Annotated in this window: 50 protein-coding genes and 1 pseudogene (2 of these 51 only partly in view); 21 read left to right on the top strand and 30 right to left on the bottom strand. The window is 32.7% G+C overall.

What is annotated here, in order from left to right; all coding sequences use genetic code 11:
• Window positions 1-1,166: the 5' portion of a hypothetical protein gene (locus EV143_RS14620; protein WP_133508684.1), read on the bottom strand. The gene continues 1 nt to the left of window position 1, outside the view; the window shows 1,166 of its 1,167 coding nt (coding positions 1-1,166); the start codon lies at window positions 1,164-1,166; only part of the stop codon is in view: it crosses the left edge, with 2 bases visible at window positions 1-2.
• A gap of 160 nt (window positions 1,167-1,326) precedes the next feature.
• Window positions 1,327-1,677: a 4Fe-4S dicluster domain-containing protein gene (locus tag EV143_RS14625; RefSeq protein WP_133508685.1), complete on the bottom strand. Its 351-nt coding sequence runs from the start codon at window positions 1,675-1,677 to the stop codon at window positions 1,327-1,329.
• Between the two features lie 139 nt (window positions 1,678-1,816).
• Between EV143_RS14625 and EV143_RS14630 the strand changes: the two genes are divergently transcribed.
• The 6 genes from EV143_RS14630 to EV143_RS14655 all read left to right on the top strand — a co-directional run bounded on the left by EV143_RS14630 (window position 1,817) and on the right by EV143_RS14655 (window position 6,781).
• Window positions 1,817-2,890: an acyl-CoA reductase gene (locus tag EV143_RS14630; protein ID WP_133508686.1), complete on the top strand. Its 1,074-nt coding sequence runs from the start codon at window positions 1,817-1,819 to the stop codon at window positions 2,888-2,890.
• A 93-nt stretch (window positions 2,891-2,983) separates the two neighbouring features.
• Complete coding sequence (gene serC, locus EV143_RS14635; protein ID WP_133508687.1) at window positions 2,984-4,054, top strand: 3-phosphoserine/phosphohydroxythreonine transaminase; 1,071 nt, start codon at window positions 2,984-2,986, stop codon at window positions 4,052-4,054.
• 133 nt (window positions 4,055-4,187) lie between these two features.
• Window positions 4,188-5,138 (top strand): D-2-hydroxyacid dehydrogenase, encoded by a 951-nt coding sequence (locus tag EV143_RS14640; RefSeq protein ID WP_133508688.1) that lies wholly within the window; start codon window positions 4,188-4,190, stop codon window positions 5,136-5,138.
• A gap of 106 nt (window positions 5,139-5,244) precedes the next feature.
• On the top strand, window positions 5,245-5,808 hold the full coding sequence (locus EV143_RS14645; RefSeq protein ID WP_133508689.1) for a DUF937 domain-containing protein: 564 nt from the start codon (window positions 5,245-5,247) through the stop codon (window positions 5,806-5,808).
• A gap of 203 nt (window positions 5,809-6,011) precedes the next feature.
• Window positions 6,012-6,446, top strand: coding sequence for a DUF6146 family protein (locus EV143_RS14650; RefSeq protein WP_133508690.1), 435 nt, complete (start codon window positions 6,012-6,014; stop codon window positions 6,444-6,446).
• Window positions 6,447-6,478: 32 nt separating this feature from the next.
• Window positions 6,479-6,781, top strand: a complete 303-nt coding sequence (locus tag EV143_RS14655; protein WP_133508691.1) for a DUF6787 family protein — start codon at window positions 6,479-6,481, stop codon at window positions 6,779-6,781.
• Here the strand turns inward: EV143_RS14655 and EV143_RS14660 are convergent.
• The gene (locus tag EV143_RS14660; RefSeq protein ID WP_133508692.1) at window positions 6,778-7,074 is read right to left on the bottom strand and encodes a hypothetical protein; all 297 of its coding nucleotides are present in this window, start codon (window positions 7,072-7,074) and stop codon (window positions 6,778-6,780) included. The two genes, EV143_RS14655 and EV143_RS14660, sit on opposite strands and share 4 nt — an antisense overlap.
• Before the next feature lie 229 nt (window positions 7,075-7,303).
• On the opposite strand from EV143_RS14660, the gene EV143_RS14665 reads away from it, so the two are divergent.
• The 3 genes from EV143_RS14665 (at window position 7,304) to EV143_RS14675 (ending at window position 10,209) form a co-directional block, all read left to right on the top strand.
• Window positions 7,304-7,969 (top strand): ABC transporter ATP-binding protein, encoded by a 666-nt coding sequence (locus EV143_RS14665; protein ID WP_133508693.1) that lies wholly within the window; start codon window positions 7,304-7,306, stop codon window positions 7,967-7,969.
• A 20-nt stretch (window positions 7,970-7,989) separates the two neighbouring features.
• The gene (locus EV143_RS14670; protein ID WP_166638161.1) at window positions 7,990-8,754 is read left to right on the top strand and encodes a TIGR02757 family protein; all 765 of its coding nucleotides are present in this window, start codon (window positions 7,990-7,992) and stop codon (window positions 8,752-8,754) included.
• Window positions 8,755-8,856: 102 nt separating this feature from the next.
• Window positions 8,857-10,209, top strand: coding sequence for a DEAD/DEAH box helicase (locus EV143_RS14675; RefSeq protein ID WP_133508695.1), 1,353 nt, complete (start codon window positions 8,857-8,859; stop codon window positions 10,207-10,209).
• 165 nt (window positions 10,210-10,374) lie between these two features.
• Here the strand turns inward: EV143_RS14675 and EV143_RS14680 are convergent, their stop codons facing one another.
• Window positions 10,375-11,484, bottom strand: a complete 1,110-nt coding sequence (locus tag EV143_RS14680; protein ID WP_133508696.1) for a lactonase family protein — start codon at window positions 11,482-11,484, stop codon at window positions 10,375-10,377.
• A gap of 266 nt (window positions 11,485-11,750) precedes the next feature.
• Between EV143_RS14680 and EV143_RS14685 the strand changes: the two genes are divergently transcribed.
• The 4 genes from EV143_RS14685 (at window position 11,751) to EV143_RS14700 (ending at window position 16,153) form a co-directional block, all read left to right on the top strand.
• Complete coding sequence (locus EV143_RS14685) at window positions 11,751-13,679, top strand: vWA domain-containing protein (RefSeq protein WP_133508697.1); 1,929 nt, start codon at window positions 11,751-11,753, stop codon at window positions 13,677-13,679.
• Window positions 13,680-13,826: 147 nt separating this feature from the next.
• Window positions 13,827-15,083: a dihydroorotase gene (locus EV143_RS14690; protein ID WP_133508698.1), complete on the top strand. Its 1,257-nt coding sequence runs from the start codon at window positions 13,827-13,829 to the stop codon at window positions 15,081-15,083.
• Between the two features lie 5 nt (window positions 15,084-15,088).
• Window positions 15,089-15,415 carry a hypothetical protein gene (locus tag EV143_RS14695; RefSeq protein WP_055098245.1) on the top strand — a complete coding sequence of 109 codons (327 nt, stop codon included), beginning with the start codon at window positions 15,089-15,091 and terminating at the stop codon, window positions 15,413-15,415.
• Window positions 15,416-15,508: 93 nt separating this feature from the next.
• The gene (locus EV143_RS14700) at window positions 15,509-16,153 is read left to right on the top strand and encodes an alpha/beta hydrolase (RefSeq protein ID WP_133508699.1); all 645 of its coding nucleotides are present in this window, start codon (window positions 15,509-15,511) and stop codon (window positions 16,151-16,153) included.
• A gap of 140 nt (window positions 16,154-16,293) precedes the next feature.
• Here EV143_RS14700 and EV143_RS14705 read toward each other — a convergent pair whose 3' ends face one another.
• Genes EV143_RS14705 through EV143_RS14715 form a run of 3 tightly spaced genes read right to left on the bottom strand, consistent with a single transcriptional unit; the run spans window position 16,294 to window position 18,035 of the window.
• Window positions 16,294-16,710, bottom strand: a complete 417-nt coding sequence (locus EV143_RS14705; RefSeq protein WP_243739879.1) for a hypothetical protein — start codon at window positions 16,708-16,710, stop codon at window positions 16,294-16,296.
• Between the two features lie 44 nt (window positions 16,711-16,754).
• Window positions 16,755-17,258: a hypothetical protein gene (locus EV143_RS14710; protein ID WP_133508700.1), complete on the bottom strand. Its 504-nt coding sequence runs from the start codon at window positions 17,256-17,258 to the stop codon at window positions 16,755-16,757.
• A gap of 12 nt (window positions 17,259-17,270) precedes the next feature.
• On the bottom strand, window positions 17,271-18,035 hold the full coding sequence (locus tag EV143_RS14715) for an MBL fold metallo-hydrolase (protein WP_133508701.1): 765 nt from the start codon (window positions 18,033-18,035) through the stop codon (window positions 17,271-17,273).
• A 90-nt stretch (window positions 18,036-18,125) separates the two neighbouring features.
• Between EV143_RS14715 and EV143_RS14720 the strand changes: the two genes are divergently transcribed.
• Window positions 18,126-19,586: a TonB-dependent receptor gene (locus EV143_RS14720; RefSeq protein ID WP_133508702.1), complete on the top strand. Its 1,461-nt coding sequence runs from the start codon at window positions 18,126-18,128 to the stop codon at window positions 19,584-19,586.
• Between the two features lie 167 nt (window positions 19,587-19,753).
• Here EV143_RS14720 and bcp read toward each other — a convergent pair whose 3' ends face one another.
• The gene (gene bcp / locus EV143_RS14725; protein ID WP_133508703.1) at window positions 19,754-20,206 is read right to left on the bottom strand and encodes a thioredoxin-dependent thiol peroxidase; all 453 of its coding nucleotides are present in this window, start codon (window positions 20,204-20,206) and stop codon (window positions 19,754-19,756) included.
• Between the two features lie 185 nt (window positions 20,207-20,391).
• On the opposite strand from bcp, the gene EV143_RS14730 reads away from it, so the two are divergent.
• Window positions 20,392-21,048, top strand: a complete 657-nt coding sequence (locus EV143_RS14730; RefSeq protein ID WP_133508704.1) for an endonuclease III domain-containing protein — start codon at window positions 20,392-20,394, stop codon at window positions 21,046-21,048.
• Window positions 21,049-21,066: 18 nt separating this feature from the next.
• Here the strand turns inward: EV143_RS14730 and EV143_RS14735 are convergent, their stop codons facing one another.
• The 9 genes from EV143_RS14735 to EV143_RS14770 all read right to left on the bottom strand — a co-directional run bounded on the left by EV143_RS14735 (window position 21,067) and on the right by EV143_RS14770 (window position 35,445).
• A complete protein-coding gene (locus EV143_RS14735; RefSeq protein WP_133508705.1) occupies window positions 21,067-22,131 on the bottom strand; it encodes a tetratricopeptide repeat protein in 1,065 nt (354 codons plus the stop codon).
• A 528-nt stretch (window positions 22,132-22,659) separates the two neighbouring features.
• On the bottom strand, window positions 22,660-22,803 hold the full coding sequence (locus tag EV143_RS21505; protein WP_166638162.1) for a hypothetical protein: 144 nt from the start codon (window positions 22,801-22,803) through the stop codon (window positions 22,660-22,662).
• A gap of 50 nt (window positions 22,804-22,853) precedes the next feature.
• On the bottom strand, window positions 22,854-23,438 hold the full coding sequence (locus tag EV143_RS14740; RefSeq protein ID WP_133508706.1) for an RNA polymerase sigma factor: 585 nt from the start codon (window positions 23,436-23,438) through the stop codon (window positions 22,854-22,856).
• Window positions 23,439-23,757: 319 nt separating this feature from the next.
• Window positions 23,758-24,516 (bottom strand): glycoside hydrolase family 16 protein, encoded by a 759-nt coding sequence (locus EV143_RS14745; protein ID WP_133508707.1) that lies wholly within the window; start codon window positions 24,514-24,516, stop codon window positions 23,758-23,760.
• A gap of 80 nt (window positions 24,517-24,596) precedes the next feature.
• Window positions 24,597-26,264, bottom strand: coding sequence for a family 16 glycosylhydrolase (locus EV143_RS14750; protein ID WP_133508708.1), 1,668 nt, complete (start codon window positions 26,262-26,264; stop codon window positions 24,597-24,599).
• An 11-nt stretch (window positions 26,265-26,275) separates the two neighbouring features.
• The gene (locus EV143_RS14755) at window positions 26,276-27,874 is read right to left on the bottom strand and encodes a PKD domain-containing protein (RefSeq protein WP_133508709.1); all 1,599 of its coding nucleotides are present in this window, start codon (window positions 27,872-27,874) and stop codon (window positions 26,276-26,278) included.
• Window positions 27,875-27,886: 12 nt separating this feature from the next.
• Window positions 27,887-29,386, bottom strand: coding sequence for a RagB/SusD family nutrient uptake outer membrane protein (locus tag EV143_RS14760; RefSeq protein ID WP_133508710.1), 1,500 nt, complete (start codon window positions 29,384-29,386; stop codon window positions 27,887-27,889).
• 11 nt (window positions 29,387-29,397) lie between these two features.
• Window positions 29,398-32,436, bottom strand: a complete 3,039-nt coding sequence (locus EV143_RS14765) for a SusC/RagA family TonB-linked outer membrane protein (RefSeq protein ID WP_133508711.1) — start codon at window positions 32,434-32,436, stop codon at window positions 29,398-29,400.
• A 240-nt stretch (window positions 32,437-32,676) separates the two neighbouring features.
• Window positions 32,677-35,445 carry a triple tyrosine motif-containing protein gene (locus tag EV143_RS14770; protein WP_133508825.1) on the bottom strand — a complete coding sequence of 923 codons (2,769 nt, stop codon included), beginning with the start codon at window positions 35,443-35,445 and terminating at the stop codon, window positions 32,677-32,679.
• 228 nt (window positions 35,446-35,673) lie between these two features.
• Here EV143_RS14770 and uvrA point away from each other — a divergent pair, with 228 nt between their 5' ends.
• Window positions 35,674-38,472 (top strand): excinuclease ABC subunit UvrA, encoded by a 2,799-nt coding sequence (gene uvrA / locus EV143_RS14775; protein WP_133508826.1) that lies wholly within the window; start codon window positions 35,674-35,676, stop codon window positions 38,470-38,472.
• 148 nt (window positions 38,473-38,620) lie between these two features.
• On the opposite strand, the gene EV143_RS14780 is transcribed toward uvrA, so the two are convergent.
• The 6 genes from EV143_RS14780 to EV143_RS14805 all read right to left on the bottom strand — a co-directional run bounded on the left by EV143_RS14780 (window position 38,621) and on the right by EV143_RS14805 (window position 46,629).
• Window positions 38,621-38,920: a hypothetical protein gene (locus tag EV143_RS14780; RefSeq protein WP_133508712.1), complete on the bottom strand. Its 300-nt coding sequence runs from the start codon at window positions 38,918-38,920 to the stop codon at window positions 38,621-38,623.
• Between the two features lie 243 nt (window positions 38,921-39,163).
• A complete protein-coding gene (locus tag EV143_RS14785; RefSeq protein WP_133508713.1) occupies window positions 39,164-40,816 on the bottom strand; it encodes a mechanosensitive ion channel family protein in 1,653 nt (550 codons plus the stop codon).
• Window positions 40,817-40,909: 93 nt separating this feature from the next.
• The gene (locus EV143_RS14790; protein ID WP_133508714.1) at window positions 40,910-42,379 is read right to left on the bottom strand and encodes an oligosaccharide flippase family protein; all 1,470 of its coding nucleotides are present in this window, start codon (window positions 42,377-42,379) and stop codon (window positions 40,910-40,912) included.
• A 113-nt stretch (window positions 42,380-42,492) separates the two neighbouring features.
• Window positions 42,493-43,776, bottom strand: a complete 1,284-nt coding sequence (locus EV143_RS14795; protein ID WP_133508715.1) for a glycosyltransferase family 4 protein — start codon at window positions 43,774-43,776, stop codon at window positions 42,493-42,495.
• A gap of 65 nt (window positions 43,777-43,841) precedes the next feature.
• Window positions 43,842-46,298, bottom strand: a complete 2,457-nt coding sequence (locus EV143_RS14800) for a YfhO family protein (protein ID WP_133508716.1) — start codon at window positions 46,296-46,298, stop codon at window positions 43,842-43,844.
• A gap of 49 nt (window positions 46,299-46,347) precedes the next feature.
• Window positions 46,348-46,629, bottom strand: a complete 282-nt coding sequence (locus tag EV143_RS14805) for a DUF4834 family protein (RefSeq protein ID WP_166638163.1) — start codon at window positions 46,627-46,629, stop codon at window positions 46,348-46,350.
• 125 nt (window positions 46,630-46,754) lie between these two features.
• Here EV143_RS14805 and EV143_RS14810 point away from each other — a divergent pair, with 125 nt between their 5' ends.
• The gene (locus EV143_RS14810; protein ID WP_133508718.1) at window positions 46,755-47,741 is read left to right on the top strand and encodes a transporter; all 987 of its coding nucleotides are present in this window, start codon (window positions 46,755-46,757) and stop codon (window positions 47,739-47,741) included.
• A 47-nt stretch (window positions 47,742-47,788) separates the two neighbouring features.
• Window positions 47,789-48,907, top strand: a complete 1,119-nt coding sequence (locus EV143_RS14815; RefSeq protein WP_133508719.1) for a GTP cyclohydrolase — start codon at window positions 47,789-47,791, stop codon at window positions 48,905-48,907.
• A 107-nt stretch (window positions 48,908-49,014) separates the two neighbouring features.
• Here the strand turns inward: EV143_RS14815 and EV143_RS14820 are convergent, their stop codons facing one another.
• Window positions 49,015-49,509, bottom strand: a complete 495-nt coding sequence (locus EV143_RS14820) for a hypothetical protein (protein ID WP_133508720.1) — start codon at window positions 49,507-49,509, stop codon at window positions 49,015-49,017.
• 122 nt (window positions 49,510-49,631) lie between these two features.
• A complete protein-coding gene (locus EV143_RS14825) occupies window positions 49,632-50,894 on the bottom strand; it encodes an aminotransferase class I/II-fold pyridoxal phosphate-dependent enzyme (RefSeq protein WP_133508721.1) in 1,263 nt (420 codons plus the stop codon).
• 451 nt (window positions 50,895-51,345) lie between these two features.
• Between EV143_RS14825 and EV143_RS14830 the strand changes: the two genes are divergently transcribed.
• Both EV143_RS14830 and EV143_RS14835 read left to right on the top strand, forming a co-directional pair.
• Window positions 51,346-52,128, top strand: coding sequence for an NYN domain-containing protein (locus EV143_RS14830; protein ID WP_133508722.1), 783 nt, complete (start codon window positions 51,346-51,348; stop codon window positions 52,126-52,128).
• Window positions 52,129-52,163: 35 nt separating this feature from the next.
• Window positions 52,164-53,675, top strand: coding sequence for an FMN-binding glutamate synthase family protein (locus tag EV143_RS14835; protein ID WP_133508723.1), 1,512 nt, complete (start codon window positions 52,164-52,166; stop codon window positions 53,673-53,675).
• 64 nt (window positions 53,676-53,739) lie between these two features.
• Here EV143_RS14835 and EV143_RS14840 read toward each other — a convergent pair whose 3' ends face one another.
• The 4 genes and pseudogenes from EV143_RS14840 to EV143_RS21830 all read right to left on the bottom strand — a co-directional run bounded on the left by EV143_RS14840 (window position 53,740) and on the right by EV143_RS21830 (window position 55,968).
• Window positions 53,740-54,174, bottom strand: a complete 435-nt coding sequence (locus tag EV143_RS14840; protein WP_133508724.1) for a hypothetical protein — start codon at window positions 54,172-54,174, stop codon at window positions 53,740-53,742.
• 190 nt (window positions 54,175-54,364) lie between these two features.
• Entirely contained in the window at window positions 54,365-54,772 is a 408-nt protein-coding gene (locus EV143_RS14845) for a hypothetical protein (RefSeq protein ID WP_133508725.1), read from the bottom strand.
• 8 nt (window positions 54,773-54,780) lie between these two features.
• Window positions 54,781-55,737: pseudogene (locus tag EV143_RS14850) on the bottom strand (glycoside hydrolase family 88 protein); the annotation flags it as partial.
• Between the two features lie 30 nt (window positions 55,738-55,767).
• Window positions 55,768-55,968 (bottom strand): hypothetical protein, encoded by a 201-nt coding sequence (locus EV143_RS21830; protein ID WP_243739880.1) that lies wholly within the window; start codon window positions 55,966-55,968, stop codon window positions 55,768-55,770.
• Window positions 55,969-56,078: 110 nt separating this feature from the next.
• Here EV143_RS21830 and EV143_RS14855 point away from each other — a divergent pair, with 110 nt between their 5' ends.
• The gene (locus EV143_RS14855) at window positions 56,079-56,462 is read left to right on the top strand and encodes a ribosomal maturation YjgA family protein (protein ID WP_133508726.1); all 384 of its coding nucleotides are present in this window, start codon (window positions 56,079-56,081) and stop codon (window positions 56,460-56,462) included.
• Here the strand turns inward: EV143_RS14855 and EV143_RS14860 are convergent.
• Window positions 56,443-57,671: the 3' portion of an ABC transporter ATP-binding protein gene (locus EV143_RS14860; protein WP_133508727.1), read on the bottom strand. It continues 550 nt past the right edge of the window; only the last 1,229 of its 1,779 coding nucleotides appear in the window; the start codon falls outside the window, past its right edge; it ends in the stop codon at window positions 56,443-56,445. The genes EV143_RS14855 and EV143_RS14860 overlap by 20 nt on opposite strands.

The raw sequence follows: 57,671 nt of genomic DNA on the forward strand, positions 1-57,671 counted from the left end.
TACATTTTAAATTCTAGTCCTTCAATTAATGTTTTTTCTTCATCAGTAGCTGTAAAACCGGAGATATTCCAGTAGTTCGTTAAGATTTTATTCTTTTTATTAAATAGCGTTTTCTCTTTAAACACATCACTTTCACTATAGGTAAATTTTTGTTTGCTGAAATTTGTGGTAATAAAACTATTTCTAACCTGAATATTTTTAACTGCTTTATCTTTCATAACAAGATCATAAGCTATTTCTTCATTTGAACTCAACAAATAATAATCTTCATCTTCAACCCTGTAACTTACTTTTACCAAAGATCTGGTAATGTTTTTAGCACCTATTAATTTATTTTCTTCGATTTCAGCAACTGTTCCCGGCGTTACAACTATACTAAATTCTATAATTAATTTCTTTTCCGGATCATATACAATTTCATAGTTATCAATTGCTTTCTTAGATTTATCCAGAGGCGTTACTGTCAGTATATACAAATCTTTATTACTCGGATGCCCTTTCGTAATAAAATCAAATTCTTTTTTTGCATTCGAATCTAAAATAGGATCGAAATACTTCAAATTGGAATAATTTTCCATTAAATCATTCAAATTATAGCCTTTTAAATCGGCACTTACATCCTCTTCAATTAAGCCGTAAGATCTATTTTGTTCTACCAGTAATGTTGTACTTACTTTCTTTTGACTGACATTAAATTGAAAGTTAACAAGTCCGTCATTATAATACGAATATTTATTATCAAGCATAAAAAATTCCCTCACATAAACTTTCAATCGATAAGGCATCGCCAGTTTTTGTGCTGAATTAGAAACAATTTTTTGAAGTATTTTTTGAGGATTCTCTTTCGATAAAACAATTTCGTCAAGTTTATTGTCTTTATTTTTCAAGTAAACAACAAATTCACCTTCCTTTAAAGTTAACCAGCGAAGTGTAACATTTTCATAATTAGTTTCAGAAATCTGTACATTCGATCCTCCACTTAACATAAAAGTTACTTTTCCTTCTTGGTTGCTCAATAAAATTTGCTTCGTTTTTAATATAACAACGGTTGCATTTTCTATTGGCAGTTGTGTTTCTATATCTTTTACTACAATAGAATATTCAGTTTCTTGGGCAAAAACAGTGGTATTTATGAATATTAGGAGTAAAATTATAAATCTCTTCATAGGACTATTATTAAAATTATCAAACAAAGTGTTAAAATTTTAATCAAATTAACAAAAATAAAACCTTAAATACCAAAATTTTTATTAATAAAAACTAAAATTGGCAAAAAAAATCCTGAGCGTTAAACTCAGGATTTCTCTTTATACATATAAATTATAGTTATTCACCATGCAAAAACGCCTGTCTGTTCAACAAGGTTTCTTCACTTTCTACGTGATTTTCATCTGGTACGCAACAATCAACCGGACATACAGCAGCGCATTGAGGTTCATCGTGGAATCCTTTACATTCTGTACATTTTCCAGGAACGATGTAATATACTTCGTCAGAAACCGGTGTTTGAGCATCATCTGCATCAACCTCAGTTCCGTCCGGTAAAATTACTTTTCCTGAAAGGCTGGTTCCATCCTTATATCTCCAATCATCAGCTCCTTCATAAATTGCTGTATTTGGGCATTCTGGTTCACAAGCCCCACAGTTTATGCATTCGTCAGTTATAATTATTGCCATTGCTTTTTTAGTCTTAGGGTTAAAGTCTTAAAGTTGTAAAGTCAAAAAAAGACATCTTAGCTTTTGACTTTTGACTTTCGACTTATTTATGCTTATTTTTGTGCAAAATTACAATCAAAACAATTCATAAGCAAACAATATGACAATAGAAACAAAAAAAAGTGTTTTTGTTGAATTAGGAAAATTTTTAAGTCAATTTTCTGAAACAGCAAATACACGAAATGAATCAGTTTTAGGCAATGATTTGTTTTTTGATGATTTTATAAAACTCATTCAGCTTTCGCAGTCTCATAATGGATGGTATACACCTGAACAAGTATATTTTGCAATAAAATCCTGGGCAGATGCGCTGACAGAACAAAACATTGATAAATGGCTTTCTCAATATACTGCTGAATTTGCTCAGAATGATAAAAAAGAAAAAAATGTAGCTTTAATTTTAGCCGGAAATATTCCTTTGGTTGGTTTTCATGATTTTTTGTCGGTTTTAATTACCGGAAATAAAGCCTTAATAAAAACCTCTTCAAACGATCAGCATTTATTACCATTTTTAGCTAAATATTTAATTTTTGTTGATGAAAGTTTAAAAGATAAAATCACTTTCGTGGAAGGAAAATTGGAAAACTTTGATACTGTAATAGCTACCGGAAGCAATAATACAGCACGATATTTTGAATACTATTTTAAAGAAAAACCTTCCATCATTCGAAAAAACAGAAATTCGGTTGCTGTTTTAAACGGAAATGAAACAGTTGAAGATTTACAAGCTCTGGGCGAAGATATTTTCCGATATTTTGGATTAGGATGCCGTAATGTATCGAAACTTTTTGTACCCAAAGGATATTCATTTGTGGCTTTTTTCGAGGCTATTTTTAAATATCAGGACGTTATTCATTATGAAAAATATGCTAATAATTACGATTATAACAAGGCAGTTTTCTTAATGAGTAATTTCAAGTTATTAGATAATGGCTTTTTAACTTTAAAAGAAGATCCAAGCTACGCCTCGCCTATTTCGAGTGTTTTCTATGAATTTTATGAAAACATTGAAGACTTAAAAACTCGTCTTGAAGCTGATGCAGAGCAAATTCAATGCATTGTAAGCAATGATTTGATACAAAATAGTATTCCGTTCGGACAAACGCAAAATCCGCAATTGTGGGATTATGCAGATAACGTGGATACTATAACGTTTTTGTTAACAACAAAGTAAAAATATGTTTAATTATTTCGAATAATTTATCGCTTTTTCAGCTCCTATTGCCGAAATTTGCGTCTTTAAAATTTTCGACTATTAACAACAACCATGAAAAAACACAACTACAGCGCAGGACCAAGTATTTTACCTCAGGAAGTTTTTGAGAAGGCATCAAAAGCAATTTTAAATTTTAATGATTCAGGACTTTCTATTCTTGAAATTTCGCACCGAAGCAAAGATTTCGTTGCTGTTATGGATGAGGCTCGTTCGCTTGCTTTAGAATTGTTAGGACTTGAAGGAAAAGGATACCAAGCCTTATTTTTACAAGGTGGTGCCAGTACAGCATTCTTAATGGCTCCTTACAACTTGATGAAAGAAAACGGAAAAGCAGCTTATTTAGATTCCGGAACCTGGGCAACTGCGGCCATAAAAGAAGCTAAGTATTTTGGAGAAACTGTTGTTGTAGCTTCTTCAAAAGAAGAAAATTACAACCATATCCCGAAAGGATACACAATACCAAGTGATGCAGATTATTTTCACTGCACCAGTAACAATACTATTTTTGGAACTCAAATGAAAGATTTTCCAGCAACAAATGTACCTGTTGTTTGCGATATGAGTTCTGATATTTTTTCACGCAATTTAGATTTCTCAAAATTTGATTTAATATATGCCGGAGCTCAAAAAAATATGGGACCAGCAGGAACTACTTTGGTAGTGGTTAAAGAAGAAATTTTAGAAAAAACAGGAAGAACAATTCCAAGTATGCTTGATTATGCAAAACATATCAAAGCAGAAAGTATGTACAATACACCGCCTGTTTTTGCTGTGTATGTTTCGTTATTAACTTTACAATGGATTAAAGCAAAAGGCGGAGTTGCAGCAGTTCAAAAACTAAACGACGCAAAAGCAGAATTGCTTTACGCTGAAATTGACAGAAACCCTTTATTTAAAGGTGCCGCTGCAGTAGAGGATCGTTCTATCATGAATGTTACTTTCTTGCTAAACAATGCAGATCATACCGAAACTTTTGATGGTTTATGGAAAGCTGCAGGAATTTCTGGATTGCCGGGTCACCGTTCTGTTGGTGGTTACAGAGCTTCTATTTACAACGCTATGCCTATCGAAAGTGTTCAGGTTTTAGTTGATGTAATGAAAGCTTTGGAAACAAAAATTTAAAAATTAAATATTAAATGATTTAAAGATTTAAAGATTTATTTCTATACTAAATCATCGATATTTCTTTATTCAAAAAAATCAGATTGAATATTTTAATTATTAAATTTTTCAATCTTTAAATATCACAAAAAAAATGAAAGTATTAGCCAATGACGGAATTTCAAAAAGTGGAATTCTAGCTTTAGAAAAAGGTGGATTTGAAGTTATAACTACAAAAGTAGCTCAGGAACAAGTTGCTAATTTTGTAAACGAAAACAACGTAAGCGTAGTTTTAGTGCGTAGCGCGACTAAAGTTCGTAAAGATATTATTGATGCTTGCCCAGGATTAAAAATCATTGGTCGTGGTGGTGTTGGTATGGATAATATCGATGTTGATTACGCAAAAAGCAAAGGAATTCATGTAATTAATACACCAGCTTCATCATCAGAGTCTGTTGCTGAACTAGTATTTGCACACTTATTCTCAGGTGTTCGTTTTTTACATGATTCTAACAGAAATATGCCTCTTGAAGGAGATTCAAACTTTGACGGTTTGAAAAAAGCATATGCAAACGGAATTGAATTAAGAGGAAAAACATTAGGAATTGTTGGTATCGGTCGTATCGGTCAGGCAACTGCAAAAATGGCGCTTGGTTTAGGTATGAAAGTTATCGCTGCAGATAGTTTTATTCCTTCAGTAGATATTAAAGTGGAGTTTTTTGATGGTCAGTCAATCACTACAACAGTGGTTTCTCAATCATTAGAATCTTTATTTAAAGAAGCTGATTTCATTACATTACACGTTCCTGCCCAGGATGGATATATCATTGGAGAAAAAGAATTTGCACTCTTGAAAGATGGTGTTGGAATCGTAAACTGTGCTCGTGGTGGTGTAATCGACGAAGTTGCTTTAATAAAAGCTCTTGATTCTGGAAAAGTTGCTTTTGCAGGATTAGATGTTTTTGAAAGCGAACCAAAACCGGAAATGACAATCTTAATGCACCCAAAAATTTCGTTGACTCCACACATTGGAGCAGCAACCGGAGAAGCACAAGATAGAATTGGTACTGAATTAGCTTCACAAATCATTGCATTACTAGGCTAGTCATCAATTATCAAACATAATTTGTAAGAGATTTATTAATATTAATTAGTAAATCTCTTTCTTTTTTTAGTAAATTTGATCTCTCTAATTCTAAAAAATCAAAGTCATGTTTGAACAATTAACACAATTAGTACAACAGTACGGAAATACTGCTGTTGTAAACAACGATGATGTTCCAAATGAGCACAATGAAGGCGTAATGAACGAAGCAAGCAATTCGATTTTTGACGGATTAAAAAAAATTGCTTCAGAAGGTGGCACAGAACAATTGGCAGGTTTGTTTAATGGAAATTCTTCTATTGACAGTTCTAATCCTGTTGTACAAAAATTGACTCAACAATTATCAGGAAATCTTGGTGAAAAATTTGGATTAAGCAGTGACGCATCTTCAGGAGTAGCAGCAAGTTTAATTCCACAAATATTGAGTTCTTTAGTTAATAAAGCAAAAGACCCAAATGATAATAGTTTCCAGATTTCGGATATTATCAGCTCTATTTCCGGCAACAGCGGACAAGCTTCAAGCATAATGGATACTATTTCTAAATACGGAACGCAATTTGGTTTAGACCAAAACACAGATGGAAAACTAGATGTTGCTGATATTATGGTAGTTGCCAAAACCAAAGGCGGAATCGCTGGTTTTATTGGTAAATTGTTTGGAAGTAAATAAAAGCTTCTGAGTTTCTAAGTTTCTAAGACGCTAAGGTTTTAAAACATATCTAAAGCTGTTTGCAAAAGCAAACAGCTTTTTCTCGTATTAATAAAAACTTAGCGTCTTAGAACCTTAGAAACTTAGCACCTCTTTTTAAAACTGTTAATTTTTAAAACTTCTATCTGATTTTTTTGTAAATTTAAGGTTGAAATTTCAATCTGATGAAAAATACCATTTACATACTAATTATTTTGTTTACCATAATTGCGTGTTCAACGTCTCAACAAAAGACTGTTGACACAGCTGTGAAACAAAATGTTGCTGTAAATGATACTGTTCGAATTGCAAATGATTCTTTAGAATATGAAGTTATAATTATCGACAATGGCTTTAGTTACTGGTTAGCTTCAAGATCATACCCCAGAAATTATCATTCACTATCTTTTCTTGAAAGTAAAAATTATCTGTATGTAACAGAATGGAATAATCGGGTTTTACAACCAATGCGTTTTAGTCCAAATTTATATGAAATGAGAATTGATTATCAGCCAAACATCCATTACGGATACGAGGTAAATTACCTTATTTACAACTACATGATTTATTTTCAAAATACTTATAAACAAAAGCTTTGGGGATATGTTCCATCAAGATAATGTTGTTATATTTGTAATCATTACAAATAAAAATGAATAGATTAAAACAACGTTGGGGCATTACCTCAAATTTTCAACTTATCATTATATTTATCGTTTTTGCTATCACAGGATCAGCATCTGCCTGGCTTTCTAAACCTTTTTGTGTTTGGTTAGGAATTACCAAAGAAGATTTTGGCGGATGGTTTACGCTAATTAGACTTATTATAATTTTTCCTATTTATCAGGTTTTATTGGTCTTAATTGGAACTGTTTTTGGACAATTTCGTTTCTTTTGGAATTTCGAAAAGAAAATGCTCAAAAGTATGGGACTAGGATTTCTGTTTAAAAACTAAATTTCTTTCTTTTCCCTTTGAAAGAAATACGTATAAATCCAGGTTATAGTAAAAGAAGGAATAATATCAGTAAACGGAATTATTTCTTCAACAAAAGTCAAAATACTCGCTACCTTTCCTACTCGCCCTTTGTACATTCTGCTCATTATAAAAGCAGCGATTGGTGCCCAGATCACATCTGAAAACTCTCCCAAAAACGGAATTGTAAACGAAAGCATTCCTATCCCGTCAAAAAGCAAACCTAAAATAAGCTTTCTTATTCTGTCATCTTTTACTACTTCAAGATCTTGCATTTTTTTATATTTAGAGATTATTCGAATTTAAAAATAAATCATCAAAATTACTTATTTCAAGAGCCTAATTTCTTTCTAAATTCCCATTTAAATATTAAAACTGAAATCGATTCTCAAGTTTACATTTGTCATTTTCAATTAAGCTAATCAATTATTGTTCCTAAAATTCTGTTACAATACATTTCAATATCGGCAGAATCTTTGTTTCTTTGTAAAAACAGTTTCATAAATGATACAAGCAAAAAACATACATAAATTCTACGATAAACTTGAAGTTTTAAAAGGAGTTGATTTACATATAAAAAAAGGAGAAATTGTTTCAATAGTTGGTGCTTCAGGTGCAGGAAAAACGACCTTATTGCAAATTTTAGGAACTTTAGACAAACCTTCAAAATCTCAAACTGAAACTTCATTAATCATAAACGGGGAAAATATATTGGGTTTTAATGACAAATCGTTATCAAAATTCAGAAACCTAAATCTGGGATTTATTTTTCAATTTCACCAGTTATTACCAGAATTTACAGCCTTAGAAAATGTTTGCATACCGGCTTATTTAGCCAATAAATCTAAAGCTGAAACTGAAAAAGAGGCCAAAAGACTTTTAGAATATTTAGGATTATCACACCGAATCAATCATAAACCAAACGAACTTTCGGGTGGAGAACAACAACGCGTGGCCGTTGCAAGAGCCTTAATCAACAAACCTGACGTTATTTTTGCCGATGAGCCTTCAGGAAATCTTGACACTCAATCTGCCGAAAATTTACACCAGCTATTTTTCCAGCTTCGCAACGAATTCGGACAAACATTTGTAATTGTAACCCACAACGAAGAACTCGCCAATATGGCTGACCGAAAACTAGTAATGGTCGATGGTCAGATTAGTAATTAGGAGCGAACTTCATTTTAAGCATGAATCAAAAAGAACTCAAAGAATTTCTCGACGAAAAAGTAATTCAATATAATAATCAGGATTTTATCGAAAGCGATCCTGTGCAGATTCCGCATTTATTTTCCCAAAAAGAAGACATCGAAATTGCCGGTTTTCTGAGTGCTACAATCGCGTGGGGAAATCGTAAAATGATTATAAAAAACTCGCATCAAATGATGGAATTAATGGGTAATACACCTTATGATTTCATCATGTCACATTCTGATGAAGATCTAGAACGCCTCGAAAATTTTGTACACAGAACTTTCAACGGGAAAGATTTTGGCGGATTTATAAAAGGGTTACAGCACATTTATAAAAATCACGGCGGTTTAGAAAACGTTTTTGCAAAACATCAGGAACAAGATAGTTTGCAAAAAAGCATACACGAATTCAAAAAAATATTCTTCGAAATAGAGCATTTACCCCGAACTCAAAAACATATTTCTGATCCTTTAAACAATTCTGCAGCAAAAAGAATTAACATGTATTTGCGCTGGATGGTTCGTCAGGATACAAAAGGCGTTGATCTGGGAATCTGGAAAACCATTCCACCAGCTGCGTTATCTTGCCCGCTTGACGTTCATTCCGGAAACGTTGCCCGAAAACTTGGCATTCTTACCAGAAAACAAAATGATGCAAAAGCTTTGGCAGAATTAGATCTGAAACTTCGCGAAATGGATGTAAATGATCCTGTAAAATACGATTTTGCTCTTTTTGGTTTAGGTGTTTTTGAAGGGTTTTGAGTTTGAAAATTAGAATGTTAGATGACTCGATTATTAGATGATTCGAAAAATTTAGTGCTCTAACCATCATTTTAACGTACATTTGCACAAAATTTAATGTAAATGAGCACTTTCGAGAAATTCAATCTTCCAAAATCAGTACAAAAAGCAATCGACGAATTAGGATTTGTTACGCCAACTCCTATTCAGGAAAAATCTTTTTCTGTGATTATGTCAGGTCGTGATATGATGGGAATTGCGCAAACCGGTACCGGTAAAACATTTGCTTATTTATTGCCTCTTTTAAAATTATATAAATTTACCCCAACCAATACGCCAAAAATCGTAATTCTGGTTCCAACTCGTGAATTAGTAGTTCAGGTGGTTGAAGAAATCGAAAAACTGACTAAATACATGTCGGTTAGTACGCTTGGAATTTTTGGTGAAGTAAACATCAATACACAAAAAAAAGCGGTTTACGAAGGTGTTGACATTTTAGTTGGAACGCCTGGTAGAACGATGGATTTGGCACTTGATGCTGTAATTCGTTTTGATGAAACTCAAAAATTAGTTATTGATGAGTTTGATGAAATGCTTAACCTTGGTTTCCGTACACAATTGACAGCGCTTTTGGCGATGATGAAAACGAAACGTCAAAACATTCTTTTTTCTGCAACAATGACAGACGAAGTTGATGCCGTTTTAAATGACTTTTTCGACTTTCCTGAAGAAGTTACACTTGCAGCATCAGGAACTCCGCTTGAAAATATTACTCAAATTACATATAATGTTCCTAATTTCAATACAAAAGTAAATCTGTTAAAACATTTATTACAAACAAACGAAAACATGGAACGTGTTTTGGTTTTTGTGAATAATAAAAAGATTTCAGATATGCTTCATACCCGAATTGAAGAAGATTTTGAAGGTCAGTTTGGCGTAATTCACTCCAATAAATCTCAAAATTATCGTTTGAGCACAATGGCAGAATTTCAGGAAGGAAATCTTCGCGGATTGATTACTACTGATATTATGGCGAGAGGTTTGGATATTTCGAATATCTCTCACGTTATCAATTTTGAACTTCCGGAATTTCCTGAATTGTATATGCACAGAATTGGTCGTACAGGTCGTGCAGATGCTTCCGGAACAGCAATTAGTTTTATCACGCCTCGTGAGGAAGAATTTAAAGTCGAAGTTGAAGTATTAATGAATCAGGAACTTGCAATTGCAGATTTTCCTGAAGAAGTTGAAATTTCATTAAAACTAATAGAACCTGAAAAGGACAAACAACCGATTAAGTTTTTAATGAAAAAGCAAACACTAAAAGGTGATGGCGCTTTTCATGAAAAAGACAAAAAGAATAAAAAAGTAAATCTTGGAGGACCTTCAAAAACCAAAAAGAAAACCCACGGATCTGTCAATCGAAATATGTTGAAAACGAGGGATAAGAAGAGAAAAGATAAGGATAAATAGTTTTTTTTAGGTACTGAGGCACTAAGTTGCTAAGGTTCTAAGTTAAAAATATAAAGGCTCAAAGATGAAATTTAAGTTTCATTTTGAGCCTTTAACTTATATGTATGCTATCCCTATCTCTTGATAAAAACCTTAGAATCTTAGCAACTTAGAGCCTTAGAATCTTTACTTGGTAAAAAGCAACCCTACTGGCGAACACAATTCAATTTTTTTACCTGTACTTGATAGCTTTCCTGTTGTTTTATCTCTTTTGAAAATAATGATGTCATTTGTATATTGATGTCCTACTAAAAGATAATTTCCAGTTGGATCAATAACGAAATCTCTTGGACCTTTTCCTAAAGTGCTTTCTTGTTCTACAAGTTTAATACTTCCGTCTTTCAGAATTTGATAAACCGAAATTGCGTTTACATCGCCACGATCAGATACATATAAAAATCGTCCGTCAGGCGAAATTTTTATTGCTGCTGAACTGTTTGCTCCTTTAAAATCTTTTGGAATAATATTGGTTTCTTTTAAAAGTTTTAAATTTCCGGTTTTATCGTATGCAAATGTGGTTAAGGTTCCGTCTAATTCCTGAAGCAAATAGACAAATTTACCATCTTTACTAAACGTCAAATGCCTTGGGCCACTTCCTGCTTTTACATCAACAGTTCCTTTTAAAGTCAAAATTTCATGTTTAGCACTCGCATTATATTTATAGATGAAAATTTTATCCTGACCTAAATCATTAGATAAAACAAACTTTTTATCCGGAGAAAAAACAACCATATGTACGTGCGCTTTTTCCTGACGTGCGGCATTTGGCCCTTTTCCTTCATGTTGAATTAATTGCTGTCCTTCAGTAATGCTTCCGTCAGCATTTTTCTTGAATACAGCAATACTGCCGCCAGAATAATTCGCTACTATTACATTTTTGTCATCGTTAATTAAATGGCAAGGATCAGCTCCTAATGAAGGATTTGAATTCAACAATTTAAGTTTACCGGTTTTCGAATCATAACCAAAAGCACTTACCGAACTTTGGGTTCCGTTTTCGTTTACTGCGTAAATAAATTTATTATTTGCCGAAGCCGATAAATAACTTGGACTTACTACATTTTCTGTAGAGTTCTTTAGTTTAAAATCGCCACTAGCAGCGTTAAACTCATAAACATATATTCCTTTACTTTCACAGGTATTTGTATAGGTACCAACTAATAAATTAAATTTATTTTGTGCTTGCGAAGTGGTAAAAGCAAAAGCTGAAAAAAGCAGCATATATAATCTTTTCATATTTTTTGATAGTTTTTAGTATGCTAAAATACTCATTAATATCTTTAAGAACTTTATTTTTTATTACAAATGAATTTTCAAAAGTTACATTTTTCAAACTATGCAAACCAATTTTTAAACCATATAAGTGATATAAGATATTACAAGCAATGCTCGATAGAGCAAAAATTAAATGAACTTATATACTTACATGGTTTAACTAAAAATTTGTATTTTTGACCAGAATCTTCGCGAAATCAAACGTAGCGAAGTAAATCGAAGCCAGAATGCATTTTAAACAACCCGAAATTCTCTACTTTCTGTTTTTATTGATTGTTCCAATTTTGGTTCATTTGTTTCAATTACGACGTTTTAAAACCTCTTATTTTACAAACGTACGTTTCTTAAAAGAACTTGCTGTTCAGACCCGTAAGAGTTCTAAAATCAAAAAAAGATTATTACTAGCGACTCGATTATTGCTACTAACGTGTGTCATTTTAGCTTTTGCACAGCCTTTTTTTGAGGCAAAAGACAGCAAAAATGCATCAAACGAAATGTATATTATTCTGGACAATTCGTTTAGTATGCAGGCAAAAGGAAAAAAAGGCGAATTATTAAAACGTGCCGTTCAGGAATTATTGGAAAATACTCCGGAAAATGCTCAATTTTCATTATTAACCAACACCGAAAATTACTGGAATACCGATATTAAATTGTCTAAAAGCGCTTTACAAAATTTAAAATACAGTGCAACTCCTTTTGAGCTTTCGTCAATTATGGCAAAGGTTAAAGCGCATAAATCGGCACATAAAAAAGATATTGTCATCATTACCGATGCTGTTGGCTTAGCCGAAAAAGATGTAAAAAAAATTGGTGCAGAAGAGAAACCTTATTTTCTTATTTCAGAAGCAGAACAAAAAAATAATGTTGCGATTGACAGTGTTTACATCAACCAGACTTTAGAAAATTTCTATGAAATCAGTGTAAATTTATCTGCGTACGGTGAGGATTTTAAACCCATTTCGATGGCTTTGTACAATCAAAATAAATTGATTGCCAAAACAATTATCAATTTTGATGGAAAGAAAAAGAAAATCAATTTTACGATTCCAAAAGAAGCTTTTCACGGATATGTAACCATTGAAGATAATGGATTAACTTACGATAACAAGCTATATTTCAGCATTTCGAAAAATAAAAAAACAAATATTATTAGTATCGGAGAACCTGAAAAAAGTAATTTCTTGTCGCGAATTTACACTTCAACAGAATTCAATTATAATAATTACTCGATTAGTAATTTAGATTACAATAGTTTAGAAAAACAAAACACCATTATTCTGAACGAATTAGTAGAAGTTCCTCAGGCTTTGCAAACGACTTTAAAATCATTTGTATCTAAAGGCGGTAATTTAGTTATCATTCCGTCTGAAAAAAGTTCCATTTCAAATCTAAATTCTTTCTTGGGGAATTTCGGAAAAATTCAATTCAAAAATATTGAAAATAAAAACAAGTTAATTACCAAAATCAATTTTGATCATCCTTTATTTTCAGGTGTTTTTGAAAATAAAATCACGAATTTCCAATATCCGAAAACAAATACTTCATTCGAGATTTCAAGTCCATATCCGGCGGTTTTATCGTATGAAGATCAGAGCGTATTTGCAACCATGATTCAGAATCCGGTTTCCGGAGTAACTGTTTTTTCTGCACCAATAAATTCAACTAATTCAAATTTTCAGCAATCTCCTTTAATTGTTCCTTTGTTTTATAAAATGGGGCAAAACAATCAGAAAACCGGAGTAAATGCATTAACGATTGGCAATAATCAGCCTTATTTTGTAGATGTTTTACTGAGTAAAGATGCGATTTTAGAAGTAAGAGGAAATGAAGATTCTTTCATTCCAATTCAACAAATACTGAACAATAAAGTAAAATTAGTTTTTAATGATTTCCCTGAAACAGCAGGAAATTATAGTGTTTTTGATAAAAAAGAATCTGTTGAAAATTTAAGTTTTAATTATAAACGAAGCGAAAGCGATTTGAGTCAAATAAACACAAATGTAGTTTCTGATTTTAAAACTGCCGATACGATTTCGACAATTTTCAACACCTTACAAACAGAACGAACTGACAGCCAAATTTGGAAATGGTTTGTTATCTTTGCACTGTTATTTATAGCATTGGAAATGGCAATTATCAAGTTTGTGAAGTAAAACATAACATTTCTTTCGTCTAGTTTTGTCATTTCGACGAAGGAGAAATCACACTAGTAAGTAAGCACCGTATGTCTAAGCGTTATGTGATTTCTCCTTCGTCGAAATGACACAGAAAATGGTCAGTACAAAATAAATTATCTACATATGAAAATAATCATCAGAAGCGCCAAAATTATCGATTCAAAAAGTCCGTTTCATAACCAGACTGTTGATCTTTTAATTGCAGATGGTTTAATAGAAAAAATAGGACCTTCAATTCTTGATATTGAGGATACTGCCGAAGTTAAATTTAATAATTTGCATCTTTCTCAAGGTTGGTTTGACAGTAGCGTTTCATTTGGAGAACCTGGTTATGAAGACAGAGAAACTATAGCAAACGGATTGAATGTCGCTGCTAAAAGTGGATTTACAGGCGTGGCTTTGCAACCCAATTCCTTCCCTATTATTGATAATCAATCGCAAGTAAATTTTGTAAAAAATAAAGCTAATGGTTTTGCTACAGAGCTTTTCCCAATTGGTGCTTTGACTAAAGGCAGTGAAGGAAACGATATGGCAGAGTTATTTGATATGAAAAAAGCAGGAGCCGTAGCTTTTGGAGATTATAACAAAAGTATCTCGAATGCTAATTTGCTTAAAATTGCCCTGCAATATGTACAGGATTTTGACGGTTTAGTGATTACTTACGCGCAAGATGCTAATTTAAAAGGAAACGGAGTTGCTAATGAAGGAATTGTGTCTACCAAATTAGGTCTGAAAGGAATTCCGAATTTAGCTGAAGAATTGCAAGTAGCGAGAAACTTATACTTATTAGAATATACTGGCGGAAAACTTCATATACCAACAATTTCTACAGCAAAATCTGTTGAATTAATTCAAGAAGCTAAAGCAAAAGGTTTAAATGTAACTTGCAGTGTCACAGTTCATCATTTGGTTTTAACCGATGAAAAACTGGAAGGTTTTGATACTCGTTTTAAAGTTACGCCTCCGTTACGAACTGAAAATGACAGACAAGCATTATTAAACGGAGTTACAGACGGAACAATTGATTTAATTACATCTGACCATAACCCAATTGATATTGAATTCAAGAAAATGGAATTTGATACTGCAAAAAATGGAACTATTGGTTTAGAAAGTGCTTTTGGAGCTTTATTAACGGTTTTACCTTTAGAAACTGTAATTGAAAAACTGACTTTAGGAAAAGGAATTTTTGGAATTGAAAATAGTACAATTGCTGAAGGTTCGAAAGCTAATTTTACTTTTTTTACTCCTGAAGGACAATCAATCTTTTCAAAAGAAAATATTCTTTCAAAATCTAAAAATTCTGCTTTTTTAGGAACTGAAATAAAAGGTTCTGTTTACGGAATCTTAAATCAAAATCAACTTGTTATCTCTAAATAATCACAATGAATAATTCAATAGAAGAAGGAAAATCAATCGCAATTACAAGCTACATTTTAATCATTGGTGTTTTAATTGCAATGTCTATGAACTCTGAAAACAAAAATAGTTTTGCTTCATTTCATATTCGTCAGGCTTTAGGATTGTCTTTAGCGTTTATTTCTTTCGGAGCTATTATAAGCAATTTCGACAGTTTTATGATTACTTTTCCAATGTGGATTTGTATTTCTATACTTTGGACTTATGGAATTTTTAGTGCTATTCAAGGACAGACAAGACCCATTCCTTTGGTTGGAAATCTTTTTCAAAAATGGTTTAAATCGATAGGATAATAAAATTCCAATCTTTTTGAAATTCCAAATTCCAATGACTTTGACAAAGTTGAAAAATTTACAATTCACAACTCACAATTTACCATTAAAAAAATGAATTTATCTTTAGAATATAAAATACAAGAGCCAAAAGTTATTTTAGATAAAAATCCCGTTTTACTTTTATTACATGGATACGGAAGCAACGAAGCCGATTTGTTTTCGTTTGCTACTGAACTTCCTGATAATTATTATATCATTTCTGCAAGAGCACCTTACGATTTACAATACGGAGCTTATGCCTGGTATGCGATTAATTTTGACGCTGATCAAAATAAATTTTCTGATAACGAACAAGCCAAAACTTCCCGTGATTTAATCGCTAAATTTATAGATGAACTGGTTACCAATTATCCAATTGATGCTAATAATGTGACTTTAGTTGGTTTTAGTCAAGGGTCTATTTTGAGTTATTCGGTTGCGCTTTCTTATCCTGAAAAAGTTCAGAAGGTTGTAGCAATGAGCGGTTATTTTAATAATGAAATTATCAAAGAAGACTACGAGAAAAACGATTTTAAAAATCTAAAAATATTTGCTTCACACGGAACTCTAGACCAGGTAATTCCGATTGACTGGGCTAGAAAAACTCCAGCTATTTTAGAAAAACTAAATATTTCGGTTACTTATAAAGAATATCCTGTTGGACATGGTGTTGCTCCGCAGAACTTTTTTGATTTTAAGAATTGGCTGGCTGATTAGAAATTATGTTTTGGAAGAAAATGAAACTATAATACAATCTCAAAGGAAGAGGTAGAAAGAAGAATTCATAATAGGAACCTTAATTAGAAATAAAAAAATCCGATATAATTACCTATATCGGATTTTTTTATAAATTTAAATTATTGTCCTGTATAAATAATTTTTCCACCCTTTTTCAAAACATATCCCTTCCACGGTATCAATTGCAAATCGCCATTAACCCAGGAATCACCTTCTGATTTTCTTTCTAAAATAACAGATTCTTTTTGAGTATCAAGGAAAAGTTCGGCTTTGTTTCCTTCAAAAATTACGTATGCAGCTGTTGTGTATGTTTTTCCTGTTTCTTCTGCATGAGATAATTTTGTACCTTCAAAAATACGTATACATTGGTTTTTCAGAACAGACCATGTATAACCGGCTGAGGCTTTACAACCATGCGTATCAAAATCTCCTCCAACAACAACTTTTTCTTCTTTTGTAGTTTTATCCTGTGCAACTTTTGGAGCGCAAGAAAATGTAAAACCAACAACGATTGAAAATAAAAACATCTTTTTCATATATCCTATTAATTTAAATTGCTAAAAAATAGGACTATGCTTTCCTATTTTTGATATAGCAATGATTGATTAACTTCAAAAGTAATACTTTCATCATCAGCAACAAAATATTTTAACAAGACTTCTCCCCATAATTCGCCATTGCTATAGTCAGCAATGATCCATCTGTGGTTTAAAATTCTTACTTTGTTAATGATGAATTTTTTGTCATCAATTTTATCTTGTCCTGTGTATGGATTTCCGTTTGGTTGTGAATTGAAGTCTAATAATTTCTCCGTCACAATTGGAATTAATTTTTCAAATAAAATAACCTTTCCGCCAGAAGCGCTATTGTCAAAATAATTTTGTGCGTTGTCATTGTGTGCTAATGAAAAATAATCTGCTTCGGCTAATTGTGATGATACTAAGTTTATGCTATCTCTCAGTTTCTTAGTGGTTTTATCGTATCTTTCCTGTCCAAATTTTACTTCTCGGCTGTAAAACATATAGGTAAAAACATTCATTAATATCGCAAGGATAAAAAGATAAAGCATTAAGGATTTTTTCATTTTGTGGTATAATTAAATTGTAATTTCTAAGTTGTCGTAAGCCAGAAAAACGTTTTTAGGTAGTTGTTTTTGCACTTCTTCATGAAATCCTAAAACGTGGCTAATATGTGTTAGATAAGCTTTTTCGGGCTCCACTAAGTTTATAAAATCAAGTGCTTCCTGCAAATTAAAATGGGTATCGTGTGGTTCTACGCGCAATGCATTTATAACCAGTACTTTTAAATTATGCAGTTTTTCGATTTCTGTTTGTTCAATGGTTTTTACATCTGTCAGATAGGCAAAATCATCTATGCGATATCCAAAAACCTGTAGATCACCGTGCATGGCATTTACCGGAATTGCCGTTTTATCGCCAACCGTAAAGGGCTGGTTATTGACGACTTCAATCGTTTTAACACTCGGAGCGCCTGGATATTTATTTACGGTTTCGAAAACATAATCAAAACGGCGTTTCAAATTATCAATCACACGTTGATGTGCATAAACCGGAATTTCTCCTTGTCGAAAATTAAACGGACGAATATCATCTAAACCGGCAGTATGATCTGCATGTTCGTGAGTAAACAAAATAGCATCTAGATGCCTACATCCACAGGAAAGCATCTGCTGCCTGAAATCAGGTCCACAGTCGATTACATACGAATGTTCATCCCACGTAATCCAGATGGATACGCGGAGCCTTTTGTCCTTAGCATCAGTGCTTTTACAAACAGGATGATCGACCCCAATAATTGGGATACCTTGAGAAGTGCCAGTACCTAAAAAATAGATCTTCAATTGAACTTAATTTTTTTACAAAAATAGGATTATTTCTCTTTCATTAGAAGCCTAATTTGCTAACTTTGTAACAAATCTATTTAAAATAAAATGGGTACAGAAATAAAACTCAAAGGTGACAAGGTCATCGAACAGATTCCTTCTATAAAAGACAAAGCGTTACGCATTAATTTAAACGAGAATATTTACGGAACATTTGCTGAAATTGGTGCTGGACAAGAAACAGTTAGGCATTTTTTTAGATCCGGAGGTTCATCGGGAACAATTGCAAAAGCTATGTCTGCCTATGATAAAGATTTTAGTGATGCCGTTTACGGTATTGAAGGCGACGGAAGATACGTTACCGAAAACAGGCTAAAAAAAATGCTTACGTTTGAAGGAGAACTAATCGAAGAACGTCTGAGCAGAGAAAAACACCCTAATAAACTTTTCTTTAGTTACGCCAATACAGTTGCCACAATAGATTTTGCCAAACAATTTAAAGGTCACGGTTGGGTTGGAATTCGTTACCAAATTGAACCTGACGAAGCTTACAACGAAATTATTCTTCACATTCGTTTTAAAGAAACTGACGCACGACTACAACAGGAAACATTAGGAATTTTAGGTGTAAACTTAATTTACGGTGCTTTTTACAAATACAATGATCCAAAACGATTACTTCGTTATTTATACGATCACTTAGACAAAGACCAACTCGAAATTGATACTATTAACTTCTCAGGACCACGTTTTGCTGATGTTGATAATCGTTTAATGAGTTTGCAATTGGTTAAAAACGGAATGACTGATGCCGTAATGTTTAACCCTGAAGGGAAAAATGTTTTGCCGGCTGCTATTTTATACAAAAAGAACCTTCTTGCTTTTAGAGGAAGTTTCCGTCCGGTTACGAATGTAAATCTTGACATGTATGAGAAATCATTAAAAATGTTTCTCGAAGAAAATAAAGTTGAAAAAGACAATACTTTGGTTGTTTTTGAAATTACACTTTCGAATTTGCGTTCGGATGGTGAAATTGATGAGCGTGATTTTATGGACAGAGCTGAATTGCTTTGTTCTTTAGGTCAAACGGTTATGATTTCGAATTTTCAGGAATATTATAAAGTGGTGGAGTATTTTTCTAATTATACCAAAGCCCGTATGGGATTGGCGATGGGTGTAAACAACTTAGTTGATATTTTTGATGAGAAATATTATCGCCATTTAAGTGGTGGAATTCTGGAAGCTTTCGGAAAATTATTCTACCGTGATATGAAGGTTTTCTTATATCCGATGTTAGGCGATAACGGAGAAATTATTACTTCTGAAAACCTGAAAGTTCATCCTAGAATGAAAGAATTGTACAAATTCTTCAAATTCAACGGAAAAGTGGTTGATATTAAGGATTACAACACTGATATATTGAATGTATTCTCTCGTGAGGTTCTAAAAATGATCAGCCAAGGAAAATCTGGTTGGGAACCTATGTTGCCATCAGGTGTTGCTGAAATTATAAAAGAACACCATTTATTTGGATATCATCCTGAAACTGAGTTAGAGCAAAACGTATAGATAATTATTTGTTCAATAATATAAAAAAGCCCAAAAAAGAAAACTTCTCTTTTGGACTTTTTTATTTTAATTTGTGTCATTTCGACGAAGGAGAAATCACATAACGGATTTATATCTCGTTGATCTTTGGATGTAATTTCTCGTTCCTTGAAATGACACACTGGACTTTATTTCAAAATCTGAGCTGCGTGCTCTTTTGTTTTTACATTTGCAATTACTTCCTCGATAATACCTTTTTCATCGATTACAAAAGTGGTTCTGTGAATTCCATCGTATTCCTTTCCCATGAATTTCTTTGGTCCCCAAACACCAAATGCGGTAATTACTGACTTATCTTCATCGGCTAATAATGGAAAAGGAAATTCATATTTATCCTTAAATTTTAATTGTGCTTTTTGGCTGTCTGCACTTACACCCAAAAGTTCGTAATTGTTGGCTTTAAAACGCTCGAAATTATCTCTTAAATCACAAGCTTCTGCCGTACAGCCTGGCGTACTGGCTTTCGGATAAAAGAAAACTACTAATTTTTTCCCTGTGTAATCTGCTAGTTTATGTGTTTTTCCATCCTGATCTACTCCAGAGAAATTTGGAGCTTTGTCACCTGCTTTTAATGTTGTCATAGTTTATTTTAGATTTTAGATTGTTGATTTTAGAATAAAGAATCAAGAGCAAAGATTAAAAGTAAAGAATAAATGGTTATTTAGATTTAACTCATAATTCACAATCTATAACTCATAACTCACATCTCATAACTTTTAAATTTTAACTTATAATTCATTATTTTTACGACATTAAAAATACGGAAATGAATAAAGAAGCTCGCGTACAATTTGTTATAAATACGTTAAAAGAACTCTACCCTACTATACCTGTTCCTCTTGATCATAAAGACCCCTACACCTTATTAATTGCTGTTTTGCTTTCTGCACAATGTACCGATGTTCGTGTAAATCAGATTACGCCATTACTTTTTGCGAAGGCCGATAATCCGTATGATATGATTAAAATGTCTGTGGAAGAAATCAAAGAGATTATTCGCCCTTGTGGTTTATCGCCTATGAAATCTAAAGGAATTTATGGTTTATCGCATATTTTGATTGATAAACATGATGGAAAAGTTCCACAGAGTTTTGAAGCTCTTGAAGAATTGCCTGCGGTTGGCCATAAAACCGCCAGTGTTGTAATGTCGCAAGCTTTTGGTGTTCCGGCTTTTCCGGTTGATACTCATATTCATAGACTGATGTATCGTTGGAATCTTTCGAACGGAAAAAATGTTGTGCAAACGGAAAAGGATGCTAAAAGATTATTTCCAAGAGATTTATGGAATGATTTACATCTTCAGATTATTTGGTACGGGCGTGAATATTCGCCTGCACGCGGTTGGAGTTTAGAGAAAGATATTATTACAAGAACTATTGGGAAAAAATCCGTAATAGAAGAAGCTACTAAAAAGATAATCTAGTAGCTTCCTTTTGTTAATTTACATACTGCCTTTTAATGTATTGTATTCGTTTGTCATATCAAGAGACCTGTAAATACCTAAAAGTGTTTTTGTTGCATCTGAATTTTTAGGTTCGATAGTTAGGGCTTTTTGAAGATATGGAATCGCGCTACGGGCAATGTCATCTTTTTTAGCATTTAACTTATCATATTTCTGCATGTCTGCCGCTGATGTTCCTAAAGATGCTATTTCATCTGTTAAATCTTTTTTTAATTGTAGCTTTAAGTAAGCCAAATTAATATAAGCATCAATATAATTAGGATCTAATTCTAAAACGTAATTATAAACAGCTTCAGCTTTAGGGTAATCCTTTATTTCAAGATAAGAATCAGCTAAGTTTACATTAACCTCTATTTTTTTAGAAGGAACTGACTCTGTTCTTGGTTTTTCGTATAATCCTTGTTGAATTGCTGACTCTCTTGCTTTTGGCGAAACAAAAATATCTTCTTCTTTTGTTTTCTTGTTTGTGGCCAAATACAAAACTGCTTTTCCGGAAAAATTAATCTTTTTTAAGATTTCATAATACTTAACTGCTGAAACATAATCCTTTGCATTTACAGATGAAGATGCTGCATTAAACAAGTTTAGCGTATCTTTTTTATCAAACAAATAAACTTTATAACTTTTCTCTGCGCTTTCTTTGTATTTACCAGCTTTAAAATCGGTCATTGCACCATTAACAAGACTAGATTTCATTTCTTTTAAAGCGGCATTCGCCTTTACAGTGAATTTAAATTTACCGGATTCGTTTTCATATATAAATACGTCCTGATAAGATTGTGAGGCCAATGTAAAATTATTAGCTGCATCTATATTTTTTACCGCTAAATCTTTTAGTACATTTCCTTTTAAAAAATAAAAGTCTGATTTATCTTCATCAGGTGCATTAAGGATAAGATATTCAACTTTATTTAATATCGCCAATGCTTCCTGGCTTTTTCCACTATCAAATAAAGATTGGGCGTCTTTTATTTGTTCTTTTTGAGCAAATGCTCCGATATTCATCAAGAGAAGGAATACCAATATTATTTGGTTATTTTTCATTTTTGTCATGTTTTGATTGTTATTTAGATTTGGTTATAAATGGTCTTAAAATTCTTTATAGAACCTTAAGAAATACAACAAACAGCACAAAATGAAGCAGAGTAGTTTTTTTTCATAAATTTTTTGGTTAATTGGTTAACATTTTTAATTCATTGGCATTATAACTGGAAAATTTCTACAATTAAAGTGTTTTCATACAAAAACGTGGTTTATTTCATTATTTAATTGAATAAAAATTACTTTGAACTAAAATAAACTAAAATTTGAATAAACAAGTATAAATTAATAAAAAATATTAAATTTTAACTAAAACACAACTAGAATTAGAACCAAAATAACGAAGTACTTATTAAAATCACATATTTAAATAAGGCTGTTTTTATATTTTTTTAAATCTAAAAGTGAGATTTTAAATTGATTCCAAAAAAAAGCTCACTATTTGTATTTACATACAAATAGTGAGCTTTAACCAAAACGACCATTTGGTTTTTCTTTCAAAATAAACATCCGACCAAAGCAGTGGGCTGTTTAATTAGCTATAATCTCAAAACTTTTATCATTTATTTTCACAACAGTCAATGCTTGTGAATAGTTTAATAAAAAAGAAACGACTTCTTTTTTAGGTTTTAGATTTTTTGAAGCTAATGCTTTTTTAGAGTAAATTTTCGCCATACTATGAAAGTGTTTTATTATAGTATAACGACCTAATATTCAAAATAGTATTAGTTGGTTAAAATAATTTGATGTTTGTCAATTATTTTTCTCAAATTCATTAATGCATAACGCATTCTTCCTAATGCAGTATTGATGCTAACTCCTGTAAGTTCTGAAATTTCTTTGAAACTCATATCCTGATACATGCGCATTACTAATACTTCTTTTTGATCTTCAGGAAGTTCTTCAATTATCTTTTTCAGGTCAACCTCAACCTGATCAAAAATCATTTTATTTTCGATGGTTAAAGAATCATCAGACATGATCGAAAAAATCGAAAATTCTTCTGTTTCTCTGTACATTGGCATTTTTTTGGTTTTGCGAAAATGATCTACAATCAAATTGTGTGAAATACGCATAACCCAAGGTAAAAATTTACCTTCTTCATTATATGAATTGCTTTTTAAGGTTTTAATAACCTTGATAAAAGTATCTTGAAAAATATCATTTGAAATATCTCTATCGGCAATCTTAGAATATATAAATCCATATATCTTAGACTCATGCCTTTTTATTAATGTCGATAAAGCATTTTCGTTGCCTTCGACATAATTTTTTACTAATAGAGCGTCTGGAATATGCAGATCAGCCATAATACTACTTTTTTAGTTCTTTATTAAAATTGGAGTAATTTCTAAAAAGTAGTTTTATTGTATAGGCGTATCTTTTTTAATGTGTTAATTTCTGTCCAAATTTAACAAATAAATATTCTAAAAAGCAAATGATTGAAACAATAATTAACAATAAAATCATAATTAATTTCAAATAATTTTAAACTTTACTGGAAAAGCGTTCATAAAAATCAAATAATGGAGTTATTTTCAACATATTTAAGAAAGAAGCTAATTTTCATAAATCGTTAATTTTAAACAAGTTGCACTTAATTTTTAACAATAATTATAGTATTTAATTTTATTGATAAACCCGAACATAATCTACATAATACTTTTGCGGCAAAATAGAATCATCAACAGCAGGACCTCCAAAATTGCCTCCAATAGCTAAGTTGACAATAATATAAAATGGCTTATTGAATGGCCAGGTATCTTCATTTTTAATTTCCGGATTAAATGTATAAACCAAAGTTGTATCTACAAAAAAGTCTATTTTATCTTTATTCCATTCGATAGCATAAACATGATATCCTTCTTCTATTGTTGGAAATTCTGTTCTTTTTGTATTTATCGTATTACCATGACTATCCTGAGTATGCAGGGTTGTGTACACCATATGCGGATCTCTTCCTATATATTCTAAAATATCAATTTCACCTGTTTTTGGCCATTTTACTTCATCAATATTGGCGCCCAACATCCAGAATGCCGGCCATAAACCGTGACCAACAGGGAGCTTTGCTCTGGCTTCAATACGGCCATACAAAAACTCTTTTTTCCCTTTGGTTGTTATTTTAGTCGAAGTATATTTATCACCTTCTTTTCTGGCTTCAATAATTAAATTTCCATCTTTAATTTCGTGATTGTTTTTGGTATAGACTTGTCTTTCGTTATTTCCGTATCCACATAAATTCGGACAGCCGTCACCCAGTTCGAAATTCCAAAAGGATTCGTTTATTTTCTTTTTATTAAAATTTTCTTCCCAAATAAGTTTTCTATTTACATTTTGTGCAAAGCAGAAACCAGTGAGCATTATTAATACAATTACTTTTTTCATAGTATCGTTTTTAATTGCTAAAATAAAGAAGGCCAGCCTAAACTGACCTTCTCCTTTCAATTTACTAATTAATTTATATTTTATTGATAAACCTTTACATAATCAATCTCCATAGAAGATTGGGTAAACGCAGGATCAATATTACCGCCCAGATTCCCACCCATCGCTACGTTTAGGATGAGGAAAAAGTCATTATTAAACGGAAGTGAAGCATCGTTAGGAACAGAATGTATCATTACATCATCAACATAGGTTATTACTAACGTAGGACTCCAAATTGCTTTATAAACATGAAATTCTGTCGAAACGTTTGCAATTGTTTTAGAACCTGTGTTTCCATTTCCTCCTGATCGTCCAGGATAATGAAGCGTGCTTAAAATAACATTCTGGTTATTTCCTACATGTTCCATAATATCAATTTCTCCACAGGCTGGCCACGGATTTGTTGTATAATTTGATCCTAACATCCAGATTGCCGGCCATGTCCCTGCTCCTATTGGAAGTTTGGCACGAATCTCGATTTTTCCGTATGTAAATTTAAACTTGTCATCTGTTTTTAATCGGGCCGATGAGTAAGCAGCACCGCCTGAAGCTTCTTTTTTAGCTGTAATTTTCAAATTTCCGCCTTGTACAATTACGTTTGCCGCTGTATTGGTATAATTTTGTTTTTCATTATTTCCCCAGCCGTTACTTCCTTGTCCAAGATCATAATTCCATTTTGTAGGATCAGGTGCTCCATCAACATTAAAATCATCAGACCAAATTAAATTAGTATAATCTACTCCCGGATCCGGATTCTGATTTGGTGGTGTTGTCGTAAATACATGATACCATGCTAATGCAGGATTTCCTCCCATTACCGCTCTTACTACCATTCTGTTTGCAGTTATCGATAGAATTTCATAAGAACTCTGACCTATATAGTATCCCATAAACCCGCCATCAGAAAAGTTTAGCATCGTACCTCTGGTTTGTGTAGCGTGATCAGGATTTTTTGTTACCACTGATTCTGAAGGACTTAATGAAACTGTTTTTATACCTCCTGTGTCATAACTTAAACAAGCATCATCTGGAGAACTTCCTCCTGCTACGCTTGCAAATGCAGCATTAAAGAAGGTTGCGCCACCGTTATTTAATTGATATTTTAACTGACCTGCATCAACAGAGAAAGTCAATACGTTATCATATAAACAACTGCTTGTTGGCGAGGCTGCTTTTTCAAACGCGCCCGCCTGATAATAATTTGCATAGAAGTTCTTCGCTGGATCTCCATCATTTTGACCCACTCCTAAATGTCCTGCTTCTCCTGCAGCCCAATACCATTTTTTAGAGGTACCGCCTGTTAATAATTGTACTGCCTGATCGTCGCTAAAGTCGCTTTGTACTTCAACATCAATAGTAGTATTACTTACAATTCCGCCCTTTCCGGATGCAGCGACTGTGACCGTATATTTGTTAACTCCTGTTTTGGTAAATCGTTTTGTGATTTTTCCGTTTGGAGAGCTATCAGATGTACCGTCGTCATAAATGTATTTATATGAAATTGCATTGTCTGCTGTTGCAACAAACTTCACAATTCCTGAACCATCACCATTTGGATTCGTGGGTGTTTTGCCAACAATTTCGGCTGTGACGTTAAGATTGGTTGGCGTATCTATTGATCCGAATTCGAAATCATCTTTCTGACAACCCGTCATCAGGAGAATCGTAAATAAGGATACTATCTTTATGATTATTTTTTTGCTCATGATTGCTTTTTTTAATTGGATTGTTTTATATCATCAAAGTAATATGTCGTTCCTGTTCCCGCTACCCCAAAGTCCGGGAATAAAATTACTCTGTCGTATTTATTAGCTGTACTAAAACCGGGTGCAGCCGCTACGTCAAATGTCAGGACTTGCCATGCATTGGTTACTGTTGTTGTGGCATGTGTTTCTATAAAAACAGTTGGATTTCCATTTCCATCTTTTGGCGATGTCGAAACTTCCATTTTGTATAATATATCGGCTCCTGATTTTGGTGACCATACATTTATTTTTACAGTAGTTCCTTTCGTATAATCAAATGTGTTTTCGAGATTTAAACTTGCTCCCCCCCAAACTTCTGCGCCTGCTTTTTTATCCAATTTTACAACTTTATCAGATACATTAGTTCCTGTTTTAGATGGATTTGTAACAATAGACGCATCCACATTACCAAAACCACCCCAGACATATGTTAAAGTCGAAGATTCAAAGTCAAGAGGTAATCCTATTGCCTCAGCTGGTGCTTTATAGAAATAAATGTTATCTATAAAAATACTTGCTCCCGCCGGAGTTCCAACTAATTTCAATTGAAAAATATTTGCTACTGTTAATCCCTGACTTGTGTATGCAGAAATCGGAATATCAATACTTGTCCATTGATTTGCTGTAAGATTTTTTGTTACAGCTCTTTCATCTGGTCCTGGCTTAATTAAAGAGATTTCTAGTTTTGGAAGATCTGCTGTCCATACATCCATGTGTATAAATTCCATACCCGAAACATCGATTGTTGTATTATCTGCTAGTGCAATTCCTTCATAATTTAAATTAATGTAGTTTAGCATTTTATCTCCATTTAAATCAAATTCCGTAAGGGTAGTTGATTGTCCCCAATTCGGGTAAAAATTAGTTCCTGCTAAATTGGTATATTTTGAGCCGTAAATAGAAATAACATCTCCAGCTTGTCTGTTTGGCGGTGTTGGTGCAGATGTAGTTGGGTTTAGAACAAGTATAGCTTCAAATTGCTGCGTATATTCTGTAGTTTGAACAGCGGCACTTTTTGCAACTACTTTTATTGTATAAACTCCGGCTTGCTGATACGTATACGAAACTGATTCGCCATTATTAGCTGAAATCGGATCAGGTTTTCCTGCTTCTCCAAAATAAACATCATAAAACAAAGCAAAATCTGCTGTTGCTTTTACGGTAACTTTTTTAGAAACTGTTAAATCATTTGTAATTACTACTTGTAAGTTTTGAGGAGCTTTAAATGAAACTACCACATCCTGAGTAATTTCAGTTGTTTTTCCGCTCACATTCATCGCAGTAACTTTAGATTTGTAAACACCTTCTTTATAGGTATGCGTTACAGTTCCACCAGCCTGAACATAATCTGATTCTGCACTTCCGTCACCAAAATTAATTTTAAACTGACTTACTCCTTCGCCTTTAGGCAAAAACGTAACTTTTCCTGTGTTATCCTGAGTAACCGTTGTAAGAACTGAAACTTTTGCAGGCGCAGCTATACCGTCTAAATCAACATTGAGATCATCGTTTGCACAACCAATCATGGTGGCTAAAACGAAGAGGTTTATAATAAAATATATTTTTTTCATAATTGATGTTTTTTAATATCCAGGGTTTTGTTTCCAATTTCCGTTAGCAAATTGAATTTCTTCAATTGGTAGTGGAAATAATTCGTTTTTATCCTTTGTAAAACCAGGGATTGTTCCTACTGCATTTCCGGTTCTTACCAAATCAAAGAAACGATGTCCTTCGCCAAAAAGCTCTACTCTTCTTTCTTTCAAAATTAAATCTGTTAGTGAAGCTCCTCCCACGGTTACATCATGGTTGTTATCACCAAAAGCTCTTCTTCTTACCAGATTTAAATATTCTCTGGCTTTTCCATCGTCGATTGCACCTCTGTTGTATGCTTCGGCTGCCATTAATAAAACGTCAGCATAACGTATTGCTCTGTAATTATTTGGGTTGGTCAGGTTTAAATCTCCTGCAGCTTCTTTTGGTCTTTTTCTTGGTAAATATTTTCTGTTGAAGAAACCTGTATCTTCATTACCTTTTCCAAATTTAATTCCGTTACCGTTATCGTAAGCAGCATTTGCCAAAGCCCATGCGTTGATGTCTAAAATGGCAACATCTTTACGTTTATCGCCGCTTTCAAAAGCATTTGCACTTTCCTGAGTTGGAATATTAAAACTAAATCCTGATGTAAAAAGCGGACCATCATAACCTCTTACTCCGCTAAAACCTACGGCAACGTTTCCTTCACTACATTGCAGGCATCCAAAACCGGCACCTTCAACATCTGTATATTGTACTTCAAAAACAGATTCAGTTCCGTTTTCACCAGCTAATTCAAACATTGAATTATAATCAGCTACCAGTGAGTACGATCCGGAATTTATTACGCTTTGCAAAGCAGTCGCAGCTTGTGTAAATTTGTTTTGATATAAATAGGTTTTTCCTAATAATGCCAGTGCAGCACCTTTTGTAACTCTTCCTTTTTGAGAAGCAATTGGAGACAAATTAGCCGCCGCGAAAGTTAAATCAGATTCTATTGAAGCATATACTTCCTGAACTGATGAACGCGGAATCTTAGTTTCGTCTCCAAGCTTAAACCTTGCATCGCCTTTCATAGGAATACCACCAAACCACTTTACTAATTCAAATTGATAGTACGCTCTAAGAAAACGTGTTTCGGCTATAATTTGCGTTTTGCCCTCAAAATCGGTTTTATTTTGAAATTCAAGAATATAATTAGCTCTTTGAACTCCTGCAAACATCCAGTTCCAGATATCTTTTATATTACTGTTTGTCTGTGTATGAATCATGTCATCTACTTGCTGAAAACCAATAACGTCTGTAGGGCTTTCTCCTCCCGCCAAAGTGTTATCTGAAGCAATTTCTCCTAACAAAACATTTACATAAGAGGATTGAAGTAAATCATAAGTAGCAATCAATGCATTATTATATTCTTCTTTCGAATTAAAATAATTTTCAGAATCTATAGAATATGCCGGAGCAGGATCAACAAATTCATCTGAACAGGAAATTGTTACAGTTGAAAGTAAGGTTATCGTTGCTATAGTGGTAAATAAATATTTTTTCATTTTAATTGAAATTAAAAATTAATGTTTAAGCCCAATAAATAAGTTCTTGGGACAGGATAGAATCCGTAATCGATTCCTCCTCCAATTGGAGCTCCGTTTGAAGCACCCGGGTCAAAGCCTTTATATTTTGTAAAAGTGTAAAGATTATTTACGCCTGCATAAAGTCTTAATTTTGTTATTCCTGCTTTTTGGGATATATTTTGATTAAGTGTGTATCCTAATTGCACATTTTGAATTCTGACATACGATGCATCTTCAACAAAATAATTTGAAAAAACATTATTTGTCGTTGCTCCTGTTGTTACTCTTGGCGTTGTTGTAGAAGTTCCTTCTCCTGTCCATCGGTCTAAAACATAATCAATACGGTTTGCATCTGAAAGTGTTCTTTCGTAGTTACGCACCATATCATTTCCAACTGAAGCAAATGTGAAAACGGCAAAGTCCAGGTTTTTATAATTTAACTGAACATTGAATCCCATTGTAGCATCCGGAATTGGATCTCCAATATTGGTTTTGTCTTTTGTATCAATTGTACCGTCGCCGTTTACATCTACGTAACGAATATCGCCAGGCGCGGCATTTGCTCCTAATGCTAATTGAGAAGGATGTGCATCTATTTCTGCCTGATTCTGGAAAATTCCATCTGTTTTATATCCGTAAAAATAACCAAGAGGTTTTCCAATTTCCATACGTGCCGGCGCAGGCTGACCTACTCCAAATGCTCCGCCTTCAATAAAACCTGTACCATTATTTACTTCTAATACTTCATTTTTAAGGAAAGTAACATTGTAACCGATACTCATATTAAAAGAATCTGAAAATTTTTCTTTGTAATCTATAGCGAATTCAAAACCAGAATTTCTAACTGTACCGGCATTTAACGTTGGCGCACTAGCACCCGGAGCTCCTGTACCGTTAATTCCTGAAACAGGAATATTCGGAATCAATAAATCTTTTCTGGTATCTATAAAGTAATCTGCTACTAAGAATATTTTGTCGTTTAATAATTTTATATCTAAACCAACATCAAATTTTTTGGCTTGTTCCCATTTCAAATCCGGATTTGGTATTTGTCCGTTTGCTGTTCCGTTTACCAAAGCGCCATCAAAAACATAAGTCGCTTCACCATTTAAAAGTCCTAAATAACCGTTATTCGGAATTTGATCGTTACCTAAACTACCGTAACTTCCTCTTAATTTCAGGAAGTTTATGAATTTTGGCTCACCAAAGAAACTCTCGTCTGAAATTACCCATCCTGCTGTAAGAGAAGGAAAATAACCTACTTTGTTTTCCGGGCCAAATTTGGTTGAAGAATCACGTCTTATTATGGCAGACAGCAAATATTTACCTTTAAAATCGTACTGTAATCTTCCAAAATAAGAAAGTCTTCTTTGGTCATATACATAAGAACTATTATTTAAAGTTTCAGATAAGCCTTTGGTTAAAGAAATATCTGCGAATTCCCAGGAATTATTAGGCACATCAAAACCTGTTGCATAAAGCCCATTGCCGTATTCTTTAAAAATAGTTGTACCCACAGTACCAACAATATTATGTGCGTCAGCAATTTTTGCCGTATACGTTCCAAAAAGGTCAAATGAATAATTGTTATCATTTACGGCACCTTGTGTCACTGAACTTCTTTGTACATCGAAAACTTTTCCGCCATAACTAATTTGTTTGGCAAATGTTTTTGATTCGCTGTTTGATGTATTAAAACCTATTGAACTTGATAAAACAAATCCTTTGAAGATTTTATAATCTAAACCGAAGTTTCCGTTTAGCTTTTTATAATTATAACTGTTATACGTATTTGCAATTTGTGCCAACGGATTAATAATTTCTGTTCCCAATCCTGTTGTACTTGGTACTAAAGTAAAATCGCCGTTTGCATCGTACGGATTTAATGTTGCCGGAACGTTTAAGGCATTGAATAAAACAGAACCTAATCCATTTTCGTTTAATGTATTTCTGGTAAAATACGTGTAAATAACGTTTGTTTTCAATTTGATTTTATCGCTTAAATCTACTCCTAAACCAAGTCTGGCGGTATTTCTCAGGAAACCTGATTTGTCTCCTCCAACAATTCCTTCCTGATCTAAATGTGAACCACTTATAGAGTAGGTAATTTTTTCTGATCCTCCGGAAATCGTTAAGTCATTGCTTATAATTGGAACTCCTTTTTTAAAGACTTCATCCTGCCAGTCAGTTCCTTTTCCTAAAGTACTTACATTTGGATAAGGAAGCGCTTTTCCGCCATTTGAATAACTTTCATTTAATAAAAGTGCATATTCTGTAGCGTTTAGCGTTGGCAATTTTCTTGATGTTTCCTGAAATCCAGTATAACTATTAAAAGAAATTCTTGTTTTAGAATTCTTTTTACCCATTTTAGTTGTTACCAGAATAATTCCGTTTGCTCCAAGTACTCCATAAATAGCGGCCTGAGAATCTTTTAAAACCGTAATAGTTTCAATATCATTTGGGTTTAGCAAACTTAAATCGCCCACATAACCATCAATAATAGTAGCAGGTCTGTTTTCACCATTTGTAGCTATTCCACGAATGCGTATATCAAGTGGCGCTCCGGGAGCTCCGGATTGTGTGGTAACATTTACTCCTGAAATAGTTCCTTGTAAAGCCTGTTCAATTCTGGCTGGTTTTAATACATCAAGTGTCTTGTTGTCAAGAACACCAACTGCTCCTGTTATTTCTCTTTTCTTTTGAGTACCATAACCAATCACTACAACTTCTTCCAGTGATCTGGTATCGTCGCTCATTTTTACAGTTACTTTAGAACCGGAAACAATAACTTCCTGAGTTCGGTAACCAATATAACTTACAACAATTGTGGTGCCGGTTGAAACACCTGAAAGTTTAAAAGATCCGTCGAAGTCTGTGGTTGTACCTTGAGACGAATTTTTAACTTTTACATTTACGCCAGGCAATGCTAAGCCCGATCCATCAAGTACATTTCCGGTTACATCAAAGGTCTGCGAAAACGCAAAAGATGTAAATAGTAACAATACCATTAATAATAATTTTGGTTTCATAATTAGTTAGTTTTTTATTGAGATAAATTTATCCTATCCTATTAAGAATACTTTAAAATTAACCACAACAAAAAACATACATCTCAAAAAAATAGACAAAAAATTAAGATATGGCAAAATAACACATGATTTAGCTGTAAAATCAGAATGTTAATTTCGTTAACAAATAAGTGTAAAAATCACAACAAAAGGTTAATGTTGTGGTAATGTATAGTTGCTTTTGAAGGATTTTCTGACTTCCTATACAGCTAGGATATATTCAACTAAACCGATTTCGTGCTGTAAATCCATTTTTTTACGCAAACGATATCTTTTAATTTCAACGCTTCGAACGGAAATATTAAATAATGGAGCAATTTCTTTGGATGAAAGGTTCAAACGCAGATAAGCACAAAGGCGCAAATCATTTGGAGTTAATAACGGATGAAGTTGTTTTATTCTTTTTAGGAAATCTTTATCAGCACTATCAAAAGCTTCTTTAAAAACTTTCCAGGAATCTTCTTCCGTAATATTATCATTGATAGTTCTAATAACCGATTTAATATTCTTGTTATCATCCTGAGATGTTTTCTTCAAATCTTCTTTTATAAAAGCCAGAAGTTCATTCTTACTATTCAAACTCATTGTCGAAACAGCCAATTCTCTATTCTTATTATCAACATCCTGAGAGAGTTGTTCGTTTCTTAATTTCATTAATTGCTGCTCGTTTTCAAGTTCTTTGATCTCTAGTAAAAGATTATTTTCTTCAATTAATTTCTCTTTTTGTTTGTGATAAAAATTTCGATAAGCCTTGTTGATGAAGTAACCAATAATAATTAGCAGTAATAAATAAATAAAAACAGCCAGATTAGTTAAATACCAGGGTTTTAAAACTACAAAAGTATAAGTTGCTGTATTTTGTAATAACGTATTGGCATATTTTGCCCGAACTTTAAAAGTATATTTGCCCGGCGATAAATTCTTAAAGTTGACAGAAGATTTAGTACTCCACTCGCTCCAGTCATTTTGAAATCCTTCTAATAAATATTGATATTCTGAATTGATGTATTTATTATATTCGGGAACAGTGTAATTTAATGTAATGTTGTTTTCATTCGATCTAAAACTTCCTTCTTCTTTTAAAAGGACATTATTTAAAGTCTCATTTTGTTTGTTTATTGAAATTTCTGTTAGGGAAACGGCATAGTTTTTAAAACTTAAATCGTCGATATTAAGCGTGTAATAACCATCTGTAGTACCAATTAAATAAGTTGATTTTGAAATTTGAGTAATATTTTCAAAACCCAACATCGAGTTTGTTAAAGAGGACGGAATCGGAATTATATTTTGTTTTAACTGATTGCTTAATTTACTGGCAGAGAAATAATGAATGTAATTTTTAGAAAACAACCAGATTTTATTGGACTTATCAACAATTAATTTTCCCGAAGTATATTCATCTTTTTCGAAAATCGAGCTTAACAATTTATCTTTCTCAAATTGTTTTGTTTTAGAATTCAACTTAAAAATCCCACCTTTATAGGCGTAATAAATGGCATTATTAAATTTAACCAAACTCGCATTTTTACCTTTATTAGGAGCAGAATACGTATAAAATTCTTTTGTTTTTAAAAGTGAATTATCCAATTGCAATCTAAAGATGCCTTTGTATTCATGGCTGACATACACTTCTAAATTTGGAGTGATTTCGAAATAGCGCGAAGAATAACTAAAACCATCAATTTTATTTCTGAATTTCCATTGATTGTTTACTTTCTCTAAAACCGAAATTCCATAGTAATTTCCCTGAAGCAAAATGTTTTTATTATTGGGAGAGGGTTCAAACTTCCAGGTTCCAGAACCTGAAAAAATGCTTTTTGCAGCCGTATTATCAATAATAAAAGTTCCTGAATCATGACCGCAAAAAAGTGTATTGTCATAACTGTATAAAGACCAAACCTGCCCTTTTGTTCCGCTTATAAACTGAAAATCGCCGTTGCTCTGGTATTTTTTACAAAATAAACCCTGGTTGGTTCCCACATACAACATTCCGTTAAAGGCAATTGATGCATACACCGTCCCTAAAACACCTGTATCATCTGTAAAACTATGCACCGGCGTTTGCAGATTAATACAGTTAATTCCGTTATCAAGACCGACCCAAACATTTTGGTCTCTATCTTCAAACAAGGACAAAGCCGTATTGTTACTTAAACCTTTGCTTTGCGAAATATGATAATTGAGTTTTCCTGAATTCGATAAAATAAAAATTCCGTTAGAAACCGTTCCCAATGCATAACTTCCGTCCTGAAGTCTTTGGCTGCTGTACACAAAACTCGCTTTTATTTGCGCATCAACTTCTGTCGAAAAAGGTGTTAAAGCTGTTCCTGTAAGTTTATAAAATCCGTCTAATTGTGTCTGAATCAATAAACCATCGTCTATCGTAAAAACATTGACAATCGTAAACTTTTTCAGGATTGGATTATCAGAAATCAATTTTCCCTTTCCGCCTTCAATTTCAAAAAGACCTTCATTTATCGTTTGATAATAAATAGAATTTTTAGTGCTAAACGATTTTACAACCCCATTTTTTGGCGAGATAATTTTAAAACTTTTCGTTTTTGTATCATAGATAAAAATTCGGTTCAAAGACTGAAATAATATCCACTGATCGTATTTTAAAATGTTCCAAAACTGTTCATCATCCAGAATTTTATTCTTAATCGTATCACTTAGCGAGGTGTATTTTAATTTTCCATTGGCTTGTCTTGTCCAGTAACCAAAGTTCATATAACAACCGGTGTAAACCTTATTATCGATCACTTTTACAGATCGCATAATCGTTTCATTAGGCGTTGGATAAAGCTCCCAATTGGTTCCGTTATATTCTAAAAGCCCTTCATTATTAGCAAAATACAAATAGTTTTGTTCGTCCTGCGAAATCATCCAACTCTGATTTCCGGCGCCATAAACAGTCGACGGATATTTTACAATTGGCGGTAATTCCTGTGAAAACAGGATAAAACCCATTAAAAAGCAAAGTATAGAAAGGTTAGTTTTCAATTTGGCGGTGGTTATTAATTTATTACAAAAACAGTTCTAAAATAGCTTATTTTATGTTGAAACAGAACGTTTTTAATAAAAAAATCATCAATACAAAAAACATGGCAATTCTGGAAGAATTAGTTAAAATTTGGAACAATGTCCTTAACAAAACTCAATTCAAAATTGATTACTTTTGTAGAAATTGACTTTTTTATGCAAATTGATCTTTCTACACTCGATCCAAAACATAATATTATAATTAAAGGAGCACAGGTACATAATTTAAAAAATGTAGATGTTGCCATTCCAAGAAACAAACTTGTTGTAATTACAGGACTCTCAGGATCAGGTAAATCGAGTTTGGCATTTGATACTTTATATGCCGAAGGACAACGCCGTTATGTAGAGAGTTTATCATCATACGCACGTCAGTTTTTGGGACGTTTAGACAAACCAAAAGTAGAATATATAAAAGGAATTGCGCCCGCGATTGCAATTGAGCAAAAAGTAAATACTACCAATGCTCGTTCTACTGTGGGTACTTCAACAGAAATTTACGATTACGTTAAACTTTTATACGCCAGAATTGGCCGCACGTACTCACCAATTTCCGGGCTTGAAGTCAAAAAAAATACAGTTACCGATGTTGTTACGGATGTAAAAAACTTTGAATTAGACAGCAAATGGATGTTGCTTTCGCCTATTCATCTTGAAGAAGGAAGACAACTTGAAGACAAACTAAAAGTATTATTACAACAAGGTTTTGCGCGTATTTTGGTCGATAACGAAACCGTTCGTTTGGATGATTTTACGCCGACAGATCTTCATAAATTAGATAATAAAGATATTTTACTAATCATTGACAGAATTGTTGTTAAAGAGGAAGAAGAATTTTATAACCGACTTGCCGATGCTGTACAAACTGCTTTTTTTGAAGGAAAAGGAATTTGTTATCTGCAGGAAGTAGGTTCTGATAAAAGACTTACGTATTCGAATAATTTTGAATTAGATGGTATTACGTTTTTAGAACCTAATGTTCATTTATTCAGTTTCAACAATCCGTACGGCGCTTGCCCGGTTTGTGAAGGTTACGGAAATATTATTGGTATTGATGCTGATTTAGTTGTTCCGAATACTTCATTATCGGTTTTTGAAAGCGCTATTTATCCCTGGAGAGGCGATAGCATGAGCTGGTACAAAGACGAATTGATAAAACATGCCTACAAATTCGATTTCCCAATTCATAAACCTTATTTCGAACTTTCAGAAGATCAAAAAGATTTAGTCTGGAAAGGAAATCAGTATTTTCAAGGTTTGAATGGTTTCTTTAAAGAACTGGAAGAAAAAAATTATAAGATTCAAAATCGTGTAATGTTATCACGTTACCGCGGAAAAACAAAATGTTACGCTTGTCGCGGAAAACGTTTACGCGAAGAAGCCTCTTATGTAAAGATAAACGGAAAAACAGTTTCTGAATTAGTCGATTTACCGATTAAACATTTGGTCACTTTTTTCAAAAACATCGATTTGAATGTATACGAACAACAAATCGCAAAACGTTTGATGGTCGAAATCAATAACCGTTTGTCATTTTTGACAGAAGTTGGTTTAGATTATCTAACATTAAACAGAAATTCTTCGACACTTTCGGGTGGGGAATCGCAGCGTATAAACCTTGCCACTTCGCTTGGAAGCAGTTTGGTTGGTTCGATGTATATTTTAGATGAGCCAAGTATTGGTTTGCATCCTAAAGATTCTGAACGATTGATTAAAGTTTTGCTTTCGCTTCGTGATTTAGGTAATACCGTAATTGTGGTTGAACACGACGAAGATATTATGAAAGCGGCCGATATGATTATCGATATTGGTCCCGAAGCCGGAACTTTTGGAGGACATTTGGTTGCACAGGGAACTTATAATGAAATTTTAAAATCAGAATCTCTTACAGCGAAATACCTGAACGGAGATCTTGAAATTTCTGTTCCGAAGAAAAGACGAAAATTCAAAAATCATATTGAGATTATTGGCGCAAGAGAAAATAACTTAAAAAATATTAATGTTACTTTTCCATTAGATGTTTTAACCGTAATTACCGGTGTTTCAGGAAGTGGAAAAAGTACGTTGATTAAAAAGATTTTGTTTCCGGCAATGCAGAAAAAGCTGGAAAATGCGGCAGAAAAAGCAGGTCAGTTTAGCGAAATAAACGGCTCGTTTTCGCAAATCAAACATATTGAATATGTAGATCAGAACCCGATTGGTAGAAGTTCACGATCAAATCCTGTAACTTACATTAAAGCTTATGATGATATCCGTGAATTATATGCTAAAGAAAAATTATCAAAAATAAGAGGGTATCAGGCAAAGCATTTCTCTTTTAATGTTGATGGAGGCCGTTGCGAAACTTGTAAAGGAGAAGGCTCGATAAACGTTGAGATGGTCTTTATGGCCGATGTTTCATTACCATGTGAAACCTGCGGAGGAAAACGTTTTAAAAAAGAAATTTTAGAAATTACTTTTGATGATAAGAACATCAACGATATTCTAACCATGACTATCGATGATGCCATTGCTTTTTTTGATAAAAACAAACAGGCTAAAATTACTCAAAAATTACAGCCGCTTCAGGATGTTGGTTTGGGTTATGTGCAATTGGGGCAGTCTTCTTCTACCCTTTCCGGTGGTGAAGCGCAACGTATTAAATTAGCATCGTTTTTAGTAAAAGGTGCCACAAAAGATAAAGCACTTTTTGTATTTGATGAACCTACAACAGGTTTACACTTTCATGACATCAAAAAATTATTGGCTTCGTTTGATGCTTTAATTGAAAAAGGCCATTCGATAATTGTAATTGAGCATAATCTTGATCTTATAAAATGCGCCGACTGGATTCTTGATTTAGGTCCTGAAGGTGGTGAAAATGGCGGTTATTTATTAGCTGCAGGAACTCCGGAAGATATTGTAAAAGTTAAAGAATCTGTTACAGGAATTTATTTGAAGGATAAACTTGTTTAGGAAAGGTTCTGAGGTTCTGAGGTTCTGAGTTGCTAAGGTTTTTAACGTAGCGTCTACATGAGGCTCTACGGTTCGTGTAAGTAATTTAAAAAGCCCTAAATTAAATATATTTAATTTAGGGCTTTTTTCGTTTTCTAAGTGAAATTTTTTATGCTACCAAACATCTCTCCTCAAATGGCAAACCATCTTCGTCAATGGCTACCAATATTTTTTTCTGTTTAGAAGCTTCTAAAGTAAGATATAGCCATGCAAATGACCATAATCCTAAGGTTAGGCAAAAAATGGTAAAATTCAAACCATGATTCACTACCTTTCCTCCTTTTGAAAGAACTGCAAAAAGAAACTCATCGTTTCTTTCTTCAAGTGTAAATCCGTTATGAATTTTATTAGATATCATATTAGAGAACACTTGCAAACTTTGTTCGTGGTTGAGGTGAATGTTTTTCATCATAACTATTTAAAAAAATTTAACCCAAAATAGTACTACTCTATACTATTGTAATTTAATTTTTACTAAAGTGATTAGTCTTAGTAAACAGAAATTTTGCCACTTTATTATCTTTTATATAATAATGTTTATCTAATTTATCAAAGCAATGCTGAATTTCTAATATAAAGTTAATTTTAATATAATTAATTACAAAATAAATACCTGTTAAAGTTTAAAGTTTTTTAACTGTATATCAATTACTTACTGTTTTTTCTTAAAATTAAAGGCGGATGGTTCGTAATTTTCATCTAAATAATTCTCCGGAATTGTTGTCGTATTACCGTCTCTCAGAGCACTATAGTGTGGCGACATAATTTCAATTCCGGCAACATTAAAAGAATCCTGAATATTCTGATGTAGAGAAGAATAGATTCGAGGCTGATTTGTAGGTTCTTTCGTGTAAACATTTATTTGATACGAAACATAGAAGTCATCCAGGCTAGTCTGCAAAACAAACGGCACAGGAGTCTGCTCAATCATATCGGTTTTCAAGGCGGCTTCAATTAATGCTTTATGAATATCCTTCCACGGTACATCATAACCAATCGTGACGGTAGTGTGAATTAACAAACCATTTGTTGAATCTTTGGTATTTGCAGAATAATTTGTAGAAGTACTCGATAAAACGGTTGCATTCGGAATTGTTATATCTTCAAATTTTGGCGTTCTGATTCGGGTAACCAAAGCAGTTTTTTCGATTACTTCTCCGCTTACATCGCCAATCTTAATAAAATCGCCAATCTTGAACGGGCGCATGTAAGTAATAACCAAACCGGCAACCATATTGGCAATCGCATTTGATGAGCCTAACGAAAATAAGATTCCAACAAATACCGAAACTCCTTTAAAAATTGGAGAATCTGAGCCAGGCAAATACGGGAAAATTACAACCAACATAAAGGCGTAGGCCAAAAAACGTATAATATTGAAGGTTGGTTTTGCCCAATCGCTATAAAAACCATCTACTTTTATATTTTCCTTGTTAATTTCATCCACAAAAAATTTAATTATTTTAAGTGAATACCTGAAAATCAAAACAATTACAATTATTGTAAACAGATTGGGCAGGAAATCAACAAATCCCATTATGGCAGATTTTATAGGAGTCAGCGTCCATTTTAAAATAGTTGTCGTATATGCTTTTGTCGCCGGGAAAATATTAAAAAGCAGCGGAAGCGTTAAATAAACAATTACTATTAAAGTAACAACTCTGATAATCCCAATAATTCGCATTGCAACAAACTCCTGCTTTTCAGGCGTAAGCACATTGATATTGTTATATGAAAATCCGTTGAAGTACTTTTCCCTTCTTTTGGCGACATAGGATTTTATTGCATTGAATATTTTAGAAACAAATAATAAAACTAAGCCTAGAATCAGGATTAATAAAGCTGTAAATCCCAGCCGTTTTGGTAACAATGAATAGTTTTCGTTTTGAAAAATAATTTCCTTTTTAATCGCGTTATAATTGCGTTTTGCGATTTCCTGAACTGATTTGTTTTCAGCTGCTGCATCTGCATTTAAAACCGACATTAGAATCAAATCACCTTTATAAATAATATCTAAACTAATATCTGAAGGAATAATTTTTAAAGAATCGGCTTTAAAGAGATCATCTTCGTAAAGTGATTTAACCTTTGCAGTAATAGCCTTTGCTCTATTTTCTGCAGAAAAGGAACCTACTTTATTATAAACATAAAATAGTGTGTCTTTAAAAGGATTTACAGGATATCCTTTTAAAATTGGTTTTGTAATCTCTGGTTTATTTGTTTGTTGCTTTTCTTGTTGGGCAAAAGTTGCCAAAGAAAATAAAATGGTAAAGAATGCTAAAAAATAAAGTAATTTGTTTTTCATATTCTATTAGAAATAAGTTAGTTATCTCCTAACAAATATAAAAACAAAATAGATTCGAAATTACTTTACCTATGATTTATCGATAAAATCGTACTAAATTTTAATACCAATTTTCTTAAAAAGGCTATCAATTACCTTATTAATATCCGGTGAAATATTAAATTTATAGTTTAAATAAACATACACTATCGTTACCAAAATAGATTTTAAAGCAATACTTATTAATTGGTAAAAAGGGAATTCCCAAAAATAAAACACCAAAAATAAAGCGAATGTTAACAGCGCTGAATAAACTGTTTCTTTTGTAAAAGGATACAAATGAAGTTTCTTGACTACGAAAAGTAATTTCGCCAAACTATATAATGTAATAGACAATAAAGTGGCAAATGCCGAACCAAAAATTCCGAAATCAGGGATGAAAATCATGTTTAAAACAATGGTCAAAAACACTAAAAGCAACCCTAAATACAGAACCATTCTGTAATATTTTGTGTTAAAAATAATAGCGTTATTATTTCCTAAAATCAAATCAAAGTATTTAGATAATCCAATCATAAATACAACCGCGATTCCTCCGCTATATTCTTTTGGAACCAATTCATACAATTGCCTGATATTGACAAAAATGCACAGCATAACAAATCCGCCCACCATCTGTAAATTGATTGATGTTTTTTTATATAAATCATTCAATTCATCATGTTTGTTGTCATGCATCAATTTAGCGGTAATTGGATATACAATTTGATGCATGGCACGACTCGGAACTGAAATTACCAAAGCGATATACGTTGCTACAGAATAGTAAGCAATATTCTCGATTTTCATATATTGATTCAGCATCAGTTTATCGCCATCTAAAAGTAAATTGGCTACACTTCCGGATAGAATAATGAAAAAAGTATATTCCATTACGCTTTTTACATTCGCCGGAATATTGATCTGAAACTTAGGTTTTTTAATGTAAAACGCATAAAACATTGTAATTAGAAATGCTAAGAAATAAATAACAGCCGTGACATAAACAAATTGAACTAGTGTTATCCATTTAAGATATAAACCTATTAAAGCCAAAGTGGAGAATAATCTTAAACCGACTTCTTTTATAAAATTCCCAAAAACCGAATGCATGTGCACGCGTGCCCAAGCATAAAAAATCTCAAAATAAGCCATACAAATTCCAATAAAGGGAATTAAATACATGAACTCTTTTACAACCGGATTTTCTTTAGAAACAAAAGCTGTAATATCATCAAAGAAAAAGATTCCTATGATTCCTAACGGAATACACATTAAAACGGGAAACAAAGCGGTAAAAGACAAAAACTCCTCTCTTTCCTTTTCTGTTTTATATTGTGAATAAAATTTGACTAATGTATTTTGCATTCCGATAGCAAACAGAGGCATAATAACATTTGCTGCTGAAAGAATGTAATTTGTTAACGCATAATACGTTGCGCCAAGAAAAACAGGATATAAATAAAGTGTATTGATAGCTCCGATACCGAAACCTATGTAAGTAATAATTGTATTTTTGAAAGACTGATTTAAAACAATACCCATTTTTTGATTGCAGAGTTTAGATTTTAGTCCCGAAGCCTCGGGATAGATTATTAATTTAATTTAATAATCTCGTATGATATTTGAAATTGTTATTGCTTTTGAAATTGTTTGTTTTAACGAATCAATTGTGCTAATTGTTTGGTGAGATTTCTTCTTGAATATTGTTGTAAACCAACACCATTAGCTTGTAATTTTCCTTCTAAAAATTGATTATAAAAATCCAAAATTACACTTTTTAATTTCGCTTTTTCAGAATAATCAAAAAATACTCCTGTATTGGTTTCTTTTATAATACCTGCAAAATTAGAACCTTGCGGCCCAATGGCAATTATTGGGCGGTTTGAAACCATATATTCGAATAATTTTCCCGGAATAATACTTTTAGTATCTTCTGAATTAATTTCGATTAAAAGTAAAACCTGAGACTTTTTTTGATGTGCAATAGCTTCATGATGCGAAACATAACCTAAAAGATTCAGATAATCATTCAGATTAAATTGAGCGATAGAATCTAAAACTTCCTGACTTACGGCACCAATTAATTTAATTTCTAAATGTGATTTTAAATCCGGAATTTCCTGAAGCAATTCAACCAAAGATTCCCATAAAAACTGAGGATTTCTGTCTGATAAAAATGACCCGATATGGGCGAGAGTAAATTTTCTGTCTAAAGTTTGTTTCTCTACATTCTCAATATCATAACCGTTTGTAATTACCGAAATTGGTTTATTTGTAATAGCTTGAAATTCAGCTTTGGTAGTTTTACTTGTTACGATAATTGTATCAGCCGTATTCAGTACTTTATGTTCTAATTTTTTATGCTTTTTGGCTGCGTAAGAAGATAAACGCAACGCTTTATGATACCCAATCGTTGTCCACGGATCGCGGAAATCGGCGAACCATTTTACGTTTAATTTTTCTTTTAATTCTAAACCAATTAAATGTAAACTGTGCGGAGGTCCGGAAGTTACAATGGTATCGATATTATTTTCCTGAATGTATTTTTCAAGATAAGAAACAGAGGGTTTTACCCAAAAAACTCGTGCATCAGGGATAAAAAGATTACCACGAACCCAAAGAAAAGTTTTATCCAAAAAAGTTTGTTTCTTCTTTTGAGGAAAAATTCCAGAGCTGATTTTCTTCGTTTTATTTTTTGAAAAAACAGAAGCTAACTGATAAGGCTCCCAAATTTTATTCTTCAGAATAATTACTTTATCAGATATCTGACTTACCAAACCTTCATCAACTATTGGATAAGTTGGATTTTCAGGAACATAAACTATTGGCTGAATATCGAATTCAGGTAAATATTTTACAAATTTTAACCAACGCTGCACGCCAGGGCCTCCAGCTGGCGGGAAATAATACGTAATTATTAAAAGTTTTTTTTGTTCCATTTAGGTTTATTCTGTTTCACAAAGACTCACAAAGTTCTCACTAAGTTTCACAAAGATTTTTTAAATTATTTTTGAGTATCTCCGTCAATTCTCTGTGCATCTTTGCGATAGAATTTTTGAAAATAAATTCCACCAATCAAAAGCAAAAACATTCCAATTGAACTTGCCAATGTAATCATTCCTCCTGTTTTTATTACTTGTGGTTCAAATTTAAACTCTATAGTATGTTTTCCAGCCGGAACTTCCATTGCTCTTAATACATAATCAACTGGGAAATGATCTGTCAATTTACCATCAACATAAGCATTCCATCCGTTTTTATAGTACATTTCAGAGAACACTGCCAAACCATCATTTTTGCTTTCTGATTTATATTTAATGTAGTTGGGTTTATACTGTACTACTTTAATAGTTCCTGTTGTATCCCATTGTTTGTTTAATCCAGCACTTTTAAATTTACCTTGATATTCATTAACATTAAAAACTGCTACCTTTTTGGTATCAATATTATCTAATGCCTTCATTACATCATCCGGTTTATTTACCGATCGTACTGATTGTACAAACCACGCATTTCCATTTGCGTCAGGATTAACTGTTGGAATTTCCTTTCCTTCTTTATCAGTTTGAATAACATACTTAACGTTCAGCATATTAAGTACTTCAATATTGTTTTTAGCAATTTGATAGTCATATAATTGCTGCATTCTTCTCGGTCTTACAGCACTGTAACCACCAATAGTTTTATGAAAATAAGACGACCTTCCCTGTAATTGCCCTTGTGGATCAAATACACGATAAGTTGAAGTATCTTTTAATATCTGTGAATCTGTTGGTGTTTCCTGAAATGGAGCTGCAATCTGTACAGGGCTTACAAAATCTTTAGCAGAAACATATTTTTTATCCACAAAAAACAAATCAAAAATCATTAAAATACCAACAATAATTAAGGTTGTATTTTGTGAAAATTTATTTTTGATGAATAACCATAAAATTCCAAAAGTCACTACAATAAAAAATCCTGAACGCAACAAATCAGCAGAATATAAAGTCATTCTGTCTTCTTTTAATGCATCTACAAAAGCAGGTCCATAACTCTCTAAGTAATACTTATCACTCATTCCTGTAAAATGAAACATACCTTTAGCAAATACTAAAATCAATAAAACTCCAAGTCCAAAAACACCCGTTTGTATTAATGCTTTTTGCTGTAATTTAGGTTCGTCTTTTGCTTTAAAAAATGATTGTAATCCCATAACTGCAAGCACAGGAAAACATAATTCTAAAATAACTTGTATAGATGAAACTGCTCTGAATTTATCATACATCGGAACGTACTCAATAAAGAAATCAGTTAATAAAGAGAAATTTTTTCCCCAGGAAAGCATTAAAGTAAATAATGCTCCTGCAAGAAATACATATTTTATTTTTCTATCATCAATAAACAATGCCAAAACACCTAAAAAGAAAACGACAACACCAATATATGCTGGCGCTGAAACTATGGGCTGGTCTCCCCAATAAGTTGGCATTCCTGAAACAAAATCTTGTGCTTGTTCTGAAGGAACTCCTTGCTCAAGCATAAAAGCATACATGCGACTATCTGTACCTACATTTTCATGGCTTGAACCTCCAAAAATTCTTGGAGCAATTAAATTTAAACTTTCTGCTATACCATAACTATATTCTGTAATATAATCTGTAGTCATTGCAGCAGTAGTTAAATTTTTAGACCCGTCAGGATTAAAAGTTAATTCGCTTTTATCACGTATACTATATTTTGCATATTCACTTGTGGCAAGCAAATTTCCGGCATTGGCACCAATAGCAAAAATTCCGGCAACAGCCAAAACTCCAACTGCAGTTAAAAGTTGTTTGTATTCTTTTTCCTTGATGAAATTAAAAGCAAAATAACCTGAAAGAATCAATAAGAAAATCAATAGGTAATAGGTCATTTGAAAGTGGTTTGCATTCACTTCAAGTGCTACTGCAAACATGGTGAGTAAGCCTCCCCAAATGTATTTTTTTTGAAAAACCAGTATAAAACCGGCTATAACCAGTGGCATATAAGCAATGGCGTGTGCTTTTGCATTATGACCAACTCCTAAAATAATAATTAAATAAGTAGAAAAACCAAAAGCAATGGCTCCAATAAACGCTTTTAAAGGGTCTGTTTTAAGAACCAGTAACAATCCGTAAAAACCTAAGAAATACAAAAACAGATAATCCGCAGGACGTGGTAAGAAGCGTAACGCATCATCTAACTTCCCTACATAATCATTTGGGTAATTTGCTCCTAACTGATACGTTGGCATACCTCCAAATGCAGAGTTCGTCCAATATGGCTCCGCATTTTCTGCAGCTCTAAAGTCATTTTGCTCTTTTGCCATCCCGGTATATTGTGCAATATCCGACTGGAAGATTTGTTTTCCCTGTAAAACCGGGTAAAAATAAATTAAGGAAACGAGAATAAAGCCCAGGACAACAAGGGCATGCGGATAGAACTTATTTACTATTTTCAATGTAGGCTGGTTTGGTTAAATGATGAATCCTATTATTTAGGACACAAACTTAATCTATTTCTTCGTAATCAACGTAATCGCCGATCTTTTTGGTTTCGCGAGGATTTTTTGCATTCGCAGTATTAATGATTATTTCATCATTATTTGTGCGCGCTTTTTGCCATGAATTATCCTGAGCATATTGTTGCTGTCTCGAAAAATTTTCTCCTGCTTTCTCAACTACTTTTTTTACCAATACCGGCAAAAAGATTCTAGCTAAAAATTTAAAAATAAAATAAAAAGCTATAATACCAACAACAAATTTTAAGCTTGAAAACGATGCTTCTTGCATGATCATATATTTTTTTTTCCAAAAATAATAAATCCATTGTTTAAAATTAAAATAACAATCTTAAATAAATAATAAAATATAGTACATTTGATTTGCGTTATTACTTTTTAATCCCCAAATAAATTATGTTGAAAATTAAAAACTTACTCTTAACGGCACTTTTTTTTGCACCACAACTCTTTTTTGCGCAATATACAGATGTTATAAACTCAAACCGACCTGGAGAAACAATGTCTGCTTATGCAGTAGGAAAATCTGTAATTCAGGCAGAAGCCGGTATTTACGGTATTAAAGAAAAGCACGACTTATTAAATTATGACGCAACTGGTTTAGGAACTGATTTAACGTTTCGATATGGAGCTTTCTTAGAAAAATTAGAATTTGTATTAGACTTACAATATCAAATGGAAAACTTTGATACTCCGTATACGAGCTACAAAAAAAACAACTTTAGACAAACAGTTTTAGGAGCTAAATATTTAATTTATGATCCTTTTAAAAACTACGAAAAAACAAAAAACATTTACAGTTATAAAGCGAATCACAGGTTCGACTGGCACTCTTTAATTCCTGCGGTTTCAGTATTTGCAGGAGCCAATTTTGTTGGCGCTGATAATCCGTATTCATTTTCTCCCGAATCCAGTATTTCTCCAAAAGTAGTTTTGATTACTCAAAATCTTTTTGGTGAAGGAAGATGGGTTTTTGTTACAAATATTATTGCTGATTATATTACAACTGATTATCCTAGTTATGCTTATGTATTAACACTAACGCATGGATTCAACAGTAAATGGTCAGGATTTATTGAAAACCAAGGCTATAAAAGTGATTTTTACAGCGACATTGTTGGTCGTGGAGGAGCTGCTTATCTAATAAATCCAAATCTGCAGGTTGATGTATCGATCAGTTCAAACTTTAAAAATACGCCATCTATTTTATATGGAGGAGTTGGAGTTTCATGGCGTTATGATGCAAGTTATAAAGAAAAACAAATGGAATTTAAAAGAGAATCCAGAAAAAGTAAAAAAGTAAAAGATCCTAAGGATAAAAAGACAGAGAAGGAAACAGATTTTCAGGAACAAGAAAGAAAACGTAAATCTAAATACGAATAATTAACAACTGACTCTTTATAAAGAGCTATTTTACAATAAAGATTTTAATGATTACAATTAAAGAAGCCAAAACAAAGAAGGAATTAACTGCATATATCAAATTCCCTTTTTCATTATATAAAGATAATCCGTATTGGGTTCCGCCTATTATTGCAGATGAATTAGAGTCTTTTGACAAAACCAAAAATCCTGCTTTTGATAACGCAGAAGCTTATTTTTATCTGGCTTATAAAAACAATGAAATTGTTGGCCGAATTACAGCCATCATCAATTGGGCTGAAGTTAATAATCAGCATAAAAGAAAGGTTCGTTTTGGCTGGTTTGATGTTATTGATGATATCGAAGTAACGAAAGCTTTACTTGAAAAGGTTTACGAATTAGGAAGACAAAATAATCTGGAACATGCAGAAGGTCCGATGGGATTTTCTAACCTTGATAAAGTTGGCGTTCTTACAGAAGGCTACGACCAGATGGGAACTATGATTACCTGGTACAACAATCCTTATTATGTAACTCATTTTGAGCAATTAGGCTTTCAGATAGAAAAAGAATATATCGAAAGTGTTTTTCCGTTTTCGAATGTTAAACCTGAGTTTTTTCTTAAGGCACAGGAACTAATCAAAAAACGATACGGCTTAAGGTCATTGACTTTTACCAAAACAAAAGACATTATGCCACACGTTGACAAAATGTTTGATTTGTTTAATGAATCGTATGCTAAATTAGCTTCGTTTGTAGCGATTTCAGATGTTCAGAAAGAATACTTTAAAAAGAAATACATCAGTTTTATCAATCCGGAATACATCAAATTTGTGGTTGATAAAGAAGATAAATTAGTCGCTTTTAGTATTGTTATGCCTAGTTTTACCGAAGCTTTGCAAAAAGCAAAAGGGAAATTATTTCCATTTGGTTTTCTTCATTTACTAAGAGCCAGAAAAAAGAGTAAAGATGTTGTTTTTTACTTAATTGGAGTTCACCCGGATTATCAAAACAAAGGTGTTACGGCTATTATTTTTGATGAATATTACAGAACATTTACAGAAAGAGGCATTCAAACCTGCATCAGAACTCCTGAATTAGCAGAGAATACAGCAATTCATTTGCTTTGGAAAAATTTTGATCCGACAATTCACTGTCAAAGAAAAACGTATTTGAAATATCTGTAAATCGTTAGTTGTGAATTGTAAAAATTGCAACTTTAATATAGATTCTAAAAATAAAAAATCCCTCTAAAATATTAGAGGGATTTTCTTTTTTACAATTTTTTTATTTCTTAATGCTGTACTTGTTGTTCTGTACAATCAACTTTTATAAGAGTTTCTTCTGGATTAAAATTTAATTTCGATCTGTTCTTAAAAGTTACTTTACCGTTACCTTCTGTTACATCTCCATATCCTTCAATTAACGTTCCTTCTCTTTTCAGAAAAACAACTTCTCTAACTGAAGAAACACCTTCTGATGCAAAGGTATATTCTGCAATTAAGGTATCTCCTACCATGTTTCCATTAATCGTACCTTCATTTTTATCTTTTCCGTATATGCTATAACTTAATTTTCCGTTTACTTCCTGATGTGAATTCACATTAAAACTCAACTTAATACTGCTATTTTTTGTCGTTGAAACATAGCATTGATCGCCTGTAGGCTCAACAATCTCAGCTTCCTTAGGAGCATTTGGAGTTATTTGCGGACCAGGAAGAGTTGTTTCTTTTTTACAGGAAATAAAAACACTTAAAATCATCATTGTTATGGCTAATACTTTTTTCATGAAATTTTCTTTTTTAATAATTAATAGCATAAAGTTACTCAATAAATAAAAAATCCATTCGCATAACGAATGGATTTTTTTTACATAATTCCCATATTACTGGAAATTTATTTTTTAAATAATTAAGCGTCTAAATCTACTTTAGTTCTGCTTGCAATTTCTTTATACGTTCCGTTTTCTAATTTTTCACGAATAGCTTCAAATGCTATTAATGTTTCGTCAATATCAGACAAAGTATGTGAAGTTGTTGGAATCATTCTCAACAAAATAATTCCTTTAGGAATTACAGGATAAATTACAATCGACAGGAAAATTCCGTAGTTTTCTCTTAAGTCGTTTACCATTACCATTGCTTCCGGTACACTTCCTTCTAAATAAACTGGTGTTACACAAGTATTTGTATCTCCAATATTAAAATTTCTTGAACGTAATCCGCTTTGTAAAGCATTTACATTTTCCCAAAGTTTATCTTTTAATTCCGGGTGATTACGTAATAATTCTAAACGTTTCAAAGATCCAATTGTCTGAATCATTGGCAATGCTTTTGCAAACATTTGAGAACGTAAATTATATTTTAAGTAATCGATAATATCTTGATCTGCTGCAATAAAAGCTCCAATATTAGCCATTGATTTTGCAAAAGTAGAAAAGTACACATCGATACCGTCCTGAACTCCCTGCTCCTCACCTGCTCCGGCTCCTGTTTTTCCAAGAGTACCAAAACCGTGCGCATCATCAACTAATAATCTGAAATTATATTTTTCTTTTAAAGCAACAATTTCTTTCAATTTTCCTTGTTGTCCTCGCATTCCGAAAACACCTTCGGTAATAAATAAAATACCTCCACCTGTTTCAGTAGCCATTTTAGTAGCACGTTGCAGGTTTTTCTCCATACTTTCAAGATCATTGTGTTTGTATGTAAAACGTTTACCCATATGCAAACGAACACCATCAATAATACAAGCGTGAGAATCTACATCATATACAATAATATCATTTTTAGTTACCAAAGCATCAATAGTAGAAACCATTCCCTGATAACCAAAATTCAATAAATAAGCAGCCGGTTTCATTACGAATTCAGCCAATTCTCTTTCTAATTGTTCATGGTATTTTGTATGTCCTGACATCATACGGGCACCCATAGGGTAAGCCGCTCCAAATTGCGTCGCTGCATCAATATCTGCCTGACGAACCTCTGGGTGATTAGCAAGACCTAAATAGTCATTTAAACTCCAATTTAAAATATTTTTTCCACCAAATTGCATTCTTGGACCAAGTTCACCTTCTAATTTTGGGAATACAAAATAACCCTCAGCTTGCGAAGCCCATTTTCCTAATGGTCCTTTATTGTTCTGAATTCTTTCGAATAAATCTTTTACCATAAATATATTTTGAAGTAATAATTTTATTTTTATACAGGGTGCAAAAATAATGATTATTATTCTAATATATAGTTAGCCAATTATTTTTATTAAAAAATATTGCCGATATCATTATTTATGCAATCAATCCATCTAATTTGCTGGTATTTTTGTAAGAATAAACATTTTACATACTCGTTGATAATTTATCTGCAAAGACCTTTTATAAGCAATACCTTACTTAATGAGCGGTAAATTTAAAATCAGACTTCTAAATTCTATTCAATTAGCATCAATTTGATGACAGAAATCTAAAAGATAATTCTATACCTTATAGTTTATAAAGGCATAACAATCTTATTTATAACCAAAATAATTTATAAGAACAAAGGATATATTTGACTTCAAGTCTTTATAAAAAACCAATTTTAGTTTTACCTTTGGAATTAACTAATTTTCTAATACGTAGATAATGCCTTTAAGCAACTCAAAAGATTTAAAACTAGCCGTTCTTATTGATGCCGATAACGTACCTTATAGTAATGTAAAAGGCATGATGGAGGAAATAACAAAATTTGGAACTCCAACTACAAAACGTATTTATGCTGACTGGACAAAACCCAACTCAAATGGATGGAAAGCTGTTTTACTGGAACACGCTATTACTCCTATTCAACAATATAGTTATACGGTAGGAAAAAATTCATCAGATTCTGCTTTGATTATTGATGCAATGGATTTGCTTTATTCAGGAAAACTCGATGGTTTTTGTATTGTTTCAAGCGACAGCGATTTTACGCGTCTGGCGATTCGCTTAAGAGAATCCGGTATGAAAGTAATTGGTATTGGAGAAAAGAAAACGCCAAACTCGTTTATTGTTGCCTGCGACAGATTTATTTATATAGAGGTTTTGGATGGTGCCATTCAAAAGAAAAAACCAAAAGTTACTACCACTGCAGATGCTAAAAAACCTGTTGAAAAACCGGCAGAAAAAGCATTACATAAAATTGACAAACAAACAATCGAACTTATTGAAGCCACTATCGAAGATATTGAAGATGACGATGGCTGGGCATTTTTGGGAGATGTTGGAAACCTGATCGTAAAGAAAAAACCTGAATTTGATCCTAGAAATTATGGTTTTTCTAAGCTTACGCCAATGCTAAAATCACTAACTGATATTTTGGAGATTGATGAAAGGGAATCAGATAAAAAAGGAATCAAACACGTTTATGTGCGATTACGATTCAATTAATTACTTACTTTATTACATTTTAATTTTTTAAAAACATGAGAAAAAAATTCTTTATCTACGGATTCTTATTGTTTCTAATTGTTTCAGCAATTTATTATTATACTGAGCGCGGTTTTTTACTTGTCATTATAATGCCAATATTACTGGCTGTTGGCGCTTATAATGCGTCTCAAAAAAAACACGCTATATTAAGGAATTTTCCGGTCTTGGGATATTTCAGATATTTATTTGAAATGATTGCGCCTGAAATTCAGCAATATTTTATTGAAAGATCGACTGACGGAAAACCTTTTTCAAGAAACCAACGTTCTATGGTTTATCAAAGAGCTAAAAACATTGATTCAAGTACACCTTTCGGAACACAGCAAAATTTAAATCATGATAGTTATGAAGGAATAAAACATTCTATTTTTCCGGCAAAGGTTAACGAGGAATTACCTCGCGTATTAGTTGGAGGAAAAGATTGCAGACAACCTTATTTAGCTTCTATATTTAATGTTTCGGCGATGAGTTTTGGTTCGCTGAGCGAAAATGCTGTTCGTGCCATAAATATTGGTGCTAAAAAAGGAAATTTCTATCAAAATACTGGAGAAGGTGGTCTAACCGAATTTCATCTTGCCGGCGGTGGCGATATTACCTGGCAAATTGGAACAGGATATTTTGGATGTCGTGATGCCCACGGAAATTTTAGTCCTGAAAAATTCTCAGAAAAAGCAAATCTTCCGAACGTGAAAATGATCGAGATAAAACTTTCTCAAGGTGCAAAACCGGGACATGGCGGAGTACTTCCGGCTGCTAAAAACACCGAACAAATTGCCAGAATCAGAGGAGTTGAACCGAATACGATGATCCTTTCTCCTCCTGGTCACCAGGCTTTTTCAGACATTAAAGGACTTATTCGTTTTATTGCACAATTGCGTGAATTATCAAACGGAAAACCAATCGGATTTAAATTATGTATTGGTAATACAGCTGAATTTGAAGCGATTTGCCACGAAATGATTGCCGAAGATATTTATCCGGATTTTATAACTGTTGACGGTGCGGAAGGCGGAACCGGTGCAGCTCCCCTGGAATTTGCTGATGGCGTTGGAATGCCTTTTGAACCTGCATTAATTTTTGTAAACAAAACTTTAATAAGCTTAAACATTCGTGATAAAATGCGAATTATTGGAAGCGGAAAAATAATTTCGGGTCATTCAATTTTACATGCAGTTGCTTTAGGTGCAGACATGTGTAACAGTGCTCGCGGATTTATGTTTTCATTAGGCTGCATTCAGGCGCTTCGTTGTCACAATAATGAATGTCCGACAGGTGTTGCCACTCAAAACAAAATGTTGATGAAAGGTTTGGTTGTCACCGATAAATCAGATCGTGTATATCATTTTCATAAAAATACTTTACACTCTGCGAACGAACTTTTGGCGGCAGCCGGAAAAAATTCTTTTGCAGAGGTTGATCCTAGCATTTTTATGCGTGGAGACGAATTTTCACATTTATCAGATCTTTATTTCCCTGATATTCTAACAAATGTTACCAAACATTAAAACAAAAAAAAGCCTCTTTGTCAATTTCAAAGAGGCTTTTTTTTTAAAATCATTTATTTAGAAACTAAAGTTTTGCCGTTTCTTTACCTTCAGTGCTTTTTCCATTTTCTAAACCAGCAATTTCTTCTTTATCAACCAATTGTTGTGCAAGAATAATATTATTGTAGGATAAAAAATACACATCAAATTTTACTCCTTCATTTATTAATTCCTGAGAAATTTGATCATTTTTAATCATGTCTTTCAGTAAAGCCGGAAACGATGTGCGAGTTGCCAATTTGTTTTCTTCGGTTCCTTCTAAATTGGTTTCAATTCTTATTTCAATTTTATTGTCATTTAAAAATGCCTTAGCACTTGTACTAACAATGTTATTGCCTTTTATTGAAGATGAAATATTATAATTACTAACATGTTCCTGAATTTTTTGCTTGGTGTTTTTACAGCTCACCAACAATAATGCAAGAGAAATAGCAAATGCGATTTGGGTAATTTTTTTCATAATTTTATGGTTTTATAGTTATTTTTTAACTCAAACATAATGAAATTTTTACTCAAAAGCAACTTTGCTTAATAATTGTAAAAAATGTAATCAATTGACTACAACTTAATTAGCGGCTGTAGTTAGAAAATACAGCAGAATTAAAAAAGTCCCTTTAAAAGAAATTAAAGAGACTTTTTTTTAATCAGAATTATTCTTTCAATAATTCGTTTAGACTTTCTTTATTTATTATTCGTTTTTCAAGAACGGTATTGTCATCTGCCAAATAATAAACATCAAACTGAACACCTTCTTCTACCAGTTCTTTAAAAATCTGGTCTTTCGTAATCAGTTCTTTCAATAGCTTAGGAAAAGATTTGTTTGCTGTAACTTTATTAGAATCGGTTTGTTTTAAATTGGTTTCAAAACGCAATTCAATTTTGTTATCGTTTATGTATCCTCTTGCAGTGGTTAGGGTTAAATTTTCCGCTTTAAAACTGGCAGCAGTGCTATTGTAGGTTGTAACATATTCCTGAAGTTTCTGCTTCGTGTTTTTACAACTTATCAGCATCAATACAATAATAATTGTAAACAAAATGCGACTTAATTTCTTACTCATAATCTGTTTTATTTTAGTTTTTGAAGTCTTAAAAGTGCTTCAAGATAATAATAATCTGCATAATTTATAGAGCAATCTATTTCGCTTCCGGCAGGTTTGTGTCCGGTTGCGTGCAATAAAAATGCAGAATTTACAGCACCACTTTGATAATGATCTGAAAGGGAAACAATCATTTTTTTAGATTTTGAAAGATATTCGTTTTTCAAAGTTTTATCTTTTGTATAAGAACTTAACTCTAAAAGTGCCGAAGATACAATTGCAGCGGCAGAAGCATCGCGTGGTTCATTCGGAATCCCGGGCGCATTAAAATCCCAATACGGAATTAAATCTTCGGTGGTTAATTTATCTAAATAAACACGGGCCAATGTATGTGCAAAATCTAAAAACTTAGGATCTTTTGTTTCTCTGTAAACCATTGTAAAACCATAAATCGCCCACGCTTGCCCCCTCGCCCACATGCTTTCGTTACTATATCCCTGTGCTGTGATTCCTTTTATTTTTTTGCCGGTTTCATAATCGTAAACTAAAACATGATACGAAGAAAAATCAGGCCTAAAATGATTATTCATGGTGGTTTCAGCATGTTTTACAGCAATATCATATAGCTTCTTGCTTCCACCGTTTTTAGAAGCCCAGAAAAGCATTTCTAAATTCATCATATTATCGATGATGGTATTATGACCACCATATTTATTGTGCGGCCAGGACAAAATAGTTCCCACTTTCGGGTTAAAAAGCGTTGCTAAAGTATCGGCAGTTTTTAAGATTATTTCTTTGTATGCCGGATTTTTGGTTAAACGATATCCGTTTCCGAAACTATTAAAAATCTGAAAGCCCAAATCATGATCATTAGCCTTACTTACCGATAAAGGCGTTAAAAACCGACTGAATTTATCGGCTTCTTTTTCCCATTTTTTATCTCCGGTTGCTTCATATAAATACCATAATTCTCCAGGCCAAAAACCACTTGTCCAGTCTTTGTAACCAACAAATTTCTATGTCGAACTTCCATTTGGAACTGTTCTTGGAGAAGTTCCGTCATCAGGAATTACCATTAATGTTTTTGATGCCTGCGCTGCACAATATTCCAGCTGTTTTTTAACATAGAATGTATTATTTTTTTGGGATTGTGCTTCATTTACAAACAAAAAGGAAGTTAAAGCAGAGACAATAAAAAATATAAATTTTGTATTCATGTGGTTATTTGTTAGATAAGCAATAAAATTATAAAATAAAGTACACTTATTTGAATCTTTGTATTTTTGCTATACTAAAAAAGTACAAATAATTCTAACCAAAATTAAAATTGAGTACATCGAAAATTCTTTACTATGTTCTATTCCTGCTGACTATTTTTCTTGGAATTTTGTCCAGAAAGATTTCTTCAATTCCGTTATCTATTGGAGATTTTTTATACGCTGTTATGATTTATTTTCTCCTGAGGATTCTATTTATAAATAAAAAATCTTTTCAAATTATAATCCTGAGTTTATTGATTTGCTATGGAATTGAGTTTCTACAACTTTATCAGGCTGAATGGATTATCGAACTTAGAAAAACGCTTTTTGGCAAATATGTTCTCGGGCAAGGTTTTCTTTGGAGTGATATTCTCGCTTACACTTTTGGCGTTTTTATTGCTTTTATGGTTGATAAAATCATTTTCAAAAACATTAATCAAAAGTCTGCGTAATTTTATCAATATTCAAACTATTGGCCATCGCCATGAAAATATGGTAATATGCCGACTTATTATCATACAATTCGTCGTGCGTTCCTTGCTCTATACAATTTCCTTGTTCTAAAACTATTATGTGTGCTGCATCAATAATTTGAGATATACTGTGGGAGATTATAATAACCGTTCTGTCCTTTTTTATAGCATCCAGCGATTTCTTAATTTGTTCTGTTGCAATGGCATCTAAACTCGCCGTTGGTTCATCTAAAAAAATAATGGGCGGATTTTTAAGAAATAACCTGGCGATGGCAATTCGCTGTTGCTGGCCTCCGGAAAGTAAGTGTGCATCAGAATCATAGCCTTTTGGCAACTGCATGATTTGCTCGTGAATATAAGCTTGTTGTGCGGCTTCTATAATTTTTGATTGCGGGGCATCAGGATTTCCGTATAAAATATTCTCGGCGATTGTACCTTTAAAAATGTGGTTTTTCTGCAAAACCAATCCAATGTTTTTGCGCAGAAAATCGGTGTTGTAATCATTCAAATCTACTCCATCTAAATAAATTTTTCCTGACGAAGGCAAGTAGAATTTATCCAGCAAATTAATAACAGTACTTTTTCCGGCTCCACTTAATCCGACTAAAGCAGTGGTTTCATTTGGTTTTATGGTGAAATTGATATCTGAAAGTGCTTTTGTTCCGTTTGGATAGGCAAAATCAACATTTTTAACTTCTATAAGTCCAACAATTTTTTCAGGCATATAATTTCCGCTAGTTTCTTTTTCTTTGTCAGATTCTAAAATATCAAAAAAGCCTTCAGAATAAATTAAAGCATCGTTTACTTCATCATAAATACGATGCAACTGTCTAATAGGTGCCGAAACATTATTAAACAACATGATATGAAACATAATTGCACCAATGGTCATTGTATTATTCAAAACAAAATAAGCCGTCAGAATAATGATAATTACAACTCCGATTTGCTCAACAAAACCTTTTATACTTTCAAAAATAAAACTGGTTTTTCTGGTTTCAAGTTGATTTTCGGTCATTTCAAATTGAATTTTCTGATGACGATCTGCTTCCATCGGTTCACGAACAAACGATTTAATTACCGTTATAGATTCGATTAAACTTATGATTCCGTTATTTTTAGTTTCACGATACGTTCGCATTCTGCGTCTAAAACCACTTAGTTTATTAGCTTGTAACTGACTGATAT

Origin of the sequence: Flavobacterium chryseum, from assembly GCF_004362015.1 — a bacterium.
GTDB lineage: Bacteria > Bacteroidota > Bacteroidia > Flavobacteriales > Flavobacteriaceae > Flavobacterium.

What these genes read in the sequence shown, in the direction of transcription:
- EV143_RS14700 (WP_133508699.1), top strand. Translation starts at nt 15,509, where the DNA reads ATGAATTTATCTTTAGAATATAAAATACAAGAGCCAAAAGTTATTTTA.
- EV143_RS14670 (WP_166638161.1), top strand. Translation starts at nt 7,990, where the DNA reads ATGAATCAAAAAGAACTCAAAGAATTTCTCGACGAAAAAGTAATTCAA.
- serC (WP_133508687.1), top strand. Translation starts at nt 2,984, where the DNA reads ATGAAAAAACACAACTACAGCGCAGGACCAAGTATTTTACCTCAGGAA.
- uvrA (WP_133508826.1), top strand. Translation starts at nt 35,674, where the DNA reads ATGCAAATTGATCTTTCTACACTCGATCCAAAACATAATATTATAATT.
- EV143_RS14650 (WP_133508690.1), top strand. Translation starts at nt 6,012, where the DNA reads ATGAAAAATACCATTTACATACTAATTATTTTGTTTACCATAATTGCG.
- EV143_RS14795 (WP_133508715.1), bottom strand. Translation starts at nt 43,776, where the DNA reads ATGGAACAAAAAAAACTTTTAATAATTACGTATTATTTCCCGCCAGCT.
- EV143_RS14740 (WP_133508706.1), bottom strand. Translation starts at nt 23,438, where the DNA reads ATGGCTGATCTGCATATTCCAGACGCTCTATTAGTAAAAAATTATGTC.
- EV143_RS14825 (WP_133508721.1), bottom strand. Translation starts at nt 50,894, where the DNA reads ATGGTAAAAGATTTATTCGAAAGAATTCAGAACAATAAAGGACCATTA.
- bcp (WP_133508703.1), bottom strand. Translation starts at nt 20,206, where the DNA reads ATGACAACATTAAAAGCAGGTGACAAAGCTCCAAATTTCTCTGGAGTA.
- EV143_RS14785 (WP_133508713.1), bottom strand. Translation starts at nt 40,816, where the DNA reads ATGAAAAACAAATTACTTTATTTTTTAGCATTCTTTACCATTTTATTT.
- EV143_RS14770 (WP_133508825.1), bottom strand. Translation starts at nt 35,445, where the DNA reads ATGGGTTTTATCCTGTTTTCACAGGAATTACCGCCAATTGTAAAATAT.
- EV143_RS14655 (WP_133508691.1), top strand. Translation starts at nt 6,479, where the DNA reads ATGAATAGATTAAAACAACGTTGGGGCATTACCTCAAATTTTCAACTT.
- EV143_RS14805 (WP_166638163.1), bottom strand. Translation starts at nt 46,629, where the DNA reads ATGCAAGAAGCATCGTTTTCAAGCTTAAAATTTGTTGTTGGTATTATA.
- EV143_RS14690 (WP_133508698.1), top strand. Translation starts at nt 13,827, where the DNA reads ATGAAAATAATCATCAGAAGCGCCAAAATTATCGATTCAAAAAGTCCG.
- EV143_RS14815 (WP_133508719.1), top strand. Translation starts at nt 47,789, where the DNA reads ATGATTACAATTAAAGAAGCCAAAACAAAGAAGGAATTAACTGCATAT.
- EV143_RS21830 (WP_243739880.1), bottom strand. Translation starts at nt 55,968, where the DNA reads ATGAATACAAAATTTATATTTTTTATTGTCTCTGCTTTAACTTCCTTT.
- EV143_RS14680 (WP_133508696.1), bottom strand. Translation starts at nt 11,484, where the DNA reads ATGAAAAGATTATATATGCTGCTTTTTTCAGCTTTTGCTTTTACCACT.
- EV143_RS14830 (WP_133508722.1), top strand. Translation starts at nt 51,346, where the DNA reads ATGCCTTTAAGCAACTCAAAAGATTTAAAACTAGCCGTTCTTATTGAT.
- EV143_RS14735 (WP_133508705.1), bottom strand. Translation starts at nt 22,131, where the DNA reads ATGAAAAATAACCAAATAATATTGGTATTCCTTCTCTTGATGAATATC.
- EV143_RS14705 (WP_243739879.1), bottom strand. Translation starts at nt 16,710, where the DNA reads ATGAAAAAGATGTTTTTATTTTCAATCGTTGTTGGTTTTACATTTTCT.
- EV143_RS14750 (WP_133508708.1), bottom strand. Translation starts at nt 26,264, where the DNA reads ATGAGCAAAAAAATAATCATAAAGATAGTATCCTTATTTACGATTCTC.
- EV143_RS14720 (WP_133508702.1), top strand. Translation starts at nt 18,126, where the DNA reads ATGGGTACAGAAATAAAACTCAAAGGTGACAAGGTCATCGAACAGATT.
- EV143_RS14665 (WP_133508693.1), top strand. Translation starts at nt 7,304, where the DNA reads ATGATACAAGCAAAAAACATACATAAATTCTACGATAAACTTGAAGTT.
- EV143_RS14630 (WP_133508686.1), top strand. Translation starts at nt 1,817, where the DNA reads ATGACAATAGAAACAAAAAAAAGTGTTTTTGTTGAATTAGGAAAATTT.
- EV143_RS14845 (WP_133508725.1), bottom strand. Translation starts at nt 54,772, where the DNA reads ATGAGTAAGAAATTAAGTCGCATTTTGTTTACAATTATTATTGTATTG.
- EV143_RS14695 (WP_055098245.1), top strand. Translation starts at nt 15,089, where the DNA reads ATGAATAATTCAATAGAAGAAGGAAAATCAATCGCAATTACAAGCTAC.
- EV143_RS14835 (WP_133508723.1), top strand. Translation starts at nt 52,164, where the DNA reads ATGAGAAAAAAATTCTTTATCTACGGATTCTTATTGTTTCTAATTGTT.
- EV143_RS14675 (WP_133508695.1), top strand. Translation starts at nt 8,857, where the DNA reads ATGAGCACTTTCGAGAAATTCAATCTTCCAAAATCAGTACAAAAAGCA.
- EV143_RS14730 (WP_133508704.1), top strand. Translation starts at nt 20,392, where the DNA reads ATGAATAAAGAAGCTCGCGTACAATTTGTTATAAATACGTTAAAAGAA.
- EV143_RS14640 (WP_133508688.1), top strand. Translation starts at nt 4,188, where the DNA reads ATGAAAGTATTAGCCAATGACGGAATTTCAAAAAGTGGAATTCTAGCT.
- EV143_RS14660 (WP_133508692.1), bottom strand. Translation starts at nt 7,074, where the DNA reads ATGCAAGATCTTGAAGTAGTAAAAGATGACAGAATAAGAAAGCTTATT.
- EV143_RS14820 (WP_133508720.1), bottom strand. Translation starts at nt 49,509, where the DNA reads ATGAAAAAAGTATTAGCCATAACAATGATGATTTTAAGTGTTTTTATT.
- EV143_RS14685 (WP_133508697.1), top strand. Translation starts at nt 11,751, where the DNA reads ATGCATTTTAAACAACCCGAAATTCTCTACTTTCTGTTTTTATTGATT.
- EV143_RS14810 (WP_133508718.1), top strand. Translation starts at nt 46,755, where the DNA reads ATGTTGAAAATTAAAAACTTACTCTTAACGGCACTTTTTTTTGCACCA.
- EV143_RS14625 (WP_133508685.1), bottom strand. Translation starts at nt 1,677, where the DNA reads ATGGCAATAATTATAACTGACGAATGCATAAACTGTGGGGCTTGTGAA.
- EV143_RS21505 (WP_166638162.1), bottom strand. Translation starts at nt 22,803, where the DNA reads ATGGCGAAAATTTACTCTAAAAAAGCATTAGCTTCAAAAAATCTAAAA.
- EV143_RS14760 (WP_133508710.1), bottom strand. Translation starts at nt 29,386, where the DNA reads ATGAAAAAATATTTATTTACCACTATAGCAACGATAACCTTACTTTCA.
- EV143_RS14645 (WP_133508689.1), top strand. Translation starts at nt 5,245, where the DNA reads ATGTTTGAACAATTAACACAATTAGTACAACAGTACGGAAATACTGCT.
- EV143_RS14745 (WP_133508707.1), bottom strand. Translation starts at nt 24,516, where the DNA reads ATGAAAAAAGTAATTGTATTAATAATGCTCACTGGTTTCTGCTTTGCA.
- EV143_RS14780 (WP_133508712.1), bottom strand. Translation starts at nt 38,920, where the DNA reads ATGAAAAACATTCACCTCAACCACGAACAAAGTTTGCAAGTGTTCTCT.
- EV143_RS14755 (WP_133508709.1), bottom strand. Translation starts at nt 27,874, where the DNA reads ATGAAAAAAATATATTTTATTATAAACCTCTTCGTTTTAGCCACCATG.
- EV143_RS14765 (WP_133508711.1), bottom strand. Translation starts at nt 32,436, where the DNA reads ATGAAACCAAAATTATTATTAATGGTATTGTTACTATTTACATCTTTT.
- EV143_RS14710 (WP_133508700.1), bottom strand. Translation starts at nt 17,258, where the DNA reads ATGAAAAAATCCTTAATGCTTTATCTTTTTATCCTTGCGATATTAATG.
- EV143_RS14790 (WP_133508714.1), bottom strand. Translation starts at nt 42,379, where the DNA reads ATGGGTATTGTTTTAAATCAGTCTTTCAAAAATACAATTATTACTTAC.
- EV143_RS14840 (WP_133508724.1), bottom strand. Translation starts at nt 54,174, where the DNA reads ATGAAAAAAATTACCCAAATCGCATTTGCTATTTCTCTTGCATTATTG.